This is a genomic window from Halomonas sp. TG39a (assembly GCF_000744395.1).
Lineage (GTDB): Bacteria > Pseudomonadota > Gammaproteobacteria > Pseudomonadales > Halomonadaceae > Vreelandella > Vreelandella ventosae_B.
Genome location: NZ_JQLV01000001.1, coordinates 2188696 through 2244921, shown reverse-complemented (window position 1 = coordinate 2244921; position 56226 = coordinate 2188696). Strand labels below are relative to the sequence as shown.

61 protein-coding genes (2 of these 61 cut by a window edge) are annotated in these 56226 nt (G+C 53.7%); 48 read left to right on the top strand and 13 right to left on the bottom strand.

Going from position 1 to position 56226, the window contains the following annotated elements:
* From U738_RS10050 to sthA, 7 genes are all read left to right on the top strand, one after another.
* Nucleotides 1-971, top strand: partial view of an NADH:ubiquinone reductase (Na(+)-transporting) subunit B gene (locus U738_RS10050; protein ID WP_035579821.1) — the 3' portion only. It extends 256 nt beyond the left edge of the window; the window shows 971 of its 1227 coding nt (coding positions 257-1227); the start codon falls outside the window, past its left edge; the stop codon is at nt 969-971.
* On the top strand, nt 971-1792 hold the full coding sequence (locus U738_RS10045) for a Na(+)-translocating NADH-quinone reductase subunit C (protein ID WP_035579817.1): 822 nt from the start codon (nt 971-973) through the stop codon (nt 1790-1792). Before U738_RS10050 ends, U738_RS10045 begins: the two co-directional genes overlap by 1 nt.
* Nucleotides 1793-1794: 2 nt before the next feature.
* Complete coding sequence (locus U738_RS10040; protein ID WP_035579814.1) at nt 1795-2463, top strand: NADH:ubiquinone reductase (Na(+)-transporting) subunit D; 669 nt, start codon at nt 1795-1797, stop codon at nt 2461-2463.
* Nucleotide 2464: 1 nt separating this feature from the next.
* On the top strand, nt 2465-3082 hold the full coding sequence (gene nqrE, locus U738_RS10035; protein ID WP_009286984.1) for an NADH:ubiquinone reductase (Na(+)-transporting) subunit E: 618 nt from the start codon (nt 2465-2467) through the stop codon (nt 3080-3082).
* A 71-nt stretch (nt 3083-3153) separates the two neighbouring features.
* Complete coding sequence (gene nqrF / locus U738_RS10030; protein WP_035579811.1) at nt 3154-4386, top strand: NADH:ubiquinone reductase (Na(+)-transporting) subunit F; 1233 nt, start codon at nt 3154-3156, stop codon at nt 4384-4386.
* Nucleotides 4387-4618: 232 nt separating this feature from the next.
* Nucleotides 4619-4873 (top strand): (Na+)-NQR maturation NqrM, encoded by a 255-nt coding sequence (gene nqrM / locus U738_RS10025; RefSeq protein WP_022523176.1) that lies wholly within the window; start codon nt 4619-4621, stop codon nt 4871-4873.
* 61 nt (nt 4874-4934) lie between these two features.
* Complete coding sequence (gene sthA / locus U738_RS10020) at nt 4935-6326, top strand: Si-specific NAD(P)(+) transhydrogenase (protein WP_035579809.1); 1392 nt, start codon at nt 4935-4937, stop codon at nt 6324-6326.
* Nucleotides 6327-6352: 26 nt separating this feature from the next.
* Here sthA and U738_RS10015 read toward each other — a convergent pair whose 3' ends face one another.
* The 6 genes from U738_RS10015 to leuS all read right to left on the bottom strand — a co-directional run bounded on the left by U738_RS10015 (nt 6353) and on the right by leuS (nt 13426).
* Complete coding sequence (locus tag U738_RS10015) at nt 6353-7474, bottom strand: GGDEF domain-containing protein (RefSeq protein ID WP_231896838.1); 1122 nt, start codon at nt 7472-7474, stop codon at nt 6353-6355.
* A 373-nt stretch (nt 7475-7847) separates the two neighbouring features.
* Nucleotides 7848-8786, bottom strand: coding sequence for a PA2778 family cysteine peptidase (locus tag U738_RS10010; protein WP_035579803.1), 939 nt, complete (start codon nt 8784-8786; stop codon nt 7848-7850).
* A 14-nt stretch (nt 8787-8800) separates the two neighbouring features.
* Nucleotides 8801-9199, bottom strand: coding sequence for a PA2779 family protein (locus U738_RS10005; RefSeq protein ID WP_035579800.1), 399 nt, complete (start codon nt 9197-9199; stop codon nt 8801-8803).
* 86 nt (nt 9200-9285) lie between these two features.
* Nucleotides 9286-10353, bottom strand: coding sequence for a DNA polymerase III subunit delta (holA, locus tag U738_RS10000; protein WP_035579797.1), 1068 nt, complete (start codon nt 10351-10353; stop codon nt 9286-9288).
* Nucleotides 10350-10844, bottom strand: coding sequence for an LPS-assembly lipoprotein LptE (locus tag U738_RS09995; protein ID WP_035579794.1), 495 nt, complete (start codon nt 10842-10844; stop codon nt 10350-10352). Before U738_RS09995 ends, holA begins: the two co-directional genes overlap by 4 nt.
* A complete protein-coding gene (gene leuS / locus U738_RS09990; RefSeq protein WP_035579790.1) occupies nt 10841-13426 on the bottom strand; it encodes a leucine--tRNA ligase in 2586 nt (861 codons plus the stop codon). Before leuS ends, U738_RS09995 begins: the two co-directional genes overlap by 4 nt.
* A 161-nt stretch (nt 13427-13587) precedes the next feature.
* Between leuS and U738_RS09985 the strand changes: the two genes are divergently transcribed.
* On the top strand, nt 13588-14109 hold the full coding sequence (locus U738_RS09985) for a zinc ribbon-containing protein (RefSeq protein WP_035579788.1): 522 nt from the start codon (nt 13588-13590) through the stop codon (nt 14107-14109).
* A 4-nt stretch (nt 14110-14113) separates the two neighbouring features.
* Here U738_RS09985 and U738_RS09980 read toward each other — a convergent pair whose 3' ends face one another.
* Nucleotides 14114-15427 carry a hypothetical protein gene (locus tag U738_RS09980; RefSeq protein WP_035579785.1) on the bottom strand — a complete coding sequence of 438 codons (1314 nt, stop codon included), beginning with the start codon at nt 15425-15427 and terminating at the stop codon, nt 14114-14116.
* Between the two features lie 502 nt (nt 15428-15929).
* A complete protein-coding gene (locus U738_RS09975; RefSeq protein WP_081899080.1) occupies nt 15930-16271 on the bottom strand; it encodes a phage integrase N-terminal SAM-like domain-containing protein in 342 nt (113 codons plus the stop codon).
* 647 nt (nt 16272-16918) lie between these two features.
* Here U738_RS09975 and U738_RS09970 point away from each other — a divergent pair.
* From U738_RS09970 to U738_RS09940, 6 genes are all read left to right on the top strand, one after another.
* A complete protein-coding gene (locus U738_RS09970; protein ID WP_035579782.1) occupies nt 16919-17512 on the top strand; it encodes a hypothetical protein in 594 nt (197 codons plus the stop codon).
* Nucleotides 17513-18265: 753 nt separating this feature from the next.
* The gene (locus tag U738_RS09960) at nt 18266-19531 is read left to right on the top strand and encodes a hypothetical protein (protein ID WP_035579780.1); all 1266 of its coding nucleotides are present in this window, start codon (nt 18266-18268) and stop codon (nt 19529-19531) included.
* 413 nt (nt 19532-19944) lie between these two features.
* Nucleotides 19945-20316 (top strand): transposase, encoded by a 372-nt coding sequence (locus tag U738_RS23810; RefSeq protein ID WP_027957506.1) that lies wholly within the window; start codon nt 19945-19947, stop codon nt 20314-20316.
* Nucleotides 20205-21125, top strand: coding sequence for an IS3 family transposase (locus U738_RS09950; RefSeq protein ID WP_442905702.1), 921 nt, complete (start codon nt 20205-20207; stop codon nt 21123-21125). Before U738_RS23810 ends, U738_RS09950 begins: the two co-directional genes overlap by 112 nt.
* Nucleotides 21126-21238: 113 nt before the next feature.
* Complete coding sequence (locus U738_RS09945; RefSeq protein WP_035579774.1) at nt 21239-21568, top strand: DUF2185 domain-containing protein; 330 nt, start codon at nt 21239-21241, stop codon at nt 21566-21568.
* A 108-nt stretch (nt 21569-21676) separates the two neighbouring features.
* A complete protein-coding gene (locus U738_RS09940) occupies nt 21677-22090 on the top strand; it encodes a GNAT family N-acetyltransferase (RefSeq protein ID WP_009286968.1) in 414 nt (137 codons plus the stop codon).
* Between the two features lie 217 nt (nt 22091-22307).
* Here the strand turns inward: U738_RS09940 and U738_RS09935 are convergent, their stop codons facing one another.
* Nucleotides 22308-23042 (bottom strand): SDR family NAD(P)-dependent oxidoreductase, encoded by a 735-nt coding sequence (locus U738_RS09935; RefSeq protein ID WP_035579771.1) that lies wholly within the window; start codon nt 23040-23042, stop codon nt 22308-22310.
* A 94-nt stretch (nt 23043-23136) separates the two neighbouring features.
* Between U738_RS09935 and U738_RS09930 the strand changes: the two genes are divergently transcribed.
* Together U738_RS09930 and U738_RS09925 are read left to right on the top strand one after the other, a co-directional pair.
* Complete coding sequence (locus U738_RS09930; RefSeq protein ID WP_035579767.1) at nt 23137-23502, top strand: winged helix-turn-helix transcriptional regulator; 366 nt, start codon at nt 23137-23139, stop codon at nt 23500-23502.
* Between the two features lie 52 nt (nt 23503-23554).
* Complete coding sequence (locus U738_RS09925) at nt 23555-24298, top strand: sulfite exporter TauE/SafE family protein (protein WP_035579764.1); 744 nt, start codon at nt 23555-23557, stop codon at nt 24296-24298.
* 214 nt (nt 24299-24512) lie between these two features.
* On the opposite strand, the gene rlmF is transcribed toward U738_RS09925, so the two are convergent.
* Nucleotides 24513-25451, bottom strand: a complete 939-nt coding sequence (gene rlmF / locus U738_RS09915) for a 23S rRNA (adenine(1618)-N(6))-methyltransferase RlmF (RefSeq protein WP_035579757.1) — start codon at nt 25449-25451, stop codon at nt 24513-24515.
* Nucleotides 25452-25717: 266 nt separating this feature from the next.
* Between rlmF and U738_RS09910 the strand changes: the two genes are divergently transcribed.
* The 14 genes from U738_RS09910 (at nt 25718) to U738_RS09860 (ending at nt 33883) form a co-directional block, all read left to right on the top strand.
* Nucleotides 25718-26464, top strand: a complete 747-nt coding sequence (locus U738_RS09910; protein ID WP_035579755.1) for a DUF899 domain-containing protein — start codon at nt 25718-25720, stop codon at nt 26462-26464.
* A 58-nt stretch (nt 26465-26522) separates the two neighbouring features.
* Nucleotides 26523-27155 carry a LysE family translocator gene (locus tag U738_RS09905; RefSeq protein WP_035579752.1) on the top strand — a complete coding sequence of 211 codons (633 nt, stop codon included), beginning with the start codon at nt 26523-26525 and terminating at the stop codon, nt 27153-27155.
* On the top strand, nt 27118-27345 hold the full coding sequence (locus U738_RS23445) for a DHCW motif cupin fold protein (RefSeq protein ID WP_081899078.1): 228 nt from the start codon (nt 27118-27120) through the stop codon (nt 27343-27345). The genes U738_RS09905 and U738_RS23445 overlap by 38 nt, the downstream gene beginning before the upstream one ends.
* A 37-nt stretch (nt 27346-27382) precedes the next feature.
* The gene (locus tag U738_RS09900) at nt 27383-28006 is read left to right on the top strand and encodes a SagB/ThcOx family dehydrogenase (protein WP_050713420.1); all 624 of its coding nucleotides are present in this window, start codon (nt 27383-27385) and stop codon (nt 28004-28006) included.
* Nucleotides 28007-28020: 14 nt separating this feature from the next.
* Complete coding sequence (locus U738_RS09895; protein WP_035579749.1) at nt 28021-28635, top strand: LysE family translocator; 615 nt, start codon at nt 28021-28023, stop codon at nt 28633-28635.
* A gap of 75 nt (nt 28636-28710) precedes the next feature.
* Nucleotides 28711-29184 (top strand): hypothetical protein, encoded by a 474-nt coding sequence (locus tag U738_RS22670; RefSeq protein WP_050713421.1) that lies wholly within the window; start codon nt 28711-28713, stop codon nt 29182-29184.
* Between the two features lie 220 nt (nt 29185-29404).
* The gene (locus U738_RS09885; RefSeq protein WP_035579746.1) at nt 29405-29860 is read left to right on the top strand and encodes a GFA family protein; all 456 of its coding nucleotides are present in this window, start codon (nt 29405-29407) and stop codon (nt 29858-29860) included.
* 248 nt (nt 29861-30108) lie between these two features.
* Nucleotides 30109-30438 carry a DHCW motif cupin fold protein gene (locus U738_RS22920; RefSeq protein ID WP_081899077.1) on the top strand — a complete coding sequence of 110 codons (330 nt, stop codon included), beginning with the start codon at nt 30109-30111 and terminating at the stop codon, nt 30436-30438.
* A gap of 15 nt (nt 30439-30453) precedes the next feature.
* Complete coding sequence (locus U738_RS23805) at nt 30454-30621, top strand: addiction module protein (protein WP_442905669.1); 168 nt, start codon at nt 30454-30456, stop codon at nt 30619-30621.
* A 332-nt stretch (nt 30622-30953) separates the two neighbouring features.
* Nucleotides 30954-31328, top strand: a complete 375-nt coding sequence (locus U738_RS09875) for a VOC family protein (protein ID WP_035579736.1) — start codon at nt 30954-30956, stop codon at nt 31326-31328.
* Nucleotides 31329-31389: 61 nt separating this feature from the next.
* Nucleotides 31390-31962, top strand: coding sequence for a nicotinamidase (locus tag U738_RS09870; protein WP_035579733.1), 573 nt, complete (start codon nt 31390-31392; stop codon nt 31960-31962).
* A gap of 115 nt (nt 31963-32077) precedes the next feature.
* Nucleotides 32078-32626, top strand: coding sequence for a macro domain-containing protein (locus U738_RS09865; RefSeq protein WP_035579731.1), 549 nt, complete (start codon nt 32078-32080; stop codon nt 32624-32626).
* Between the two features lie 118 nt (nt 32627-32744).
* Complete coding sequence (locus tag U738_RS23200) at nt 32745-33251, top strand: GFA family protein (RefSeq protein ID WP_094584611.1); 507 nt, start codon at nt 32745-32747, stop codon at nt 33249-33251.
* 212 nt (nt 33252-33463) lie between these two features.
* Nucleotides 33464-33883 carry a GFA family protein gene (locus tag U738_RS09860; RefSeq protein WP_035579728.1) on the top strand — a complete coding sequence of 140 codons (420 nt, stop codon included), beginning with the start codon at nt 33464-33466 and terminating at the stop codon, nt 33881-33883.
* Nucleotides 33884-34074: 191 nt separating this feature from the next.
* On the opposite strand, the gene U738_RS09855 is transcribed toward U738_RS09860, so the two are convergent.
* Nucleotides 34075-34971, bottom strand: coding sequence for a LysR family transcriptional regulator (locus U738_RS09855; protein ID WP_035579725.1), 897 nt, complete (start codon nt 34969-34971; stop codon nt 34075-34077).
* 158 nt (nt 34972-35129) lie between these two features.
* On the opposite strand from U738_RS09855, the gene leuC reads away from it, so the two are divergent.
* From leuC to U738_RS09780, 15 genes are all read left to right on the top strand, one after another.
* On the top strand, nt 35130-36581 hold the full coding sequence (gene leuC, locus U738_RS09850; RefSeq protein ID WP_035557379.1) for a 3-isopropylmalate dehydratase large subunit: 1452 nt from the start codon (nt 35130-35132) through the stop codon (nt 36579-36581).
* A gap of 3 nt (nt 36582-36584) precedes the next feature.
* Nucleotides 36585-37232, top strand: coding sequence for a 3-isopropylmalate dehydratase small subunit (gene leuD, locus U738_RS09845; protein WP_035579722.1), 648 nt, complete (start codon nt 36585-36587; stop codon nt 37230-37232).
* A gap of 99 nt (nt 37233-37331) precedes the next feature.
* A complete protein-coding gene (gene leuB, locus U738_RS09840; RefSeq protein ID WP_035579719.1) occupies nt 37332-38411 on the top strand; it encodes a 3-isopropylmalate dehydrogenase in 1080 nt (359 codons plus the stop codon).
* A gap of 221 nt (nt 38412-38632) precedes the next feature.
* On the top strand, nt 38633-39745 hold the full coding sequence (gene asd / locus U738_RS09835) for an aspartate-semialdehyde dehydrogenase (protein ID WP_035579717.1): 1113 nt from the start codon (nt 38633-38635) through the stop codon (nt 39743-39745).
* A gap of 191 nt (nt 39746-39936) precedes the next feature.
* Nucleotides 39937-41916, top strand: a complete 1980-nt coding sequence (locus tag U738_RS09830) for a FimV/HubP family polar landmark protein (RefSeq protein WP_035579714.1) — start codon at nt 39937-39939, stop codon at nt 41914-41916.
* A gap of 9 nt (nt 41917-41925) precedes the next feature.
* Nucleotides 41926-42864: a tRNA pseudouridine(38-40) synthase TruA gene (gene truA, locus U738_RS09825; protein ID WP_035579712.1), complete on the top strand. Its 939-nt coding sequence runs from the start codon at nt 41926-41928 to the stop codon at nt 42862-42864.
* A complete protein-coding gene (locus tag U738_RS09820) occupies nt 42861-43499 on the top strand; it encodes a phosphoribosylanthranilate isomerase (RefSeq protein WP_035579709.1) in 639 nt (212 codons plus the stop codon). Before truA ends, U738_RS09820 begins: the two co-directional genes overlap by 4 nt.
* 147 nt (nt 43500-43646) lie before the next feature.
* Nucleotides 43647-44834 (top strand): tryptophan synthase subunit beta, encoded by a 1188-nt coding sequence (gene trpB, locus U738_RS09815; protein ID WP_171051224.1) that lies wholly within the window; start codon nt 43647-43649, stop codon nt 44832-44834.
* Between the two features lie 8 nt (nt 44835-44842).
* The gene (gene trpA, locus U738_RS09810; RefSeq protein ID WP_035579702.1) at nt 44843-45646 is read left to right on the top strand and encodes a tryptophan synthase subunit alpha; all 804 of its coding nucleotides are present in this window, start codon (nt 44843-44845) and stop codon (nt 45644-45646) included.
* Between the two features lie 94 nt (nt 45647-45740).
* Nucleotides 45741-46760 (top strand): acetyl-CoA carboxylase, carboxyltransferase subunit beta, encoded by a 1020-nt coding sequence (accD, locus tag U738_RS09805; protein ID WP_035579698.1) that lies wholly within the window; start codon nt 45741-45743, stop codon nt 46758-46760.
* Nucleotides 46753-48096, top strand: a complete 1344-nt coding sequence (gene folC / locus U738_RS09800; RefSeq protein ID WP_035579696.1) for a bifunctional tetrahydrofolate synthase/dihydrofolate synthase — start codon at nt 46753-46755, stop codon at nt 48094-48096. The genes accD and folC overlap by 8 nt, the downstream gene beginning before the upstream one ends.
* Nucleotides 48083-48820 carry an SPOR domain-containing protein gene (locus U738_RS09795; protein WP_035579693.1) on the top strand — a complete coding sequence of 246 codons (738 nt, stop codon included), beginning with the start codon at nt 48083-48085 and terminating at the stop codon, nt 48818-48820. The genes folC and U738_RS09795 overlap by 14 nt, the downstream gene beginning before the upstream one ends.
* Nucleotides 48821-48823: 3 nt before the next feature.
* The gene (locus U738_RS09790) at nt 48824-49399 is read left to right on the top strand and encodes a CvpA family protein (RefSeq protein WP_035579691.1); all 576 of its coding nucleotides are present in this window, start codon (nt 48824-48826) and stop codon (nt 49397-49399) included.
* An 80-nt stretch (nt 49400-49479) separates the two neighbouring features.
* Entirely contained in the window at nt 49480-51000 is a 1521-nt protein-coding gene (gene purF / locus U738_RS09785) for an amidophosphoribosyltransferase (RefSeq protein WP_035579689.1), read from the top strand.
* 12 nt (nt 51001-51012) lie between these two features.
* Entirely contained in the window at nt 51013-52224 is a 1212-nt protein-coding gene (locus U738_RS09780) for an O-succinylhomoserine sulfhydrylase (RefSeq protein WP_035579688.1), read from the top strand.
* A gap of 117 nt (nt 52225-52341) precedes the next feature.
* Here the strand turns inward: U738_RS09780 and U738_RS09775 are convergent, their stop codons facing one another.
* A complete protein-coding gene (locus U738_RS09775; RefSeq protein ID WP_035579686.1) occupies nt 52342-52620 on the bottom strand; it encodes a hypothetical protein in 279 nt (92 codons plus the stop codon).
* Between the two features lie 354 nt (nt 52621-52974).
* Here U738_RS09775 and U738_RS09770 point away from each other — a divergent pair, with 354 nt between their 5' ends.
* The 3 genes from U738_RS09770 (at nt 52975) to U738_RS09760 (ending at nt 55653) form a co-directional block, all read left to right on the top strand.
* On the top strand, nt 52975-53547 hold the full coding sequence (locus tag U738_RS09770) for a cytochrome b (RefSeq protein ID WP_035579683.1): 573 nt from the start codon (nt 52975-52977) through the stop codon (nt 53545-53547).
* Nucleotides 53548-53640: 93 nt separating this feature from the next.
* On the top strand, nt 53641-54225 hold the full coding sequence (locus U738_RS09765; RefSeq protein ID WP_035579682.1) for a YceI family protein: 585 nt from the start codon (nt 53641-53643) through the stop codon (nt 54223-54225).
* Between the two features lie 93 nt (nt 54226-54318).
* On the top strand, nt 54319-55653 hold the full coding sequence (locus U738_RS09760) for an MATE family efflux transporter (protein WP_035583413.1): 1335 nt from the start codon (nt 54319-54321) through the stop codon (nt 55651-55653).
* Here U738_RS09760 and U738_RS09755 read toward each other — a convergent pair.
* Nucleotides 55650-56226, bottom strand: the final stretch of a protein-coding gene (locus U738_RS09755) for a uracil permease (RefSeq protein WP_035579679.1). 908 nt of this gene lie beyond the right edge of the window; only the last 577 of its 1485 coding nucleotides appear in the window; its start codon lies beyond the right edge, outside the window; its stop codon occupies nt 55650-55652. The genes U738_RS09760 and U738_RS09755 overlap by 4 nt on opposite strands.

Below are 56226 nucleotides of genomic sequence, written 5' to 3'. Positions count from 1 at the left end.
CAGGCTATGCCTCTATGGCTGGCTGGCGTGAAGCCATTATGATGACGTTGGCTGGTGGACATGACCCAAGCAGCTTCTGGGCTAACTTTGTCCTCGGTGCTACCTACTTCTTGCCCATTTATCTTGTCACCTTTGTGGTTGGTGGCTTCTGGGAAGTGCTCTTTGCTATCAAGCGTGGCCACGAAGTTAACGAAGGTTTCTTCGTTACCTCGGTGCTGTTTGCGCTGATCCTGCCGGCTACTATTCCGTTGTGGCAGGTGGCTCTGGGCATCACCTTTGGTGTGGTGATCGGTAAAGAGATCTTCGGTGGCACGGGTAAGAACTTCTTGAACCCCGCGCTAACCGGCCGTGCATTCCTTTACTTTGCCTACCCAGCGCAGATCTCCGGTGACTCTGTATGGGTGGCCGCCGATGGCTATACCGGTGCGACGGCACTCTCAATGGCGTTCCAGGACGGTATGTCTGCGCTGACCGACGCCTTTAGCTGGTGGGATGCCTTCCTTGGCTTTATCCCCGGCTCAGTGGGGGAGGTCTCGACGCTGGCGATCTTTATCGGCGCTGCAGTGCTACTGTGGACGGGGATTGCCTCCTGGCGAATCATGCTGGGGGTGTTCCTGGGCATGGTGGTAACCAGTACGCTGTTTAACCTGATCGGGTCTGACTCGAATCCAATGTTTGCCATGCCGTGGTACTGGCATCTGGTCATCGGTGGTTTCGCCTTCGGTATGGTATTCATGGCGACTGATCCGGTGTCAGCCTCGATGACCAACCAAGGTCGTCTGCTGTTTGGTGCGCTGATAGGTGTGATGACCGTCTTGATTCGCGTTGTGAACCCGGCTTTCCCGGAAGGCATCATGTTGGCAATTCTGTTCGCTAACCTGTTTGCACCGCTGATTGACCATTTCTTCGTCCAGGCCAACATTAAGCGTCGCGTGAAGCGTACCGGCGTTCCGGCCGAGGAGACTGCCTAATGGCACAAGGTAACAACTCCATCAAAAAAGTCCTGATTGTGGCGTTCTCACTGTGTATCGTGTGCTCCGTCATCGTCTCGACCGCTGCGGTCGCTTTGCGACCCATGCAGCAGCTTAACCAGGAGCTTGATCGTAAAACTAATATCTTAAACGTTGCCAAGCTTTATGAGCCGGGTATGGACGTTGAAAAGGTATTTAGCGACGAGATCACTGCTCGAGTCGTTGACCTGGATACGGGCGAGTACTCTGATGAGTTTGATCCCGATACCTACGATAGCTTTGAAGCTGCTCGTGATCCCGCCTCGGGTCGCACGCTTTCTGGCGAGCAGGACATCGCGGGTCTATCACGCGTCGAAAACTACGCCACGGTTTACCTGATTGGTGGTGAAGACGACCCGGAACAGATCGTGCTGCCGATTCGTGGTCAAGGCCTGTGGGGCTTAATGCGCGGCTTCCTGGCCGTAGAGGGTGACGGCAATACCATCGTCAGTATCACCTACTACGAGCACAGCGAAACGCCAGGCCTGGGTGCTGAAGTTAATAACCCGCGCTGGCAAGCACAGTGGGAAGGTAAGAAAATTTACGATGAAGAGGGTGACCTCTCACCGGAAATTCACCTGACCAAAGGCGGCGCCAGTGACGAATACGAAGTCGATGCGCTATCTGGCGCTACGCTAACCAGTAACGGCGTCACTAATATGCTGCAGTTCTGGCTAAGCGAAGAAGCTTTCGGTCCCTATTTGGCTAAATTCCGCAGTGGTACAGAGCCGGAAGACGCCGAAGAGACCGATACCAACTTCGAAGACGTTGAGGGGGCCTGATCATGGCGGACGTAAATGCAAAAGGCGTTTTAACGGCGCCGATTTTTCATAACAACCCCATTGCGCTGCAAATTCTGGGGATCTGTTCAGCACTGGCGGTAACCACCAGCATGAGCGTATCGCTCGTTATGGCGCTGGCGGTTATCTTCGTAACGGCATTTTCTAACCTGTTCGTATCGTTGATCCGGAATCATATTCCCTCTTCGATTCGTATTATCGTACAGATGACCATTATTGCCTCGCTGGTTATCGTGGTTGATCAGATTCTCAAGGCGTATGCCTATGAGATGTCTAAGCAACTCTCGGTATTTGTGGGCTTGATCATTACCAACTGTATCGTCATGGGGCGTGCGGAAGGTTTTGCGATGTCCAATACCCCGGGCATGTCGTTTTTAGACGGTATCGGCAACGGCCTCGGTTATGGCTTTGTACTCATGGTGGTGGGTTTCTTCCGTGAGCTGCTGGGGGCAGGTAGCGTATTCGGGATTACTATCCTCCAGACCGTCCAAAACGGTGGCTGGTACGTTCCCAACGGTCTGCTGTTACTGCCGCCTTCCGCGTTCTTTATTATCGGTCTACTGATTTGGGTGATGCGTTCCGTTAACCCTGAGCAGGTAGAAGATAATGAGTTCAAAATGAAGGAAAACACCAAGCCCAAGGAGGCCGTGTAACATGGAACATTATCTGAGTCTTTTTGTTGCCTCGGTGTTTGTAGAAAACATGGCGCTGGCCTTCTTCCTGGGGATGTGTACTTTCTTGGCGGTTTCCAAAAAAGTCTCCTCAGCGATTGGCCTGGGCATTGCGGTTATTGTGGTGCTGACCGTCACCGTACCGGTTAACAACCTTGTCTATACCTTCCTGCTGCAGGAAGGCGCGTTGACCTGGACCGGTATTAGCGGTGCTGAAAACATTGACCTTTCATTCCTTGGGTTGCTCTCCTATATCGGTGTTATTGCCGCGCTGGTACAGATCATGGAAATGTTCCTTGATAAGTACGTGCCGTCGCTCTACAACGCGCTAGGGGTTTTCCTACCGCTGATTACCGTTAACTGCGCCATTCTTGGTGGCGTGCTGTTTATGGTGGAGCGTAGCTATAACTTTGGCGAAGCCGTGGTGTATGGCTTCGGTGCGGGCACCGGTTGGGCATTGGCTATTGCTGCCCTGGCGGGTATTCGTGAAAAGCTGAAGTACAGCGATGTGCCGGGTGGCCTCCAAGGGCTGGGCATTACTTTCATCACCGTGGGGCTGATGTCGTTGGGCTTTATGTCCTTCTCGGGCATTCAGCTTTAATCGGAGCCGGTTTTTCCCAGCGGTGCCAGACGCCGCTGGGTAATAGAAACCTCCAGCAATAGGAAACCGACATGGTTGATACAACAGTCATCTTGCTCGGTGTTGTCATGTTCACGGTCATCGTTATTAGCTTAACGGCGATCATTCTGGCAGCGCGCAGCAAGCTTGTGAGTAGTGGGGACGTGACCATTGAGGTCAATGGCGACCCCGAGCACACATTGCAGACCCAGGCCGGTGGCAAACTGCTAAACACGCTAGCAGCCAACGGCATTTTCCTCTCTTCCGCCTGCGGTGGCGGCGGTTCTTGTGCCCAGTGTAAGTGCCGGGTAGAAGAGGGCGGTGGCTCTATTCTGCCCACTGAAGAGTCGCACTTCACCATGCGTGAGAAGAAAGAGGGCTGGCGCCTCTCTTGTCAGGTACCTGTGAAACAGGACATGAAAGTCGAAGTGCCTGAAGAGGTCTTTGGGGTTAAGAAGTGGGAGTGCGAGGTTATCGCTAACCCCAATGTGGCCACCTTTATCAAAGAGCTGAACCTGAAACTGCCTGAGGGTGAAGAAGTCGCCTTCCGTGCCGGTGGCTATGTCCAGCTCGTTGCGCCGCCTTACGATGTCAAGTTTGCTGATTTTGATATTGAAGAGGAGTACCGGGGTGACTGGGAAAAATTTGATATGTTCAAAATTTCCCACAAGAGCAACGAGGAAGTGATTCGCGCTTACTCCATGGCGAACTACCCGGATGAGAAGGGTATCCTCAAGTTCAACATCCGTATCGCCACGCCGCCTCCGGGCACGGATCATCCGCCTGGCTTAATGTCGACTTACGTCTTTAATCTTAAAGAAGGCGATAAGGTCACTGTGATGGGGCCGTTCGGTGAGTTCTTTGCCCGTGATACTGACGCCGAAATGATCTTTATCGGTGGTGGTGCAGGTATGGCACCGATGCGCAGTCACATCTTCGATCAGCTGAAGCGCTTGAAGTCTGAACGCAAGATTACCTTCTGGTACGGTGCACGCTCCTGGCGTGAAACCTTCTACAACGAAGAGTACGACAAGTTAGCCGAAGAGTTCCCTAACTTTGAGTGGCACTTGGCGCTGTCTGATCCTCAGCCGGAAGATAACTGGGAAGGGCCGACAGGCTTTATCCATAACGTACTGTTCGAAAACTATCTGAAGGATCACCCTGCGCCTGAAGATTGTGAGTACTACATGTGTGGACCGCCGATGATGAACGCCTCGGTTATCAAGCTACTGCTTGATATGGGCGTTGAGCCGGAAAATATCCTGTTGGATGATTTCGGTGGCTAAACGGTCGGCGTAAGTCGATAGTAGCGTTAAGCGGGGCTGGCCTTTTGGGCTGGCCCCGTTTGTTTATATAACTTTGTGAAGGGAATGACTTATCACCGCGCTGATAAGAGGAGCTTGGCTAAGGTATAATCATTTTAATGATGAATGACCGTGAGGCACTTATCACTACGGCTGTTGTCGTCAGGTAAGGCCAATAATTTTAAGCGAAGCAATGTAAAGCTGGGAGGTTGATATGACAATTTGGCTACTGGTATTCGGTTTCATGGCACTGATTATGGGTGCTATGGCTGTGGGCGTCATCATGGGCCGCAAACCAATTGCCGGTTCTTGCGGCGGTTTGAATCAAATCGGCATGAAAGATGGCTGTGATATCTGCGGTGGCAAAGATGAGGTTTGTGAAGAAGAGAACCGCAAGCGAGGTGGTGTGCGTCGCCGTAGCGATGAAAGCCGTGGTGCCGATTTGGGCTATGACGCTACACGTCGCTAACAAGACTGCGGTGTATGCAGCGGGAATGATTGATCAAAAATAGCAAGGGGACGCAGAGAGCATGGCGGTTCACAATTACGATGTGGTGGTTATCGGTACGGGGCCTGCGGGGGAAAGCGCTGCCATCAACGCTGCAAAGCATGGTAAGCGCGTAGCGATCATTGAGAAGCAGGCGCAGGTCGGTGGCAACTGTACTCACTGGGGTACTATTCCTTCCAAAGCGTTGCGTCATCAGGTCAAACAGATCATGGCGTTCAACACTAACCGTATGTTCCGCGATATCGGTGAGCCACGTTGGTTCTCCTTTCCCAAAGTCATGGAGCGTTCACGCGGTACGATCGATAAACAGGTAGAGATGCGCACCACCTTCTATGCGCGAAACCGCATCGACCTGTTCCATGGCGTCGCCCGTTTTAAGGATGAGCATACCCTGGTGGTGCGTGACCGCCAGGAGGGCATGGAAGAGCTGGTGGCTAAGAAAATCGTCATTGCCACCGGTTCACGTCCCTATCGCCCTGCGGATATTAACTTCCGCCATCCGCGTATTTACTGCTCTGACACCATATTAAGCCTCTCGCATACCCCGCGTACTCTGGTCATTTTCGGGGCTGGTGTGATTGGCTGTGAATATGCGTCGATCTTTTCCGGTTTGGGCGTCAAGGTCGATCTAATTAATAACCGCGACAGCCTGCTGTCGTTTCTGGATGACGAGATTAGCGATGCGCTCTCTTACCATTTGCGTAAGCACGGTGTGTTGGTTCGTCATAATGAAGAATACGACAGTGTGGAGGGCGATGAGTCAGGCGTCGTTGTGCGCCTCAAGTCAGGTAAGAAAATTCGCGCGGACGCCTTTTTATGGGCCAATGGCCGAACGGGTAATACCGATAGTTTAGGTTTGGAGAATATTGGCTTAAACGCCAATGGACGCGGGCAACTCAGTGTTGATGAGCATTATCGTACCGAAGTTCCGCATATCTACGCCGCAGGCGATGTGATTGGCTGGCCGAGTTTGGCCAGCGCAGCTTACGATCAAGGCTTGAACTCGTGCAATGAGTTGCTCGACAAAGAGTATCGCTTCGTCAGTGATGTGCCCACCGGTATCTACACCATCCCCGAAATCAGTTCCTTTGGCCCTAATGAGCGTGAATTGACCGAAGCGAAGGTGCCCTACGAAGTAGGCAAAGCCTTCTTCAAAGATACCGCCCGGGCACAAATTACCGGTGATACCGTGGGCATGCTTAAAATTCTTTTCCATCAGGACACCCTGGAAATCCTCGGCATCCACTGTTTCGGTGATCAGGCCTCGGAAATTTTGCATATCGGCCAAGCCATCATGCAGCAAGAGGGCGATGCCAATACGCTCAAGTACTTCGTGAATACCACCTTTAACTATCCCACCATGGCAGAAGCATACCGGGTGGCTGCGCAGAACGGTTTAAACCGGGTTTTCTAACCGGAGCTTCGCTGTTCCGTCGAGGTTTAGGAGTCGCTGGGCTCGCGAATCAGGGTGTGAGCGTAAGTTAGTGGGTCGTTATAAGGTGAGGGGGCATTAGGGGGCAACAGGCTTTCAACGCGGTTGCGCCCCAGTGCTTTGGCTTGGTAGAGCGCTTTGTCGGCAAACGAGTAAAGCTGCTCAAACGTCAGCGAGCCACTTTGACACGTCGTAACGCCAATGCTAATAGTCGGATTGGCGTGTAGCACTTCATCAATCAGCGTATGAACTTCAATCTCGCGGCGCAGCCGATCGGCTACCTGTAGCGCATCATGGGTAGCAGTGTTGGGCATCAATAAACAAAACTCCTCGCCACCAATTCTCGCTAATGTATCCGATGGCCGGCATAGCAGGCGAAGCTGCTTACTAATCTGGCGTAGCACCTCATCGCCGATGGGGTGCCCATAGGTGTCGTTGATTTTCTTGAAGTGATCGATATCCAGCAGCATTAGACTCAACGGTGCCTGAGCACGCTGTGCCTGGGTGAGCGCGGCGGAGACGACTTTGACCAAGTGTCGCCGGTTATATAGCCCGGTCAGTTCATCGGTTAGCATTAGTTGATGCATGGTGTTGCGCTGACGGCGCAGGTAAATAACTGCCAGGCAGAGTGTGGTTGCCGCGCTGACCATTAACACCAGTAGCACACTCACGGCGATCGACAGGCGTTGCATAATCAAGCGCTGTTGACCAGCAATGGTGCGAACGTCCTCTAGCAGTTGATTATACAGCCATACTTGAGAGGCACCGACCTCCATGGCCGTATCCTGTAATGATTCGATAAGTTCTGGTCGCCGTTGAGCCTCGCGCGTTTGCTGGTTTAATTTAGCAAGGTGGCTATTAAGCCTATTAAAATAGTTTTTGAGATACTCAACATCCGAAATGATATAACGATGGCGTTCAATACTGCTCTGGAGGTTATCTAAATGCTGCTTGGACAGGGTAGTAAAGTAATCGATGATTTCAATATGCTCGTTGCGAGGTCGGCGGCTACCCTCTTCTAGAGCGGCCCGTAACTGAGGTGTCGCTTGTTGAGCGAGCACAATGTCGCTAATCAACGTGGTGTAGTCAGCACTGGCTTTTTGGCAAGCACTGTAGACGTAACTAGCCATTACTACGGACATTGCGCAGAGTATGGCAGCAAAAACAGACGCAAAGCGCCCGCCAGGCTGACGTAAAAACAGACGCATCATCCTGAGATAATCAACGAGCTGGCAGTAGTGACGCCCCTCTTTACATACTGCCGAGTAGGCGCAAATTCGTTGGGCGAAAAAGTGGGGTCATCAGCAGAGTGCTTCCGTTGCAAAGGGCAGTTCCGCATGGCACCTCTCCCGTTTATGGTTAGGTAATCCAATGAACAGCTTTAAAACATCATCCTTATGCAACTTAAGCACTCGCTTGCCATATGTGCCATCCCACAACTTTACTAATTGCAGGATCATACTTGTGCTCGTTATTATTAATAACGCTGTTAGTGATTGATATTTAATCGTTATTTAGAGAGTCTAAGGCTAAGCGTGCTTTTTCTCGCCAGCTACCATCAAGGGAGGCAGCGTGGGTTAATGCTTCGCGCGCGTCTTCAGGCGCATCGCTTTGCAGTAGTAAAAGGCCTAGATTTAGCCATGCCGCGCCCATTGACTCATCCAGCTCGGTTGCCCGCTCAAACGCCTTGCGTGCGTTGTAGGGTTGTTGGTCAGCGTAAAGCGCGTTGCCTAGCGCAAACTGCCCCATGGCATTGCCAGGATGGCGCTCTACAAACGCTTGCCAGCTTGAAAGCGTGGCGAGCGGCCCATGGGACTCTTCGTAGGCGCTAATCGCTTCCAGCGCGTTACGGGCGGTAATGCCCTCGGGCAGTGTGCCCGGCTCGGCGACGACAAACCCCCAGCGTTCTGTACGTGCCCAGGTGGCATCGAAGCGGCTGAACGACATCGTATGACGCTCAATTTCGCCGCTGCGCAGGATGAGCGTTTCACTGGGCAGGTCGTAGCCAATAGCGACGGCGTAGTGCCACATAGGGTAAATCGGCAGCGACAAATTCTGCATGACGACCACCGGATCGCCCGCTGCCAAATGGTTTAATAGGGCATCCATGGTGCCGCGAATAGGAAACGCCAGCTGCTTATGCCGCCGCACTGTCGCTAGCATTTCTGGCTGCACACTGCCATCGCGGCCGGGTAGGAATACCTGAGGAATCAGCTCTTCAACGTCGGTGTCGACACCCTGATGATTGAGTACCATCGCCAGCGTGGCAGGGCCGCACTGATATTCCGTTTGGGCATAAAACGGCACGTTGGTGATTTCTGCATGGGGTGGTAGCGCTTGATAGGTGCTTTGCAGTAATACCGGATTTCGCGCGCAGCCGCTAAGTAGTAGCAGCATAATAAAAACGCCCGCAAAGCGGGCGTTAGTAAGCAGGTAGGTCATGTGCTGCCTATTGATTAACGAGTAAACGGGTAAACGTCGGTCAGGCCGAGAATATCGGTTACCAGCAGGATGATGAAAACGGCAAATAAGGCGCCTACAACGCCAGCACCGGCAGGCAGTTGCTCAAGCTGTTCGGCCATTTGCTGCGCTTCAGCATCACTGAGTGATGCAACGCGAGCCTCGACTTCGTCCAGATCAACACCCTGTTTTACCAGCTGATCTTGCACATCGGCGCGGGCTAGAATTTCGTTGATACGCTCGCGATCAGCGCCAGCATGGTCAGTTGCCAAAGCAGATTGGGTAGTGACTAAATCCATGGATTGAGGCGCAGTAGGGGCCGCTGCAACGGGTAAGCTGGTAATAACAAGCGCTGCAATCAACAGGGTGGAGAGGTAAGCACGCAATGTTTTCATCGTCTTCTTCCTTATAGACTAGTCGGGGTGGTGTGGGATGAGTATAGAAACAAACGGGGCATTTTTTAAGGGCAATGTGCAAAGTGCTAATTATTTGCACTAATGCGATAGGTCCAGGCGGACTCGGAGAGCAGCCCGCGGCCCCCGGCCATGGTCATCGCCAAATCGTGCAGGCCGGGCCATAGCGGCACCGCCGCCACGCCTTTGACGGCTAAATCGAGGCGCTGCGCCATTAACAGCAATTTATGCAGTCGCTTCATAGGCAGTCGGCCAATCGCTTTCTGGTACGCCGGGCGGCGCTTATCAAAAATCATCGGCTTTTGGGTTTTGCAGGCGTGCTCAAAGCTTTGGCCTTGATCCAGGTGCTGATGCAGCGAGAGCAGGATACGTAGCTCCCGGCTAAGCGCCCACAGCACAATCGGGGCCTCAACTCCTTCACTGCGCAATCCGTTGACAATGCGCGAAGCGCGGCTGGATTCGCCTTTTAAGCAGGCATCGGCCAAGTTGAAAACATCGAAGCGGGTGCTGTCTTCGACTCCTTGGGCAATGCTCTCGACATTTAAGCGCGTGCCCTGAGGGTGAATCAGTGCCAGCTTCTGCAGCTCCTGATCGGCCGCCAGTAGATTGCCTTCGGTGCGCTCGCCCAGCAGTCGGGCGGCGTCCAGGTCAATCTGTAAACCATGAAATGATGCCCGGTCGCGCAGCCAATAACCCAACCGGGAGGCATCTACTGGCCACACCGGTACAAACAGGCCGTGTTTATCCAGCGTTTTAAACCAGGCGGTTTTCTGCTGTTTGGCGTCTAGCTTGCCCATACTGATCAGTAGTACGTCGTCGCTGTTATCCAGGGTTTCAGCGTACTGCGTCAACGCTTTACTGCCTTCTTGGCCTAGCTTGTGATTGCCTAGCCGCAGTTCCAGCAGCTTGCTGGTCGCAAACAGCGAGAGATTGCTCGACATTTCCATCAACCGGCCCCAAGCGAAATTGGGCTCCACGTCGAGGACTTCCCGCTCTTCAACGCCTGCTTGGCGCGCGGCGGCCCTCACCGCATCGCAGGCGTCGCGATGCTGTAAGGGCTCATCGCCCGCGACAATTACTACGCGGGGTAGCTTTTTTGCCAACGCAGCGGGTAGCTGATCAGCAAATACCTTCACTGCATGCCCTCAACGTAAGCCAGGCGTTCGATAATGCGATCAGAGAGCTGGCGTGAAAGCGTTTGCTCAGCTTCCATCATCAGCGTTTCACGGTTGAGCAGGTCGTCATCGCTGACCCGAATACGCGTATCCGTAGACAGGGTCTGGTTATTGATGTGATAGGCATTGGATGCTCGCTCCTGTACCGAAAGGCGAATGCTGAGCGTTAGCTCGTGTTCGCGGCTTGCCCGGCCATCGCCACCCAAGCGACGCTCGGTTAAGGCCGGCGTGCCCAGGGTAACCCGCCAGGGCGCATCAGAGGCGACCTGGGTGCCTAGCTGTTGAAGGCGTGAGGCGACCTGCTGAGCTACGGCACTGTTGGTGTCGCCCTCTAAGGCCAGGGTCGGCAGGGTAGGCAGCGATGCTTGGCCACGTAGATGAAACCCGCAGCTGCTGAGCAGCACCGCCGCCGAGGCGGCGATGCTTGTGGTTAGAAAAGTGCGTCGGTTCATCCACTCACCACGATGTTAACCAGTTTGCCGGGCACCACGATCACTTTACGCACGGTGTTGCCTTCAAGGAAACGTTGTACGTTTTCGTGTTCCATGGCGAGTTTTTCGATGGACGCTTTATCGGCGCTTGAAGGTACCTCAAGGCGAGCGCGCAGTTTACCGTTGACCTGCACCACCAGCTCAATAGAGTCGCGTGTAAGGGCAGATTCATCCACCACCGGCCAGGTTGCTTCAATCGCCGGGCCTGAGTGGCCAAGCGCTTCCCAGAGACTATGGCACAGGTGCGGCGTAATCGGCGAGAGCAGCAGCACGCAGGCTTCCAGCGCTTCGCGGCTAACCGCCAGGCCAGGCTCAGAGCTATCGTCGAACTTGCCAACCGCGTTAGAGAGCTCCATTACCGCGGCAATGGCGGTATTGAAGGTGGTACGGCGGCCAATATCGTCGCTGGCTTTTTTGATGGTCTCGTGGGTTTTCCGGCGCAGCGCTTTTTGGTCGTCGTTAAGCGCATAGCTGTTCAGCGTGCCCGGCGTTCCCGCCGCCAAGTGTTCATTCACCTGACGCCATAGGCGCTTCAAGAAGCGGTGGGCGCCTTCAACGCCGGAGTCCGACCACTCCAGGGACTGCTCGGGCGGGGCGGCAAACATCATAAACAGGCGCACGGTATCGGCACCGAACTTGTCGATCATCGACTGCGGGTCAACGCCGTTGTTTTTCGATTTGGACATCTTCTCGATGCCGCCCATCTCCACCGGCTCGCCGTCGCTCATCAAAATAGCGCTAAGCGGGCGACCTTTCTCATCACGCTTCACTTCCACGTCAGCGGGGTTAAACCACTGCTTGCCGCCGTTATCGGTAGGGCGGTAGAAGGTCTCGGCGATCACCATGCCTTGGGTCAACAGCTGCTGGAACGGCTCGTCGGAATCCACCAAACCGAAGTCGCGCATCAGCTTGTGGAAGAAGCGGGCATACAGCAGGTGCAGAATGGCGTGTTCAATACCGCCGATATAGAGATCCACCGGCAGCCAGTAGTTGGCGCGGTCATCTAGCATAGCTTCGGTATTATCCGCACAGCAGAAGCGCGCGTAGTACCAGGACGACTCCATAAAGGTGTCGAAGGTATCGGTTTCGCGCGTCCAGCCATCGCCCAGGTCAGAAAACGCGGGCATCTTTTTCAGCGGCGAGCCGGAGGCATCGACGGTGACTTCCATGGGTAGCGATACCGGCAGCTCGTCATCCGTCAACGGTACCGTCTGACCTTCCGGGCCGTATTTAACCGGAATCGGCGCACCCCAGTAGCGCTGGCGGGCAACGCCCCAATCGCGCAGGCGGAAGTTGGTTTTGACTTCGCCACGGCCCAGTTCCGCCAGCTTCGCGGCAATGGCATCGAACGCTTGCTCAAAGCCCAGCCCATCGAACTCCCCGGAATTGACCACGGTGCCGTACTCGGCGTAAGCGGCTTCGGAAATGTCTGCAGGTTTGCCACTTTCATCGGCAATCACTGCTTTAATTGGGACGCCGTACTTGGTGGCAAACTCCCAGTCGCGCTGGTCGTGGCCGGGTACCGCCATCACCGCACCGGTACCAAACTCCATCAGCACGAAGTTAGCCACGTAAACGGGCACTTCATCACCGGTTAGCGGGTGAACCGCCATATGCCCGGTGAGCATGCCTTTCTTCTCTTTGGTGGCCATCTCGGCCTCGGAAGTGCCACCCCTGGCGCACTCATCACAGAAAGCTGCAAGCTCACTGTTCTGCTCGGCCGCCTGCTTGGCTAGCGGGTGGCCAGCGGCCACCGCCACATAAGTAACGCCCAGCAGCGTGTCCGGGCGAGTGGTATAAACCGCCAGCGGCTCATTGGCTTGGCCATCAGCGCCTTTGACATCAAAGGTCAGCTCGACACCGCGGGATTTACCAATCCAGTTGCGCTGCATGGTTTTGACCTGCTCGGGCCATTCGACTTTATCCAGGTCGGCCAGCAGCTCATCGGCGTAGTCGGTAATCTTCAAGAACCACAGCGGTATCTCTTTACGCTCCACCAGCGCACCGGAGCGCCAGCCGCGGCCTTCGATAACCTGCTCATTGGCGAGCACGGTCTGGTCAACCGGATCCCAGTTCACCGTCGACATTTTCTTATATACCAAGCCTTTTTCCACCAGCTTGGTGAAGAACCACTGCTCCCAGCGGTAGTAGCTGGTATCGCAGGTAGCGAACTCGCGGCTCCAGTCATAGGCAAACCCCAGTGCCTTCAACTGATTGCGCATGTAATCGATGTTTTGGTAGGTCCACTTGGCAGGCGGCACCTGATTCTGAATGGCGGCGTTTTCCGCGGGCATGCCAAACGCATCCCAGCCCATGGGCTGCATGACATTTTTACCCTGCATGCGCTGGAAACGGGACACAACGTCGCCGATAGTGTAGTTACGCACGTGGCCCATGTGCAGCTTGCCGCTGGGGTAGGGGAACATGGAGAGGCAGTAGAACTTCTCGCGGTTGGCGTCCTCTACGGCTTTGAAGCACTGATGTTTGTCCCAGTACTGCTGGGCGTCGCGTTCGATATCACGAGGGCTGTAGTGTGCGTCCATCGGTTTATTAATGCCTTGGCGTATTCGCCCAAAAGGGGCGCAAAGTGAATGTTAGATGACATCTGTCAGATAAGTGAGGTCGATTGTATCCTATGCGGGTGTATCCTTGAACGGTAAGCCGATGATAGGAAACCGTACGCGTCGACAAAAGGAGAAGCACCATGAGTGAACAACAGAATGACAATCGCCTACGCGAAGGCTACGAACGCTTGCTGGAGCGGATGCAGGGGGGCGCTAACGAGCTAACCTGGGAAAACTTACAGAAGGATCTGGACGACGCGGTCGAGTTTGAAGCGGAGCTGGAAGAGTACACCAAAGACGAGCTAGCCCTGCTGCGTGCCTGGGTCGAGCGTGACCTGAAAGATATGCGCTACTACATGGCAGACACCGGCAAGCAGGTGGCCAGCTGGTTGGGCATTGATATCGACGGCCTTTCCCGCCGCGTGGCGGAGTCGCTGCTTTCGATTGCTGATCGCAGCGTGGTCGAACGCGAGCGCTTTGAGGAGGATTTAGAAGCTGCCCGCGCGGACTACTGCGAAGGTGAAATGGCGGCGCCCGGCCTAATGGCCTGCACCCACTGCGATGCTCAGGTAATGCTGCCATCTGTTGCCCGCCTGGAACCCTGCCACCAGTGCGGCCACCGCTACTTCTACCGTTTTCCCAATAAAATCATTGAGACCTGATCGATTAGGTAGCCAGTAAACTGACGCCTGCAATCGCCCCCAGCGAGAGCAGGCTCATGACCGCCGCGTAGAGCAGGTTATTTTTCATCATGCGGTAGCCGCTCACCCCGTAGCGACCCTGCAGTGACAGGTTGATCCCCGAAAGCGGGCCCACGCTGGTGCCCACTGCCCACGAGGTTAACGCCACAAACGCAAACACGGTTTGTTCGCCGCCCTGCAAATTGAGGATCGACGCCAGCACCGATACGCCAATAATGGGATGTAAACCTGCCAGTGCGCTCAACGTGATCCCCGCAAAGCTAAGCATCGCCTGGGGCGCACCAAAGCGGGTGAACAATGTCCAGTCGCTGCCAGCCGCGGCGGTTACCAGTGTCGAAAGGCCAATGGTTAATAACCCCGCCGCCAAAAACAGCGAAATCTCCCCGCGCATGGCGGGTAACCGCGTGGTGGTGTGCTGACGAATCCGCCGCAGGGTAAATTTGGGCCCATGGGGCAGGTTACTTAGCAGCGCAACGCTAGGTAGCAGAAAGGTAATAATACTGACGATGGTCAGGGCAGGGGTGAGCACAAAGTGAAACAGCATCACCAACGCCGCCATGCCCACCGGCATCAACAGGCTGCGCGGTGCCAGCGAGTAGCCATCCACCTCAGCAAGATCGAACCGCCGCCTAAGCTCCAGCGTGGTTAACAGCCCTGACAGCATCGCCATGGGAAAGCCCACCACGGCAATTTGCGCGTACTCAACGTCGGGCACCAGCGCGATCACCACACCCATGGAGGCAAAAAACGGCGACCACAGTGCCGCGCTGCTCAGCCCACGGTTAAGCGCCAACAGCTGCGGTGTCGTCAGCGGGCCACGCCGGGCCAGTTTATCGCCCACCATAAACACGGTAGAGAGATTTAAAATCGTACCCAGGAAGTGAACGCCCAGCCAAGTACGCAGCACGCCACCCGCCCCAGTCACTCGGCTGCCTGTCGCACCCTTGTTGCCTTGCTTACCAATCAGCGAGATAAAACTAACGCCCACCAGCATAGCCGCCACAAACGAATTGCCCTGCAACATAGCGGGCCAATCCACCTCTGCGCCATACACAAACCGCGCCACCAGCAGCATGCCAGCGCCCAGTGCGATTAGCACGGCCGCCTGGATACGCGAACGACGGGGAATATCCCGCCACAGCAACAAAACCGCCGCCCACAGCAAATAGCTCACCGCATGGGCAGTGCTCAACCAGCCGGTAAAGCCAATAATTTGTGCGATCAAACCAAGCAAAATCAGCACGCCCGCCAAGCGCTGCCGAGAAGTCGTCTCTTGCATGCCAAACCCTTAATAGTGAATTAGCAGGCTAATCGGATTTGCGAAGGAAGGCCAGCGCAACAGCGCCTCAACATTGTGGGAGGGCGCTTCAGCGCGCGAAGATTAAGCCGCAATGCTGGCGGTGTTACTGAAATGTAAGAAAGCAACCTTGTAGCGCGTGGTAACGAATCTGCGAGGAACGAGCAAATGAGGCACCCGCGGGAGCATCGCGCAGCGATGCCAGATCCATGCAACTAACGAGCCGTTGCCCTCAGAGAGGAAACACTTTTTTTCATCGATACGTGACCTAATCCAAATTTATGAATAAGGTATGATTAATTAGTCAGATTCGGTCGCAAGCGGAGCGTTTTAACGTAACCCAGGTGCGCCGTGGCGGTAGCGTGGTTTCGTTTTAGCTCATTAGCCTAAAGGGCAGCGCACACCGGCAAATTCCTTCCTCAGGTCAGGGGAGGGCTATCAAATTCATAGGCCCACACACTCGATTTAATACGTGCATAACCTCTTAGTGAGAAAGCACAACAGGTAATCGACGCGGGCGTTTAGCTCGTGAAAAGGTACCAATATCACCCAATTGCATATCAAGGATATGGCGATACAGAAATACTAAAGCATTAAGCGCTTGGTTTTGTGTAGCTGCAGCCACATATAGCTCTCCGGCAAGGTGCTCCAGAAAAGCTTGGACTTCAGAAGGGCCCATACTGGCAGGGTGTCGCACCCCATGATAGCGAATGAAGTAACGTATCCAGTAACAGTATGTTTTTTCAGTACGTGGGCTGTAGCGCTTTACTCGCATAACAGCTTTCACACGATCCATTAGTTTCGGAGGCCTGCTTTGCATATCCATTTGGTGTCTGTCTTCTGATGGTGGATATGTATACAGTATTATTGCGTTTGGCAAAACGCGCAAGCATGCGAATTCTGCAAACGCAGCCTAATTAATGTTAATTTATTTTAAAATCATGTGGTTATGTGCGAAAAGGTAGGCTACATTTACTAAGTAAACATGCTGGCGCGTTCATCCAATTATAGGACGCGCCGTCTAATACCTGTTAGAAAAGACTATCTATGAGTATGAGTCAAAAGTACGCAGACCTTGATAATCTATGGTGTGAGTGGCCGGAGGCAACGTCTGCAATTATGCCCCACATCGAAGAGAATGAAGTGCTGCAAGGTAAGTCTAGCTGGGGCTTTCGAGAAGGCCGTGTTGTTGCGAGTCATGGTGGTGGATACTCAGTTTCGACTTCATACAGTGCTTACGATTCGTCGGCGCAGTCAATAGTCATGCTATACGTCCAAGCATGCGTTACCGGTTGTGACGAGGTGACAGTAAAAACTACCAAGCGAGAGCCGGTACAGGAGTAATCGTGCCCTGTTGGAGCGTTTCTAACCATGTCAGTCACGGCGACGGTTACTGCATTGCGGCTTCGCCTCCATTTCGTAGCCGCGCGTGCTGAGCGGCGTTATGTGGATCAAGGAGGGTGAGAGGGGCTTATGGATATCGGATCAGATCAGTTTTCGAACTTGATAGCGTGCATATCTTTGGTGATTTCTGGAATTTTGGCTGTTCTCTACGTAAGAGACAGGCGAAATGCCAAGTTTACTATCGCTAATGATTACATTAATCAGCTCTTGCAGTGGCATCATTCCGTTGTCGAAGTTCTCACTGAGCTCAGGCTTAGGGAGTTTTCTGAGCATGACGATGAAAAGCAATCTTTGCTAATCGCGCTCTCAGCGTCTATCGAAAAGGGCAGATTCTTCTTTCCAAATATCAAACCCGATGAGTATGGGATAGATAAGCCTCCAGCCTACCGAGGGTACAGGAATATAGGTTTAGACTTTCTAGTGGCATCATACAATTTGCACCACAAGCCGAGGAGCGCGAGCTTGAATGGGCAAGCTGAACAGTTGCAGCGCCTATTTACGTCGGTCGTATACGAGATAATCAGCCCAAGTGAGCGCCTTGAGACTATTCGCGAACTTACAGATAGATATTTTGTGAAGGGGTTGTCGGTAGAGGACTTACAGGAGCCAGGGCAGTTGTCTGCTGTAAGCCATATGTGGGAACGCCCCGCAAAATCCACATAATACAAATGTTATATGCATGCGTGATCTTGGGGTATGTATGAAATTAATAAATATTGATGAAGATGCACCAGATATATTCTTTATATTTGTGGACCAATTTAACCCCACTACGTATCACAACTTTAATCTAACCAAAATGTTTTTTTCAGGTTCTGTGGCCTCATGTTCGGATGAAGAGTTCGCAAGGAAATATATAGAGGGAACGGTGCGATATCTTCCCTATGAACCCTGCCACAATGACGTTCTCGCGATATCTCCGTACTTTCTAACGGCAATCAATGATTATTGAATTGAGTATGATGCTGAAGTGTTCAGGGAAAAGCATCACCCGTTATATCCATCGAGGCTGTCAGCGCTGTACGCCTTCGGCAATATGGAAGCGTGCGAGCTTGTCTCAAGAAAGTACGGATGGCCACTAGAACCTGTTCGAGAATTTAGGTTGAAAGAGTGGCCTCTAACAAGAATAGCCAAAGTCAATATGGAGCATGTTTCATTGGCGAGGCATGCCTATAAGGTTTTCATGCTTAATGATATTGATAGACTATGGGGAGGGTGCTGGTCAGGGTTTGACAACATCATTTTAGAGCTCCCATCTGCGGGTTTCGAGCGGAAAACATATGATTCGGGAATAATATGGGAGTACTTGATAGAAGGGGTTGTTGAATGCGCGCAGTGAAATCACATAACAAAGCCAAGCACGCGACAAGCGCGTGTTGGCGGCGTTAAGCCACTATGGATAGAGAGCCCCTTTAAATGGAAAAACCAGTGGTAGATGAGATATTTGAATTAATAATACGCGGCGAGCTGGAAAAACTAGATGAGATTTCGAGGCCTGAAGATGCTGTTTATATAAGATCTGCCGTTTCAACTAAAAATGATTCAGGAGCCGGGCTAAGTATTGATCTAGAAGATATTACTAATAGAGCGCCATGGGTTACTCCACTTTTTCTTGGGCCGAAAATATATTTTACTTCTGCTTCAATAGCATTGCAGAATGCAATTACAGGTGGAAAATCCAATGTAATGATCGATTGGTCATTTTCTTTTGATTCGAATGTCGCTGAAAAAGTAAGAGCATATGTCAACCATGAGAAGATCAACCAAACGGATCGTGACCGAGTAATTACCCTTTTGAAGCTGAAAAAGGAATATTCACTACAAACGGATTTGATGCCATTTTTGTTTGAGAACCTTCGACTCTCCAGAGTCGATAAAAACAATGCACGACCGCTTAATACGATCATCGCTTTTAAAAAGCTAGATTATATTGATTGGGATGCTTTTGAGAAGAATCCCAATAAGCCCAAATTTCCATGCGATGAAAACGTATTAATTGAAGACGCGAATCAGACCTACGAAAGTTTAGTAAATGAAACTGAAGTTAAAAAGCGTGAACACAAGGCGTTGTTTACACAGGTAATACTATTTGAGCTTGCTATTATCTGGCTTGGTGAAAAAGTCACACCTGAAGAAGCATTTAAAAAATTGATAGATTTTTGTGTGCTTCAGCTGAAGAAATTACCAAAATATGAACTCAAGTTCGCTTGGAGCTTTCTAAATAAACCAGCTAAGGTAAGGTTTTTCGGGCCGCTAAATGGGATCTCTAAAGATCTGGCAAAGTCTCTTCGCGGAATGGCTTGGGACATGTCGCATATGCGAACCCTTGAGACAATGGCTACAGCGACCAATTTGGGCTCATTTTTCATCCCTGTATTTGTGTCTTTTGATGATAAATTTTCTGAAATATTAAAACAAAATCAAATACAGGTTTTAGTGGTAGATGACAGGTTAAGAAAAATGCATAGCGCTGGCGTCGGAGAGGTAGAATTTCAATTAGAGCTGAACTCTTGCATGTCCAAAGAAGTTCTAGATGAAATGACAGATTTAAAGTCGGAGGCAAGGCGATCTTATGATCTTCCCTTGGTTGATTTGGAACACATCCTTTCCCATCAAACTCTGATTTTGGAAAGACTAGCTAGTGAAAAAAGGGCCGCCAGAAATACAAAGAAGATGGCTTAACAAAGCATTGCACCGGACTAGCCGGTGAATGCGGCGTTATGGGTGCTCGGCTTTATGCTTTTAGTTCGGTGCCGCTAGGTTTCGCCGACCTCGTGCCAAAAGCCAGCCTACCCGGCATCGCAGTTTTCCAGTCCATCACAGGCTTGGCAGTTTCGCTCCTGGAGGCACTCGGAAAGTAAGAGTTGTTCGGCAACATCATCGCTAACAGCGTGGTGTACCAGTAAGAAAAATTGGGGCGGTGGCAGGTGCTCAGTTTTTGCCCCGCATTGTTCGGGGTGTGGCTCCGCTAGCGCTATGCGAAGTGCTAATAGAAGGTTGGGAGCGTCGCAGCCATAACCAAGCGCAGCACTACACGGTGGACTTCCCCCAGTTCAGTGGACACGCATCGATAACTCTGCAGGAGGAGAAATACGATGCCGGAGATGATCACGGGGAAGAAAACTCAGCAGTACAGCACTGAGTTCAAGGTCAAAGCGGTGGAGTGGAGTCACCAGGCCCACCGGAGTGTGAAAAGCGTCGCCGAAGCGCTGGATATTCACCCTTTCATGCTGTCACGCTGGCGTAAGGAATACCGAGAGGGAAAGTTCGCCATGAAACGGGTAAAGAAAGCGCCAGCAGACGCCAAGAAGAAGATCCAGGAACAGGATGAGGTTGCCCGCCTGAAACGCCGGATATCGGAGCTTCAGGAGGAAAACGACATTCTAAAAAAGTTTCAACGTTTTCAGGCCGAGGAACGACGGAAGCGTTCCGGTTCATCTGGAAACACCGACGAGACTACAGTGTAAAAGCGCTGTGCAGACATCTGAAGGTGTCGTGGTCTGGATACTATGCCTGGGCCAACCGGGAGCCCAGCAAGAGAGCCACTGACAAGGCAGACTTGTTGTTGAAGATCAGGAAGATCTACGACAACAGTAAAGGCCGTTATGGTAGTCCTCGCGTTTACCAGACGCTGCGCCGAGAAGGCTTGGTGGTCGGAGAGAATCGGGTCGCGAAAATTATGCGGGAGTGGGGCATGAAGGCCCGCTCTGCTCATGTGTACCGCCGATTGAGGAAGCTCAGGAATGATCTGAAAGCCCTGCCAAATTATCGACTTGAGGCAGCGAGGCCGACTGCGGAAAACCAGCAGTGGAGCAGTGACGTCACGTATATCAAGCTTGGCAAGAAGTACGTGTTCCTGGCGGTAGTGTTGGACCTGTACTCACGCCGCATCATCAGTTGGCGCTTGGGGGCGAGTCTGAGCGCAAACTTTGCCAGAGCAACGTTGCGGGAGGTCTTCACAAGCCGTAAGCCGGATTCTGGCCTGTTGTTCCATACGGATCGCGGCATCGAATACCGAGCTCATAAGACACAAGCGCTGCTGAAGCAGTACCAAGTAAAACACAGCATGAACCGACCTGGTCAGTGTACCGACAATGCCGAGGTTGAATCGTTCTTCAAGATCCTCAAGGGAGAATTGCTGCACGCCACCAGCTTCGTGACGATGCGCCAATTACGGAATCATATAAAAGCCTATATTGAAGGCTTTTATAATACCCAACGGCTGCACAGTGGCCTTGGTTACCGGACTCCGCTAGAGTTCGAAGGAGTCAACTGATGGGGCGTGTCCATTTTATTGGGGGAAGTCCACACTATCGTGGCTGGGACGGCTTACGATGCGCTCCAGCCGCCCCAAAGCTTTGCGTTATGTTTTTTGGAGAGTTCTGAGTCATGTCCAAAAAATTCAAGTTGAGAGCTGATGAAATCAAGGATGTTGCCAAAGGGTGCGGCGGATGTATAGCAACGGATATGATTACCGTCCATGGAAAAAAGGTGGGCTACATGTATCGTGATGAGCCGCGAAACGATATGGATAGTGGCTGGTGTTTCATGTGGGGTAAGGAGTCGGAGAAATACATGGATGATCCAAGCAATCACGAAATATATGACGTAAACACAATTGCTAATTACAGTCCTGACATAGTCGAATTTCTTGATGCTCCATATGGTTCGGCATTCGAGAGAAATGCTGAGGGTAAGCTTGTTGAGATCGATGATTAAACATAACAAGCCGCTCAAATTCGTTCCGGCCACAAAAGGCGTGGCCTCCACCGGACTCGCTAACGCTCGCCGTTTAGCGGGGCGTTATAAATCAGGGAGTAGCCATCGATGGAATGGCGTAAGGACGATTACCTAATCACTGACGACAAGTCCAAAGTGCAACTGGATATTGTCCACCGCTTGCTTGCTGCAACCTATTGGGGTGACCGCCGTCCCCGAGAAACCGTAGAGCGCATGGTTGCTGGTTCCATCTGCTTCAGTCTTTACCGGGGTGCCACGCAGATAGGTTTTGGGCGGGCAGTCACCGATAGTGCTACGTTTACCTGGGTAGCGGATATTGTGATTGAGCCCGAGTATCGGGGTGCCGGTTTAGGGCAGTGGATCATGGAATGCTTGGTTACGCACCCGGCCATAAAGGGAACTCAAATGGTGTTGCAAACCCGCGATGCTCAAGGGTTGTACGAGAAGTTTGGCTTCTCTGGAAATAGTGCTCTCATGAGCACCAAAGTAACTGATTTATAACAATTCGCAGCAGTACGCGGCTTGCAGCCGCCGGACGTCCCTGACTGGCCGCCGCTGTGCTCCGTGTTATGTGTAAGGGAAGCCAAAATTAAAGGGGGCAGATCGAGTTTATTGTGATCACTTAATGAGGCAGGTTGATTTATTTTTAACCAAGCTGACTGATCTAAAATCTATCTGACCCCTTTTGGTTCATTGCCTCCCGTTCTCCGCCTAACCCCTAAACCTGCGCGTAGCCCCCGTCAACGAATACCTCGCTCCCTGTCATAAAGCTGCTATCGTCGGACGCCAGGAACGCCACCGCGCCTGCGGTTTCTTGGGGATCGCCCAGACGCTCAAGGGGTACGCTCCGTTTCATCTCGCTCAGGGCGTCGGATGGGAGCAATTCGATTAACTTGTCTGTTTTGGTTGGGCCAGGAGACATGACGTTCACGCGAATGCCGGTGCCCCTAAGATCATGGGCCCAACTACGCACCAGGTTTCGGATGGCCGCCTTGGAGGCGCTGTAGATGCTCATCGCGGGGGTGCCCATGCTGCCGACCGTGGAACCGGTGAGGATGATGGAGCCGCCGTTCGTCATCAGGGGGAGGGCCTTCTGGACGGTGAAGAGGGTGCCTTTGACGTTGATGTCAAAGATATAGTCGTAGTGCTCCCCGGTGATCTGTCCTAGGCTGGCGAATTCGCCGACGCCCGCGTTGGCCACCAGTACGTCCAGGCGGCCTTTCTCTTTCTGGACTGTCTCAAATACGCGGTCAAGATCCTCCGGCTTCGTCACATCCGCCTGGAGACCCCGGGCGTTGGATCCCAGTGCCTCAGCCGCGTTGTCGAGGACGTCCTGGCGCCGTCCGACAATGAAGACGAAGGCGCCTTCGTCGATGAGGCGTTGGGCCGAGGCCAGGCCGATGCCGCTGGCTCCGCCTGTGATTAGTGCGATTTTACCGTTTAGCCGACTCATGGTTGGGTCTCCGTGTGTGTTGACTCGATGCGCTTTCACAATATATAAACCACTTACAAATGTTCAAGTATGTACCTTTTGGTAAGTACCCTTTATGGCGAAAGAAAACTCAGAAAACCCACGTTTCATTTGTGGCCTGCATGCGACGCTGCACGTGATCTCCGGGAAATGGAAGCCGTTGATTCTGTTCTTTTTAAACAAGGGCCCGACGCGTTACGGCGAGCTCAAGCGAAGCGTCCGAGGCGTGAGCGACAAAATGTTGATCCAGCAGCTAAAGGAGCTGGAGTCCGACGGTATTGTCCAGCGCACCGACTATGGAGAGATCCCGCTGCGCGTCGACTACTCCCTGACGCCCTTCGGGGCAAGTCTGGTGCGGGCCATGGAGCCGCTTTGCGGCTGGGGCGAAGAGCACGAAGAGGACATTGCCGCGGCGATGGGCCGCCGTAAAACCAGCCGGTAGGAAGCGAAGCCGGCCTAAGACCAATCTGTGAGAGTTACCGTATGGATGCACCGTGAATTTCGAGACGATTCTGATCATCGCCTGTGCCTATCTTGTGGCTGCCTTCGTCAAAGGGGCAACCGGTCTGGGGTTCTCAACATCCGCGCTACCCATTCTCGCGCTTGGGCTGGGCCTCAAATCCGCTATGCCGCTGGTCATCATTCCCTCGCTGGTGAGCAACGCCATCGTAATGATGCAGGCAGGGCACTTTGGGGAGACGGTGCGGCGCTTCTGGCCGATGTTTCTCGCCACCATTCCCGGCCTGCTGATCGGCCTCGCCGTACTGGATCTGATCGATAGCCTAGTCGCCGGCGCGATACTGGGCCTGGTGCTTATCGGCTACGGCGCTTTTACGCTGTTTCGCCCTGGCCAACCGATGTCGGAGAGCCTGGGCCGCAAACTTGCGCCGGTTTCTGGCTTTCTCACCGGTCTGGTGAATGGCATGACCGGATCGCAAGTCATGCCGGTCTTGCCGTTCCTGTTGGCGCTTCAACTCGATCCCAAGCGGTTTATCCAGGCGATCAATATCTCCTTTACCCTTTCGAGCCTAATTATGGCCGTGGGCCTGGCGAAGCTGGGGCTCATGACGGTCGAATCGATTTGGATCTCGCTCCTGGGACTGATACCCGTGTACGTCGGCACTAAGGTCGGCGGTATCGTGCGCCAGCGGATGGATGCCGACACTTTCCGCAGAGTGGTGTTGCTGATGCTGATCGCCTTCGGTGTCGTGCTGGTCAGCAAAACCGCCCTTGCATAGGGCGGTCAGCGCCTTTCGTGGCGGCTTCAAACCCTATAACCACGATCAATACGCCATGGTGATGATTAACAACCGAGATCCGCTTTAGCCAAGTACCTTTCACGTAGCGCACTATCTGATCGAGCACTGACAGTTCTCCATCCTGAGCGATGTGCTTACAGCGAAATAATGTCACGGTAGACTTCGCATAATCATGCGCCATCTCGGAAACGGCTCACATGAATGTCCAGGCCAATATCCTCGTGATCTTATTTCCCTGCTTCATCTCTATTTCCCGTATATCAACGGCACCGAGCTTACGAATCAGCTTCTTGGCAGGCTTAACATTGTCGGTTTTTGAAACCAGGCTGCTAAACCAGCGGCATTGAGTTGCATACTCCTGGCTTTCTCTTATTAGTTTTTTAAGAAACAGCTGTTCGCCCCCCTTACACCAGAGCTCTGCCCCCAAGCCGCCAAAGTTCAGCGTAGGCGATTGGGTTGTGGTTTTTAGTTCGCCGCGACTACGAGCAAGGTTATTGAATTTACGCTGGCTACCTTTAAGTGCTTCATCGAGCGAGGCGTGAAAGGGTGGGTTGCATACACTGACGTCAAAAAACTCCCCATCTTGAATAATCCCTTCAAAAATATGGTTTTTATTGTGCTGCGTGCGCAGCGTGAAGTGATCTTTGAGCGTGGGGTTATTGGCGATAATCGTGGCGACGTTCTCAAGCGATTGAGGGTTAATGTCACTACCAACACACTGCCAGCCGTAAATTTGGCAGGCCAGTAGTGGGTAGATGCCATTGGCTCCTGTCCCTATATCGAGCAGCTTGATGCTGGGCTGTTCATGTCCAAGTCCAATTAAATCCGCCATGTGATGAATATAGTCGGCTCTGCCTGGGATCGGGGGGCAAAGCGCGCCCTCTGGAATATCCCAATCGACAATATTGTAGTATCGGTTTAATAACGCGGCGTTGAGGGTTTTTACTGCCAGTGGGTCTGCGAAACCGATGGAAAGTTCGCCATAAGCGTTAGGCTTCACATAGGGGGCTAGTGGTGGGTGGCTCTTTACGAGCACTGGGAAGTCATAGCCTTGGTTGTGTAGATTCTTCGGGTGCAGGCCTTTACGAACAGGCTTGGCTGGGCTTTTTTCACTTCCATGGTGGTTGTTCACAGTAATAGGCCCGAGGCTTGGCGTTCAATTGTCGAGAGGGTATGGCTTAGTGCGTGATTATAATCTTCATGGTTGTGTTGAGCATACTTGGTAGTTAAATGGACGCCCATTCTCCCGGGGATGTATATGTTAGCTCCGATGCCCCTCGTCATTAATTGCGGCGGTGTTGTCGATTTTGATCAGTGGCGAACGACTACTCTATGCAGAGCGCATTATTCCGGTGCTGCAAGCCGGAGCAACGCTGAATTTACGCGAGGAAGTCCGTCATGAGTCAGATTGAATCACCGAGAGTTGTCTCCAAAGAGGAGTGGTTTCGGGCACGCAAAGCCCATCTAAAGAACGAGAAGGCGCTCACGCGTATGCGCGACCTGGTCGCCCGTGAACGGCGTGAGTTGCCATGGGTTAAGCTGGAGAAAGAATACGTCTTCGACACGCTGGAAGGGAAGAAAACGCTTGCCGAGCTATTTGGCACAAACAGTCAATTAGTCATTCACCATTTCATGTTCGGCCCTGACTGGAAGGCGGGCTGCCCGAGCTGCTCGCTGGAGGCGGATCATGCCGAGGGCGCCATCGTCCACCTCGCCAATCACGATGTCAGTTATGTTCGTGTATCCCGCGCGCCGTTGGAAAAGCTGGAAGCCTATCGGAGGCGTATGGGCTGGACAGCCCAGTGGGTGTCCTCCCAGGGCAGCGATTTCAATTTTGACTTTCAGGTCTCTTTCGCACGGGAGGATCTTGAGGCTGGTCGGCTCCACTACAATTATCAAACTATCGAGGATCCGAAATACTTCAGCGAAGAATTGCCCGGTCTTAGCGTTGTCTACAGGGATGAAAGTGGCGCTGTGTTCCATACCTACTCCAGCTACGCCCGTGGCAATGAAGAGGTTATTGGCGCCTTCGTTTATCTCGATATCACGCCGAAGGGCCGCAACGAGAAGGAAATCATGGACTGGGTTCGTCGCCGCGATGAGTACGATGTGAGTCCGGCAGAAGCGGTCTGTCACACCTGCTGATTGCCGCCCGTCGCCGTTAGCTCCATCCCAGGGGGGTATAATAATAGAAGGAAGGTAAATGGGCATTGAGCTTATTGGCTTCATCGCAGTCGTATTGCTGGCATACCTTATTCCCGGTCCGGATTTTCTGCTAGTCAGCCGATATGCGGTACAGCATCGTCGACTCGGTTTAGCTGCTGCGCTGGGTGCTCAGAGCGGACTCTGTATACACATGCTGACGGCCGCTCTGGGCCTTTCGGCCATTGCGGCTCGCTCCGCTGAGCTGTTTATGCTGATTCGATGGGCAGGTGCGGCTTATTTAATCTGGATGGGGCTAGCAGTTCTGTACAGCAGTCGTAGCCAGCACCGTAGTGCACAGGCAGACGCGCAAGAAAACATTGATGCCACTAGCCGTAGCCGTGCTTTTGCCAATGGCTTTTTGTGCAATTTGCTCAACCCCAAGGCGGTCATCTTTTTCCTCAGTGTCTTACCCCAGTTCATCGATCCCACGGTTAGTGCCGCTCGGCAAATTTTGATACTCGGGGTGCTTGATGTACTGATTGGTGTCGCTTGGTGGTGGGGCGTTGTCATACTTATGGAGCGCGTAGCACAGGCATTACGCAGGCCGCGCATTCGGCAGTGGTGGGATTGGGTTACAGGCAGTTTGATGATCGGTGCCGGCGCTCTCTTGGTGCGCAACAGTCCGAGTTAATAATGCCATATACGATCACTGGTGTGCTAAAGGGCACATATTACTCTGCCTAGAAGGTGAGCTTCTTACTGAGCTAGACGATGGGCGTTGCTTTGTTCTTACGCCTGGTTCGAGCTATCAAGTTGCCGACAATGCCGAACTTCATCGTTCGTCGACGGAGCTGGGAGCTAAATTGTTTGTCGTCGACTAGCATCACATAATCACTGTTATACATAGGGAGTAAACGCATGGTCTTCGACTTACCTGCTCCAGAACAGCAAGGCTCCAAGTCATTGGTTGGTAGTATTGCGGCTCGGCGCAGCGTGAGGGAATACACGAATGCACCGCTCCCTATCGGTGTTTTGTCTCAATTGCTTTGGTCGGCCCAGGGCGTAACAGGGCCGGATACAAAAAGAGCAGCGCCATCGGCAGGTGGATTATACCCGCTACACCTAAAAATCTTGGTGCAGCGGGTATCGGAACTTGAGCCCGGTATCTATGAGTATCAGGCTGATAATCATTCGTTAAAGTTAATTGGGAACCGTGTTCCGGAAGGTGCAGTGCAAGCGCTAGGGATTGGCGATCAACCATGGTTGAAAGAAGCGGCTCTTGTCATTGGAGTTGCCGCGAATCTTGGAGAGGCAGTTCGGCACTTTGAAGCTCAGCCACCCCAGGGAGAGCGCGGCGCTCGCTATGTCTATATGGAAACGGGGGCTCTAGCACAAAATGTTCATCTTCAGAGTACAGCGCTCGGAGTTGGTTGTGTTTTAGTGGCAGGTTTCGATGATCCAGGGGTGAAGGAAGTATTGAGATTGCCTTCAGACTTGGAGCCTACTGCGCTGCTGTGCATCGGGCAGCGGCGTGTCCCATAGAGGAGTCGTCATTCATGTTCTCTGCTGAGTTCTTGCTTACCTCGTTGGTTGTCGTACTTATCCCAGGTACAGGCGTTATCTTTACCGTTTCCATTGGCTTAATGTATGGGCGCCTGGCAAGTCTCTATGCTGCTATCGGTTGCACACTTGGTATTGTGCCTCACCTGCTGGCTACTGTTCTGGGCCTAGCGGTCATCATGCATACGAGCGCGATAGCATTTCAGGCGCTCAAGTATGCGGGGGTCGCATATCTTCTGTACCTTGCCGTCGTTACTTGGCGTGATCGAAGCGCTTTCTCTGTTCATGAGTTGAGGCGAAAAGGTGATGCCTTTTCGCTTATGAGCAAGGCGTTCCTGCTGAATATCCTAAACCCCAAGCTGACCATTTTCTTCTTGGCCTTCTTGCCGCAGTTCGTTGCAACTGACGCCCAGTCATCATTAGGGCAGCTACTCGGACTGAGCGCTATTTTCATGGCGATGACCTTTGTTGTCTTCGTCATCTACGGGCAGCTTGCCCATGCGTTTAGAGCAGTCGTTATTGAGTCACCGAAGATTCAGAGTTGGTTGCGCAGGAGCTTCTCAGCAGCGTTCGCGGGATTAGGCTTACAGCTCGCTCTGACTGAGCGGTAAGGCTTAACAATTCATTTAAACCGACGCCGCAAAGCGGCGCGGCTTAATTCAGCGCTAGGTAAAAAGAGAGAGGGAATGAGCGCGACACGAATAATGATCATCGGGGGCCCTGGCGCAGGTAAATCTAGGTTGGCTCTTAGACTGTCGAGAATTCTAGACATAGCTGTTTATTGTGTTGATGAGGCCGTTCATGATGAGAAGGGGAAGCTTCGGCCAAGCTCCGAAATTGATTGCACAGTAAGATCCTGGGCATCAAAACATCAATGGATCATTGAAGGAGGAAACTCCAGAACCTATTCGGATAGAGCATCGAGAGCTACCATTCTTGTATTCATGAAGCCGCCACGTTGGCTAAGAGTCTATCGAGTGGCTATTCGGGATAAGCTCAAATTTTCATTGATTTATTGGCCTTTTAAGTATGATGAGATTTTTGGGTTGAAGGATGAGTTGATATTAGGCTCATCAGGCAAAGATATTGCCACTTATACGATTAGAACAAACAAGGATGCAGATGAATTGTTGAAAATATTGGGGCATAAAAATTGTTAGTCTTGCTGTGAATGAAGGTGTTGTAGTAAAGGGACAAGATTTCCATTGTTCGAAACCAATGATCGTAGCCTAAAAACGCGGACAACGGATACTACATTGCGGCTTCGCACCATATTGTAGCCACGCGTGCTGAGCGGCGTTACGTGCCCTACAGCGGCTAGCATTTCCCAGGCGAAGAATGGGTAAGGCCCTAAAAGATTGAACTTGGAGATAGAATACGATGAACAGTGCGTCTCATAATATTAAAGGTCGTTGCCGTTGCGGACAGGTTGAATTTGAGGTTAGCACAAAGCCAATGGTCACAATGGCTTGTCACTGCACAGGGTGTCAGCAAATGACTTCCAGCGCGTTTAGCCTTAGTTCGTTATTTTCGAGCGCTGCCTTTTCGATTACCTCTGGGGTGCCTGTTATCGGTGGGCTTCACGGTAAAACGCGTCATTTTTTCTGCGGGCATTGCATGAGCTGGCTGTTCACGCGTCCTGAAGGTATGGATGACTTTGTAAATGTACGTTCAACGATGCTAGAGAACTCTCGAACCTATAAGCCGTTCATTGAAACTTACACGGATGAAAAACTGGAGTGGGCGATTACTGGTGCAGAGTATAGTTTTGGTAAGTTTCCACCACAGGAAAAATTCCCAGAATTGCTCCAGGAATATGCGCAAAAACATGAGTAAATATAGCATTTAAAAGTGGGGTTGAGCACACAATAATCAGTTGCAGCGGAGTAATTTACGCGGCACTTCAATCGCCCACTGAGCTGTGTGTTAGATTGCATGCGAACCCTTCCAGTCTGATCTTGTGGAGCCTCAAATGACGGCCTCAGTAATTACCTTCGCAGCGTATGCTTTCGACTCCCGACTCAGTGACTCCTGCGCGCTCTGGCGCAGCTCAAACTCATGTTATGTGCCAATGAGGAAGAACTTTGAACATTACAGATTTACCTTTCGGGGTCACCGATTGGTCTGAAGTTGAGAGGACTGAACACTCCGGAGAGCATGGAGTTGCTTATTGGAGGACTCGAAATTTCGGGGATATTCGGGTTCGTATGGTTGAGTATAGTCCTGGGTATCTGGCTGATCATTGGTGCGCTAAAGGGCACATATTGCTCTGCCTTGAAGGTGAGTTGCATACTGAGCTAGACGATGGGCGTTGCTTTGTTCTGACGCCTGGTTCGAGCTATCAAGTTGCCGACAATGCCGAACTTCATCGTTCTTCGACGGCGCAGGGTGCTAAGTTGTTCGTTGTCGACTAGCATCGCATAAACGCTGTGTTGATCCGGCGATTGGTCTTTAGTCTTGAATCTCCGACAGAGGAAGAGCTGAAATCCGACTGGTTATTTGAGGCTCGCAAGAGAGCAGAAGAACTTGATAATGGGTCGGTGCAAGCTGTGCCCGGTGACGACGTTACGAGGACGGCTCGAGCACTGATCAAATGAACTATTTTTTTCACCCGGCAGCGGAAGCCGAGTTTCTGGAATCAGTCGGTTACTACGAGTCGAAAGTTCTAGGGTTGGGTGGTGCCTTTGTAGAGGAATTTGAGGCCCTGGCCGTATTGATTGACGAGTCGCCAGAAGTTTGGCAAATCCAGCTTGAGCCAGACATTCGCAGAGCTCCCCTTCATCGATTTCCACTATCAATCGTCTACCGAAAGCACCCTGGAGGTTTCCAGGTTCTTGATGTTGCACATGACCGACGACGCCCATATTACTGGCTGACCAGGCTTTAACAAGGGCGTTATGAGTGAGCATCCACGAGGAAGGAGCCAACGATGTTTGAGGTAAAAGCAACCCAACATGTGCTGGCGGTTAACGATCTTGAGGCGACCGAGAGCTACTTTCTCGACAAGCTTGGATTTTCCCTACGTTTCCGTGTGGATGGCTGGTCGTTCCTTAGCCTTGGCAGTTTTCACATTATGTTGGGGCACTGGCCGGACGAACTTCCTGCCCGTGATACGCACGAGCATTCCTATTTTGCGTATCTAAACTGTGAAGGTATAGATGAACTTTACCAAAATTATCAGCAGCGTGGCGCCGAAATTTTCCAGGCAATAGCTGATAAGCCTTGGGGGCTACGTGAGTTTGGTGTAGCAACCCCAGAGGAGCATCGAATCATGTTTGGTCAAGATCGCCAACTGGGTAACTGATGCCTGCGGCGTTATTATGTCGGTACGTGTTGCAACGCCGATAAGCTAAAAGGAGCTGTTTATGCGTGCTGCGGAAACACTTTGCTCACAGGATGCGGTGATCGCCGTGGATGTGCAGAACGATTTCTGCCCTGGCGGCGCGCTGGGTATTGACGGTGGCGATGCGGTGGTGCCGGTGCTGAATGATTGGTTGGAAAAGGCCGCCCAGCAGGGTGCTCTGGCCGTGGTTTCCCGGGACTGGCACCCGGTGGATCATTGCTCCTTTGAGTCCCAAGGAGGTCCTTGGCCACCACATTGCCTTCAGGATACAGAAGGCGCTGCTTTTCATCCGGACCTGCAATTGCCGCCGAATACCGTGCGCGTTAGCAAGGGTACGGCATTTGATCGCGACGCCTACTCCGCTTTTGATGGCACCGGCCTTCAAGGCTTTCTAGAAAGCCGGGGGATCAAACGCGTTTGGATTGGAGGGCTGGCCTGCGATATCTGCGTTAAGGCTACCGTGCTAGATGCCTGCAAGTTCGGTTTTGAAACCCACTTAATCGCCGATGCCACCCGCGCAGTCAATGCGGAGCAATTGGGCGCCGTGATGGATGAAATGCGCGAAGCCGGGGCGATTATCGAAGACAGCGCGTGAACTGTAGTTGAGCGGAGCTGCTCTGTTCAGACCGCATTTCCGGTATTTGCCGCAGTAAAGGATGGCCTTCATCAGCGAGTGTGACGCAATGCATCGTATATAGACGGGGGAGTTTATGAGCGATAAGAGCCGAGTCAGCGTTCAGTGCGTGGTGGGCGATATTGCCCAACAGTCCGATGTAGACGCTGTGATTAATGCTGCCAATGCGCAATTGCGAACCGGTGGTGGTGTAGCAGGGGCGCTTCATCGCGCAGCCGGGCCCGGCTTAGCGGAAGAGGGGCGGCTTATTGCGCCCATCGTCCCGGGCCAAGCGGTACTCACTGGCGGCCATAACCTGCCCAATCGCTGGGTGATTCACTGCCTGGGCCCGGTATACGGCGTCGACAAGCCGGGGGATCAACTGCTGGCGGACTGCTACCGCAACGCGCTGAAACTTGCCGAGGAGAATGATATTGAGCGGCTGGCTTTCCCGGCACTCTCTACTGGCGCCTTTGGCTATCCAACGGAAGAAGCCGCTCAAGTGTGTGCGGCTACCCTTGAAGCCACACTCCCCAGCTTGCATAAAGTGCGCCTGATCCGTTTCGTACTGTTTAACGAAGCGGCTCGGCAGACTCTCCACAAAGCATTGGCTCAACGCTTGACCATTGATCCAGTAGAACCGTAGTTTCGGTGTCTTTTGGGCGAGAGTTACATAACCCTGCGCAGTGATTGGATTATTTGTCAGCAGGCGCTTTATTGCCGCTGGCGAGCTTAGACGCTAGTGTCCACTTGGAGGTAATCGGATGCCGGTTGATCAATCTTTAGTTGAGTGTTCATGTGGCCAAGTTGCCGTTGAGCTAGAGGGCGCGCCAATCTATTGCACTGTGTGCCATTGTGATGATTGCCAATTTGCGGCAGATGAACTTGCAAAACTCTTGCCGCCGGAGCCCATCATGGACCCATTTTTAGGTACCCAATATGTGCTTCATCGTAATGACCGATACGCCGTAGTGCGCGGTCATGAGTATCTCCATCCTTATAAATTTCGGGATAAATCGCCAACGAGTCGTATGGTGGCAACATGCTGCAATTCACCTCTTTTTGTCTCCTTTGAAAATTCGCAGCACTGGATCTCGTTGTATCGCCAACGATTTGTAGACGAAGCACCGCCTCTCCAGTCACGTATCGCCACCAAGTTTCTCAAGGATCCCAGCACTCTTCCAACTGATCCGCCTGCCTATAAGTCATTTCCTTTGAAGCTGATCGTACGCCTAGTTGTCAGTAGGCTTCAGATGATTATTGGCCGCTAACGTGAGACGCACCAACAGGGATAGGCCATCTTCGTTGCGCCAGTGCCTTGGCGACAAAGCTAAGCGTGCTGTTATCTACCCATTTGATCCAAGATACACGCGCTCTTAGCGGAAGTTCTCATAGATTAAAGGGGGGGGGGCAATATTGAAGGATCAATTTTGAGCTATCTTGGCTTTTGAGGGTTGAACACGAATATCTGAAGGAGATAAATATGGCATCCACCACACAGCTTCATGGGGCCTGTCTTTGCGGGATTGTCAGCGTTACTGTTGCCACCAAAAGCAACCATGTCGGCGTTTGTCACTGCTCGATGTGTAGAAAGTGGGGTGGTGGCCCGTTGTTTGCGGTTGAGTTTGCCGGTGGTGTGGACTTTAAAGGCTCCGAGTATATATCCACCTTCAGTTCCTCTGAGTGGGCTGAGCGTGGTTTCTGCCAGAAATGTGGCACCCACCTTTTTTATCGCTTAAAGCAGGATGGGCATTATGCGCTTCCCGTTGGGCTTCTTGATGGTGCGGATGATTGGAAAATAACCGAGCAAATATTTATCGATCAAAAGCCGCGTTACTATTCACTAGCAGAAAAAACCAAGCAGTTGACCGGCGAAGAAGTGTTCGCCCAGTTTGGTGAATAGGGAGGCAATTCAGGAGCCGGCTGAACGACGCCCGGTGGCACCTCAGCTAAACCCCGGCACCGCTTCGCGCTGCTCCCGCGGGTGCGCCTGAGGCTTACCACGCGCTACAAAAACCCACAAAGCCAGATGTGTGCACATACCGTAGCGTGTGGCCATGAGAAAGCGAGTTCTACGAGCGCTACACATAGGGCTTATTTTATAGGGCTCTCACCCCGCGTATTTTCCAGCTCCTCAATCATCATTTGCGCCGCATTGGACAGCGTTCGGTTGGTATGCACCAAGTACCCCAGCGGGCGGTAAATAGGCGGGGTGTCTACTTTTAGCTCAACCAGTTCGCTGTCGATCATTTTTTCCGGTAGCAGGCTCCAACCTAAGCCCACGCTGCACATCATCTTTAGCGTTTCTAAATAGTTGGTTGCCATGCTCACCGGCAGTTCCAGGCCCGCTTGGCTAAAACGCTGCGCGATAAGGGATCCTGTAAAGGTCTTCGCCCCCGGCATCACGCAGTTGTATTCGCATAGATCGGTCAGTGACAGAACGCTTTGAGAGACCTGGTGGGTAAGAGGGTGATCGATAGCGCAGGCAAAACAGAGCCGGTCGCGCCACAGCTCTACCACCTGCAGTTGCTCATGAGGGTGGGGCGCCAGCGTCACCACGGCCATTTCCAGGGTGCCGTCCAGCACTCCCTGGTAAGCCTGTTCGGAATCCAGAAAGTGCAGGTCTAGCGTAACCTCTGGGTGGCGCTGGGTGTACTGCTTTAATAGCGGTGGTAAGCGATGCAGGCCAATATGGTGGCTAGTGGCCAGGGTGAGTTTGCCGCCTACTTGGCCAGAAAGGTTGGCCAACGCGCGGCGGCTATCTTCTACGCTAAACAGTATCCGCCGCGCTTGGGGTAGCAGCACGCTACCGGCTTCGGTTAACGCAATACGCCGACTAATACGATCAAACAGCCGTGTACCCACCTGGGACTCTAGCGTGGCAATGCGTTTGCTTACCGCAGGCTGGGTTAGGTGCAGCTGTTCAGCCGCGCGTGAGAAACTTTGCGTATCTGCCACGGCCAAAAAGGCTTGTAAGCTTTGGGTATCCAAGGGCTGCTCCCTAATTAGCTATTCCAGTTTGGAATCTAAACTATGAATAACATGAATTGCTTTTATGCGCGAGTCGCGTGACACTGACCCACAAGCAATTTAAGCAGCCCATAGAGGCGGCCATACCGAACTAGCAGTGCACTGCCCAGGAGAGTCACATGTCAGGTCAAACCCTTTACGACAAGCTTTGGAATCAACACTTGGTGAAGCAGCGCGATGACGGCACTGCGTTGATCTACATCGACCGCCAGTTGCTTCATGAAGTGACCTCGCCTCAAGCGTTTGAAGGCCTGCGTTTAGCTAATCGTAAGCCGTGGCGTTTGGATGCCAATTTAGCCACGCCCGACCATAACGTGCCAACGACCATTAAAGAGCGTGCCGAGGGCAACAGCGGGATTAAAGATCCGGTGTCACTGATTCAGGTGCAAACCCTGGACGACAACTGCCTTGAGTACGGCATCGAAGAGTTCAAAATCAACGATCCGCGCCAGGGCATTGTGCACGTGGTTGGCCCCGAACAGGGCGCAACGCTGCCAGGAATGACCGTGGTGTGTGGCGACTCTCATACCGCCACCCACGGGGCTTTTGGTGCCTTGGCCCATGGTATTGGTACCTCGGAAGTTGAGCACGTCATGGCGACCCAGTGCTTGCTGGCGCAAAAAATGAAGAATATGCAGGTGCGCGTGGAGGGTGAATTAGGCCTGGGCGTGACTGCCAAAGACGTAGTGCTGGCGATTATCGGCAAGATCGGCACCGCAGGCGGCACTGGCTACGCCATTGAATTTGCTGGAAGTGCCATTGCCTCGCTCTCTATGGAAGGCCGCATGACTGTGTGCAATATGGCCATTGAAGCGGGCGCACGGGTCGGTCTGATCGCCGTAGACGACACCACCATCGATTATCTTGGTAAGCGCCCCTTTGCGCCGACCGCAGAACAGTGGGAAGCCGCAGTAGCCGACTGGCGCAATCTGGTCTCTGATGACGATGCGCAGTTCGATAAAGTGGTTACTTTGCAGGCTGAAGAGATCGAGCCACAGGTGAGCTGGGGTACCAGCCCGGAAATGGTCACCGGCATTTCCGGCCAAGTGCCCGACCCGTTAGCCGCGCTGGATGAAACCGTACAGCGCAGCCATACGCGAGCGCTTGAGTATATGGGCCTTCAGCCCAACCAGAAAATTACCGACATTAAGCTGGATAAGATTTTTATCGGTTCCTGCACCAACTCGCGTATTGAAGACTTGCGTGAAGCCGCCAAGGTGGCCAAGGGCAAAAAAGTCGCTGACTCTATCAAACTGGCCATGGTGGTGCCGGGCTCTGGCTTGGTGAAGCGCCAGGCAGAAGCGGAAGGGTTGGATAAAATCTTTATTGAAGCGGGTTTTGAGTGGCGTGAACCGGGCTGCTCCATGTGTTTGGCCATGAACGCGGATAAGTTGGGTGCCGGCGAACACTGCGCTTCGACCTCTAACCGTAACTTTGAAGGGCGGCAGGGCTACGGTGGCCGCACCCACTTGGTCAGCCCTGCCATGGCAGCGGCAGCGGCAATCGCCGGTCACTTTGTCGATGTCCGCAGCTTGCCCGCTAACGACGCCACTCACGCTCAGGAGGCCTAAGCCATGAAAAAATTTGAACGTTTTGGAGGTGTGGTTGCGCCCCTTGATCGCGCCAACGTCGATACCGATCTGATTATCCCGAAGCAGTTTTTGAAATCAATCAAGCGCACCGGCTTTGGCGTTAATCTGTTTGATGAATTGCGTTATTTGGATGAAGGCCAGCCGGGGCAGGATTGCTCGCAGCGCCCGCTCAATCCTGATTTCGTCTTGAACCAGCCGCGCTTCAAAGGTTCTGAAGTGCTGCTGGCGCGGCGTAACTTTGGTTGCGGTAGCTCCCGCGAACACGCGCCTTGGGCGCTGGAAGATTTCGGTTTCAAGGTGGTGATTGCGCCTAGCTTTGCCGATATCTTCTACAACAACTCGTTCAAGAACGGCATTTTGCTGATCACCTTCCCAGAAGATGTGGTCGATCGCCTGTTTGCTGAAGTGGAAGCCAACGAAGGCTACCAGTTGGATGTGGATTTAGAGAACCAGCGGGTGGTTACTCCCAGTGGTGAGATTTTAGAGTTTGAAGTGGATGAGTTCCGCAAACACTGCCTGCTGGAAGGGCTGGACGATATTGGCCTGACGCTAAAAGACGAAGACGCCATTCGTGCTTTTGAGCAGAAGCATAAAGCCGCGCGCCCCTGGTTGTTCCGGCAGTCTGCCTAAACGCTTTCCAGTTTTCACAGTCAGTTTGATAGCGCGTTGCAACCCCATTGCAACGCGCAAAGCGGCCAAAGTCGCTTGATAACACGTTAAGGATTCAGCATGACGCATAAGGTTTTATTGCTGCCGGGTGATGGTATCGGCCCCGAGATTGCTGCTCAGGCGGCACGTTTGTTGAAGGCGTGCCAGGAAGCGGGCTTGGATATTGAAGTCGAAGAAGGCCTGGTGGGCGGCTCGGCCTATGATGTGCACGGCGAGCCGCTGCCTGCGGAAACCCTTGAAAAAGCCAAAGCCGCCAGCGCTATTCTGCTGGGGGCTGTGGGTGGTCCCAAGTGGGACAAAATTGAAGACCTCTCCAAGCGTCCTGAAAAAGGCCTGCTGGGTCTGCGTAAAAACCTGGGATTGTTCGGCAACCTGCGCCCAGCAATGCTTTACCCGCAGTTGGCCAGCGCTTCCAGCCTGAAGCCTGAGCTAGTGGCCGGGCTGGATATTATGATTGTCCGTGAACTCACCGGCGGTATCTATTTCGGCCAGCCCCGTGGCATTGAAGTGCGCAACGGTGAGCGAGTGGGCTTTAATACCTATATCTATTCTGAAAGCGAGATTGAGCGTATTGGCCGAGTGGCGTTTGAAATGGCCCAAAAGCGCGGCAAAAAACTTTGCTCAGTAGATAAAGCCAACGTGCTGGAAGTCACCATCTTGTGGCGGGAAGTGATGGAGCGTTTGGCGCCAGAGTACCCAGACGTAGAGCTCTCCCATATGTACGTGGATAACGCCGCCATGCAATTGGTGCGCGCGCCCAAGCAGTTTGACGTAGTGGTGACGGGCAATATGTTTGGCGACATTCTTTCCGATGCTGCCGCCATGCTCACCGGCTCCATTGGGATGCTGCCTTCAGCATCGCTTAACGAAAGCGGACAGGGCATGTACGAGCCTTGCCACGGCAGCGCGCCGGACATCGCCGGTCAAAACGTGGCTAATCCGCTGGCCATGATGCTGTCTGTTGCCATGATGCTGCGCTACTCATTAAACGAGAATGCCATGGCTGAGCGTATTGAAGCCGCTGTAGGCAGCGTGCTGGATGACGGCCTGCGCACGGCGGATATCGCCTCTGAAGGTATGCAGGCCATTGGTACCGATGCCATGGGCGATGCGGTGTTGGCTGCGTTTGCTAAGCAGTGAGTAAAGTCGTCGGGCTACTCCGGCGATAGGTCTACGAGGGGGCGCTGTAAACCCCTCCCTGGGCGCTACATTTGCCATCCATGGCAAATGACCCCCTCTACGACCTATCCTCGGCACCTTTGTTTGCTCAGCCATTAACATTAGCTGTTCAGTGCGGCTTCAAAATCACCGTAAAGAAGTGTGTATAATACAAGGACTCATTCTTTGCAGGAGGACTTCATATGTTGAAAGTCGGTTTCGTGGGATGGCGCGGCATGGTGGGTTCAGTGCTGATGCAGCGCATGCAGGAAGATGGTGATTTTAACGGCATTGAGCCGGTGTTTTTCACCACCTCCCAGGTAGGTCAGCCCGGCCCCGACATCGGTGTAGACGTCCCTCCGCTGAAAGACGCCTTTGATATTGAAGCGCTCAAGGCGCTGGATGTCGTTATCACCTGTCAGGGTGGCGATTACACCAAGCCGGTTTATAAAGATCTGCGCAGCGCAGGCTGGAAAGGCTACTGGATTGACGCTGCCAGCACGTTGCGTATGGAAGATGAAGCGACGATTGTGCTGGATCCGGTTAACCGCAGGGTGATCGACGACCAGCTAGCCAAAGGCGCCAAAACCTTTGTCGGTGGCAACTGCACCGTGAGCCTGATGTTGATGGGCTTGGGCGGTCTGTTTGAAGCCGATATGGTCGAGTGGATGACCTCCATGACCTATCAGGCGGCTTCTGGCTCGGGCGCTAAGCACATGCGCGAGTTGCTCAACCAAATGGGTACGCTGCGCGATAGCGTTGGCGAAGAGCTAAAAGATCCGTCAAGCGCAATTCTGGATATCGATCGTAAAGTCACCGCAGCGATGCGCAGCAACGACTTCCCGACCGATAACTTTGCCGCACCGCTGGCGGGTAGCCTGCTGCCGTGGATCGATACCAAGCTGGATAACGGCCAGAGCCGTGAAGAGTGGAAGGGCAGCGTTGAGACCAACAAGATTCTTGGTCTCGACAACAACCCGATCCCCATCGATGGTCTATGCGTGCGTATTGGTGCGATGCGTTCGCACAGCCAGGCGTTCACTATCAAGCTCAAGCACGATGTGCCGCTGGATGAGATCGAAGATCGCATCGCCAAGCACAACGAGTGGGTCAAGCTGATTCCCAACGATAAAGACGCCACCATTGCTGGCCTAACGCCTGCAGCTGCGACTGGTACGCTACAAGTGCCGGTTGGCCGTCTGCGTAAGCTGCAAATGGGCGGTGAATACCTCTCGGCATTCAGCGTGGGTGACCAGTTGCTGTGGGGCGCCGCAGAACCGCTGAAGCGGATGCTGAAGATCCTGCGCGAGCAGTAATTATTTGTTGTAGTACGGTATGTAGTACGCCAGTCGAAAACGGGAAGCTGCTCGCAGCTTCCCGTTTTTTTTGCTCTTATTCGCCACGTTAGTGGGAAAAACCGCTCTATTTCGTTAAGTTATGATAAAAAAGACGTAATACAATAATTGGGTATCAATGGTTAAAAGTAAGTGGGCATCAGGGAACATTCATGAAAAAAACACTGACATGGATGACATGGCTCTCGTTGAGTGCAATGAGTCCTATCGCGCTAGCCATTGGCTTAGGGCAGGCGAGTGTCAGCTCGTACCTGAATGCGCCTTTAGATGCCTCGATCCCGCTATTGGAAAGCAGTGATTACGCACTAGACAATATTCGTGTAGAGATTGCCGACCCCTCTGATTTCGCCACAGCAGGCCTTGAGTGGACGCCGTTAGCTGCCAGTGTACGTGCTCAGGTGGTGGAGTATCAGGGGCAGCGTCAGGTGCGCTTAAGTTCTGACCAAGCGATGCAGGAGCCCTGGCTTGATGTACTGTTAACGGTTGAGTATCCGGGCGGGCAACAGTTTCGCGATATCACATTGCTGTTTGATCCCCAGGGCTATTCTCAACAAGGCTATTCTCAGCAGGGTCGGTCGCAACAGGGCCAGGCTCAAACCGCTAGCCCCGTAGCGGTTGCCACTCCAGTTGCTGAGACTGGGCCCGCGACGCCTGCTCGTGCCAGCGGGAGTGCCCCCGGAAATAGCCGCGCTTACATAGGCAGTGGCGATACGTTATGGAGTGTTGCCGAACGTATTAAGCCCGACAAAGCAAGTGTTCAACAGATGATGGTTGCGCTACTGGAGGCCAATCCTGAGGTCTTCCCATCAGGCAATATAAATGACATGCGTGCCGGCCAAACGTTAGAAGTGCCTTACGCTGAACGCATTCTGGCACGCTCTCATGCTGATGCCGACACGGCGATTAAAGCCATGAATGAAGCCTGGCGGGCACGCCGCAATGGCTCGTTGCAGGCAGTGTCGCTACCCAAGGCTGAAACCGCCCCCGTTGCTGATGCCGCCATAGCCGACGCCCAAACCCTACAGACAAATGGGTCTAACCAACCTGATAGCGCGCTTGTCGCTGGCGGTTCGAAAGCGGTCTTGTCGGATGGTTCGGAACCCGACGAGCCAGAAGCGTTAACTCGTGCAGAGCTGACCGAGCAACTGCGCCTTAGCCAAGCGACGCTTCAGCAGGTGCTTGAAGAGCGTGAGTTGATGCGCGCAGAGCTTAACGAACTGCGTGGCGAGGTCACCTCGCTGACCCAGGCGCTAAGCGAGGCATTGGCGGCTCAAGAGCCATCGCCAGAGCCACTCGCTGCCACTTTGAATGTTGTGGACAGGGACGAGACGGATGGCCCGGGTATCGCTGCTTTAATTGAACGCTACCAGTGGTCGCTGGCGTTGGCGGCCATTGCACTGCTGGTAGCGCTATTAGTGTGGCTACGTAAACGCCGGGAAGAGACCTGGGATGACGTTCCGCTTGTTGAGCCAGTGGTGAAGCCAACGGTGTCGCCCAGCGCCGCGACTATGCCTGACAACGAACCAGAGCCCCAGGCTGAGGCCGCCGATGCTCCGGCCACTAACGACGAGCAGCCATTAGATACCGACCAGTGGCTGGTCGACGATCAAGCGCAGATGCCAGCGCAAGATGACACTCTACGCTATGAAAAAAGCCAAGCGTCGGGACTGGCTGAGCAGGGGCGTCAGCGACGGTTCGGGCTGCATGCCGTGGCCACTGACAGCTCTGAAAGCGTTTCATTGGCGCCTCCGCCGAGTGCTGCCCCCATGAGCCAGCGGCTGGCTTCTATCGGTACGGGTTTACCCGCGTCTGAACCAGCGGCGGCTGCGCAGCCAACCGAGAAGCCATCGGTTGCCGCTGAGGATCCCGGCCATCGCTTTATCGATTACCATCCGCCGATCTTAAACAGCGCTTCCAATAGCCCTTCAAATAGCTTTTCAGACAGCCAGGATGGCCCTCGCATTGAGACCCCAATGCAGCCCACGGTAGCGCTTGCCAGTGAGCCGCATGCGGAACCGGTGCCTCCGGCGAAACACCCGCGTCGGCCGGTCGAGGAGGAGTGGGAAATTGAAGAGGTAGCATTCAAGCCGCGAGGGCTGGATAATAGTGATCCTTCAAAATCTTCAACATGATGTGGCTTGATGACGCTGTTCTATCACTTCGATGAGAAAATTCCGCTTACTGGCCGCTTGGCAATGGGTATCGAGTACGACGGTACCCGCTACTGCGGTTTTCAGCGCTTAAACCACGCCGCATCGGTTCAGGCGTCGCTAGAGGATGCGCTGTCCAAGGTGGCCAATGAGTCCATTCGGGTGAACGCTAGCGGGCGCACAGATTCGGGTGTGCACGCGACGCGCCAAATCGTTCATTTTGACCCGCCGGTGGGGCGCTCTGAAAAAGCCTGGATCTTTGGCGCTAATACCCAGTTGCCCCGCGATATCGCCGTGCGTTGGGTAAAGCCCGTAGGCGACGACTTCCACTCACGCCTGTGTGCCCTGGGGCGCCGTTACCGCTACGTGCTGCTGAACCAGATTAGTCGCCCCGTATTAGAGCGGGCCAATGTGACCTGGTGCCGGGATCCGTTAGACGCCGATGCCATGCACCGGGCCGCCCAGGCGCTGGTAGGGGAGCATGATTTTTCCAGCTTCCGCGCCGCTGGCTGTCAATCGAAATCCCCCTGGCGGCATATGCACTTTGTCGACGTAAAGCGCTACGGCCAACTGGTGATGATCGATATTCAAGGCAATGCGTTTTTGCACCATATGATTCGTAACATCGCCGGGGCACTGGTGAGTGTAGGGCGTGGTGCTCAGAGTGAGACCTATATTGGCGAACTGCTGGCGCTGCAAAACCGCCGCAAAGGCGATGTCACCGCGCCTGCTTGTGGGTTGCATTTTGTCGATTCGGTTTACGATGAGCGCTTTGATCTGCCCAAAGAGCCGCTGGGGCCGCATCTGCTCTCATTTACCGGTGAATGGACCGGGGAGCGCGAGTTGCCTGATACGCCGCGGATAGCTTATCGGCGCAATCGTTCGCTTCGCCATCCGGCTGCTAACCCTGAGCAGGAGGTGCCGTCATGAGTGCTGCTGCGCTAATCCGTACCCGCATCAAGTTCTGCGGCTTTACCCGCGGCGAGGATATTGACCGCGCCGTGGCGCTGGGCGTGGACGCCTTGGGGTTCGTTATGTGGCCGAAAAGTGCCCGCAGCGTGAGTGTTGAGCAACTGGCCGCGCTGTCTGCCCGGGTACCCGCCTTTGTGACCCGGGTGGGGCTGTTCGTTGACCAGCCTGCTGAGCTCATCGAGCAGTGCTTACCCTATCTCGATATGCTCCAGTTTCACGGCAATGAAACGCCCGAGGAGTGTCAGCGCTTTGCGCTACCCTGGATGAAAGCGCTGCGTATGCGCGATGAGATAGATCTAGCCCATGAGGCAGAGCGCTATCATCAGGCCCAGGCGCTGCTGTTAGATGCCTATCGACCGGGAACGCCGGGGGGCACGGGAGAGATCTTTGATTGGTCGAGAATCCCCGCAAATCTTGCAAAACCTGTTATCCTCGCCGGTGGGTTGAGTGCTGCTAACATTGCTGACGCTGTGCGTCAGGTAGCGCCTTATGCAGTGGATGTGTCGGGTGGTATTGAAGCCTCCCACGGCTGTAAAGATGCCGACAAGATGGCGTCTTTCGTTCGTTATGTAGCGTTAGCCGACGCTCGTTAGAGTACGCTGCGCAGTGACGTGTACTGAATCTGCTGCGTTATTAGTGAGTTCATTTATTGTTTGCCTGTTCTGGCGATCTTGTGAGGTATCTCTGTGACAGTTTCTGCGACGCCTGCTCCGAAAACTAAATTCAGCGATCTGACCCGAATGCCGGATGCCCGCGGTCATTTTGGCCCCTACGGCGGTCGGTTCGTGTCAGAAACTCTCAGCTTTGCGTTGGAAGAGTTGGAGAAAACCTACTTAAGCCTGCGTGATGACCCCGACTTCCAGGCCGAGTTTGACTACGACCTTGCCCACTACGTAGGACGTCCGTCACCGCTTTACCACGCCAAGCGCTGGTCGGCGAGTCTTGGCGGTGCGCAGATTTGGTTGAAGCGCGAAGACCTGAATCATACCGGCGCTCACAAGGTCAACAACACCATTGGTCAGGCACTACTGGCCAAAAAAACCGGCAAGCCGCGGATTATCGCTGAAACCGGGGCGGGCCAGCATGGCGTTGCCTCTGCGACCGTGGCCGCTCGCTTAGGGCTTGAGTGCGACGTCTATATGGGCGCTGAAGATGTCCAGCGCCAGAAGCTAAACGTCTATCGTATGCGCCTGCTGGGCGCTCGGGTCATTCCGGTGGAGTCCGGTACCCGTACCCTTAAAGACGCCATGAACGAAGCGCTGCGTGACTGGGTCACCAACGTTGATAACACCTTTTATATCATCGGTACCGTGGCTGGCCCGCACCCTTATCCACTGCTGGTGCGCGATTTCAATGCGGTGGTGGGGCGTGAAGCGCGCCGCCAGTCGCTTGAGCAGATTGGCCGTCTACCCGATGCGCTGATTGCCTGTGTGGGCGGTGGCTCCAACGCCTTGGGTCTGTTCTACCCCTTTGTGGAAGATGACGACGTGGCCATGTACGGCGTCGAAGCCGGTGGTGATGGCGTGGAAACCGGCCGTCATGCGGCGCCGCTGGCATCCAATGCCCCCCGCGGCGTGCTGCACGGTAACCGCACCTACTTAATGTCAGATGAAGCCGGGCAGGTATCTGATACCCACTCGATTTCGGCCGGTCTGGATTATCCGGGCGTGGGCCCAGAGCACGCGCTATGGAAAGACGTGGGGCGGGTCTCCTACGTGGCGGCAAACGATAAAGAAGTGCTCGAAGCGTTCCGCGAGCTGACCCACATGGAGGGTATTATGCCCGCCCTTGAGTCAGCTCACGCGTTGGCTCACGCCAAGGTATTGGCGCCTACCATGCGTCCTGACCAGCATATCGTGGTCAACCTCTCCGGGCGTGGCGACAAAGACATCATGACAGTTGCTAAGATTGATGGCATCGAATTTTAAGGGCGAGCATGAACCGTATTGATCAGCGTTTCAGTGAACTTAAGCAGCAGGGTCGCAAGGCCCTGATCCCTTACATTACCGCAGGGGATCCGGCGCCGCAGTACACCGTGGGCTTTATGCATGCATTGGTGGAAGCAGGCGCCGATGTGATTGAGCTAGGTGTGCCTTTTTCCGACCCCATGGCCGATGGCCCGGTGATTCAAAAAGCCTGTGAACGTGCTTTAAAGCAGGGCACACGGCTGGTTGACCTCATGCAAATGGTCAAAGAATTCCGCCAAACCGATACCACCACGCCGGTGGTGCTGATGGGGTATTTGAATCCTATTGAGCGGATTGGCTACGAGAACTTTGCCGATCAAGCCGCCAGCGTAGGCGTTGACGGCGTGCTGATAGTGGATATGCCCCCGGAAGAGGCCGAAGAGATTGGGCCGCTGCTGAAATCTCGGCATTTAGCAGCGATTTTTCTCGTTGCGCCTACCACTTCGCACCAGCGTGCCGCTACAATATGCGCCCATGGTGAAGGCTACCTCTACTATGTTTCGCTGAAAGGCGTGACCGGTGCCGCCACCCTGAACGCAGACGATGTAGCCGAGCACCTGGCGCCGCTGCGGGGGATGACCGATTTGCCGCTATGTGTTGGTTTCGGCATCCGCGATGGTGTGACTGCTGCGGAAGTCGCTAAAGTCGCCGATGGTGTGATTGTAGGCAGCGCTTTGGTTAACCGCATTGCTGAAAGTGTCGATGCGCCGGAAACCATTGCAGGCCAGTTGAAAAGTGTATTAGCAGAGATGCGTACGGCGATGGATGCCTAAAGCAGCACGCTTTATCGCCTATACTGAATAGATTAACGACACTCATCAAGCCTGGTTTTGCCGGGCGTTGACGTATAACGGAAGCCTTTTTGATATGAGCTGGTTAGACAAGATCGTACCCTCCATGGGTCGTATCCAGCGTAAAGACCGTCGCGCTAGCGTGCCCGACGGCCTCTGGCGTAAATGTCCCAAGTGCGAAGCGGTTCTCTATCTCCCTGAGCTAGAGAAACATAACAGCGTATGCCCCAAGTGCGATCATCACCTGCGCTTGACGGCACGCAAACGCTTGGACTGGTTCTTGGATAAAGCAGGACGCGAAGAGATTGCGGCGGAAATCGAACCTGTTGATCGATTGAAGTTCCGCGACTCTAAAAAATACAAAGACCGCCTGACCGCGGCGCAAAAAGACACTGGCGAGAAAGATGCGCTGGTCGCTATGCGCGGTGAGTTGGATGGTCTGCCGGTGGTCGCCGTTGCCTTTGAGTTCACCTTTATGGGTGGCTCAATGGGGGCGGTGGTCGGCGAGAAATTTATTCGCGCCGCTACCCTGGCCCTGGAAGAGAATATCCCGCTGGTGTGTTTTGCCGCCTCTGGTGGTGCGCGCATGCAGGAAGCGCTGTTCTCGTTGATGCAGATGGCTAAAACCTCCGCCGCGCTCGAAAAGCTCAAGCAAGCGGGTGTGCCGTACATTTCGGTGCTCACTGATCCCGTCTTTGGCGGTGTTTCAGCCTCGTTGGCAATGCTAGGTGATTTGAACATTGCCGAACCCAATGCCTTGATTGGTTTTGCTGGCCCGCGGGTTATCGAACAAACGGTGCGTGAAACCTTGCCGGAAGGTTTCCAGCGCAGTGAGTTCCTGCTCGAACACGGCACTGTCGATATGATCGTCCATCGCCATGAAATGCGTGCTCGCGTGGGCAGTGTGCTGCGTAAGCTAACGCACCACGATGCGACCCCGGTGAGTTCGATAACCCCTGATGATGCTGACGTAGTGGAGCCGATCGTCGAGGAAGCTACCTTAGCGGATACTGCTAACGTCACTTTTGAAAAGGTCGATGCGACCAAGCAGGATACCACTTCCGCTAAGAGTGATGATCATTCACGCAATGCCTGACTCTCTAGAACCACACGCTCTACAGCCATACTCTTTACAGCAGTGGCTCCAGCATTTGGAAACGCTGCACCCGGTAGGGATTGATATGGGCCTGGAGCGGGTCTCTGAGGTGGCAAAACGTATGGGGCTGCTCGCAAGCCCCATCGCCCCTCGCGTTATTACGGTAGCAGGCACCAATGGTAAGGGCTCAACCCTTGCCATGATTGATAGCGTTGCCCGTGCCCATGGTTGGCGTGTGGGTACCTATACTTCCCCTCATTTATTGCGCTACAACGAACGCGTTAAAATCGACGGTCAGGAAGCCGACGACCAACTGCTTGTGCAGGGGTTTGAGCAGGTGGAGCGTGCGCGCTTGCAGGATAGTGAAATCAGCCTCACCTATTTTGAAGCGGGTACGCTGTGTGGTCTGTGGTGCCTGGTCAATGCAGAGCTTGATCTTGCGGTACTGGAAGTCGGGCTGGGTGGGCGCCTAGATGCGGTTAATATTGTTGATGCGGATGTGGCTATCGTCACCACCATCGCTCAGGATCACGCTAACTTTTTGGGCACCGACTTAGCCCAGATAGGGCGTGAAAAAGCCGGTATTTTTCGGCCCAATCGGCCCGCCGTGTTAGGTAGTCAAACGTTGCCAGAAAGCGTTGCTGAGTGTGCCCAGGCGCTTACCGCGCCCACGTTTAGTTTGGGCCAGCAATTTACCCATCAGGCGATGGCGGGTGAACGCTCCCAATGGCGCTGGCAGGGGCAGTATCTGGATGGTCAACCCATTGTTATTGAGGAACTTCCCGATCCTGGGCTGCCTGTTGATAACGCTGCCAGCGCTTTACAGTCGCTTGTGCTTGCCGGGCTTGAGTTAGAGAAATCACGTGTGCAAGCAGCGCTTGGTTCGGTGCAGTTGGCAGGACGGTTGCAATGGGTTGGCCCCTGGTGCCTGGATGTGGGGCATAATCCTCATGCCGCCGAGTATGTCGTTCGCCATTTGCCATCACCGCCGGAAGGTGGTCGCCAGTGGGGTCTTATCGGCATGTTGAATGATAAGGATATTGACGGTGTCATACAGGTGTTAGCGGCCCGCATTAATGATTGGGTGTGCGTGTCGCTTGGTGGCGAGCGAGGTTGCCAGGCAAGCGAGTTGTCGCAACGTATTATAGCTCAGGGAGGGCGGGTGCATTTTCGCGCCGATTCGCCGCAAGCAGGCGTCGATTGGCTCGCGCAAATGTTAACGCCCAATGATCGTGTCTTGGCCACCGGGTCGTTCTTTACAGTAGCGGCACTGTTAGCTCGGCCACTGCCAACAGGCGCTGCGTCGCTTGATGGAGACGGAAATGAAATACGGTAAAACGGAACGCATTAGCGGCATTGTGATTCTACTCGCGTTACTGGCGATCTTTGTGCCGTGGCTAATGAGTGATCCCGCTCCGAGGGAAGAGCGCCCCCAGCCGAGCTTTGTGATTGAACAGCCGGTTGAAGTGGAGCGCCGTGACGTGCCCGCGCCAGAAAGGCCTTCAACCATTGGTGAATCGTCGCTATCGTCGACCTCTCAAGGGGAGAGTGAAGAGGGCGATATCCCTATTGACGCCAATCCGCGGTTGCCGGAAACCGATCAAATCGCGGCTTCCAATCAGTCTTCCCGCCCAGAAGCGGCGGCCACCAGTGAAGCGGAAGAAACTCCGGCAACCCCCAATAGCGACCCTATCGCTGATTTAATCGCCAGTAATAGCAGCAGTGGTCAAAGCAGCGCTGGAGGCTCGGCGCAGAGCTCTTCAGTAGGCTCTTCACAAGGTTCATCGCAAAGCTCGTCATCTAGCGCATCGAGCCCCTCATCCAGCGCTCAGGGAGAGTGGGCAGTGCAAGTCGGCAGTTTTGGAGAGCCCGATAATGCACAGCGCCTTAGCGAACAGCTCTCTGGTGAGGGTTTTACTGTTTATCAGCGTGAGCGCGATAACAATATGACCACCGTCTTTGTGGGCCCTTATGCCACTTCTGAAGAGGGTGAGTCCGCCATGTCTTCGATTAAAGAGCGCGCTAATGTGCAGGGCCTGCTTGTTCGGGTAAGAGACTAACCCATGGCATTAACCTGGATTGATGCGCTGTTCTTGGCCGTGCTGGCGCTGTCGATGCTGGCCGGCTTCGTCAGGGGGTTTGTTCGCGAAGCGTTGGGGCTGGCCGCCTGGGTGGTGGCGTTAATGGTTGCCCGAGTGCTCGCTGAGCCGGTGGCCGAACTGATGAGCGGGTTTATCGATAGCTTTGATGCCCGCTTAGTACTCGCCTTTATATTAGTGATCTTTGCCGTTATTTTGCTTTGTGGCATCGTGATTCGCTTGGTGCATGCCGCGATAGAGTGGGTGGGCATGGGGCTTTTGAACCGCGTGGCGGGGGCCGCATTTGGCGTTGCCCGCGGGGCGGTTATTTTGCTTATCGCTACGGTGCTGATTACCCTTACGCCGCTGGCGGAGCTACAGGCATGGCAGCAAGCCGAACTGCGCCCGACCTTTATTCAACTGCGCGATTGGGCGGTAAGCCAGTTAGATCAGTGGGATCGAGAACTGCCTGAGGCGCCAGCGTCGCTGCGCGACATTTCGCTACCCGAACTGCGCATGCCTGGCGCGGCGGAGCGAGAAGTTATCCCGACAGGTGATTGACCTGTTACTGAAGTTGATTCTACCAACGTTCGGGCTTGCTTAGGTATAGGCAAGCCATGGCATTAAGTGAGGTAACGTGAATGTGCGGTATAGTGGGCCTTCTGGGCAAGCAAGCGGTAAATCAGGGAATCTACGATGCCCTGACCGTACTTCAGCATCGTGGCCAGGACGCTGCCGGCATGATGACATGGAGCGAGGGACGCTTCCTACTGCGCAAGAGTAACGGCTTGGTACGTGATGTCTTTCACACCCGCCATATGGCCCGCCTAAAAGGTAATCTAGGCATAGGTCACGTGCGTTACCCGACGGCAGGCTCTTCTAGCGAAGCCGAGTCGCAGCCGTTCTATGTTAACTCTCCTTACGGTATTGCGCTGGCGCATAACGGCAACCTGACCAACTCAGAGCAGTTGAAGCAGGAGCTGTTCTCCACCGATCTGCGTCATATCAATACCAGCTCCGATTCCGAAGTGCTGCTCAACGTATTTGCCCACGAGCTTGGCAAACAGGGATTGCACCTGGAAGCGGAAGATATTTTTGACGCCGTGCGTCGTGTTCATCGTCGCTGTAAAGGTGGCTATGCCGCCGTGGCGATTATTAACGGCTTTGGCATGGTGGCATTCCGTGACCCCTTCGGTATTCGCCCGGTGGTGTTTGGTACCCGCGAAGAGGAGAACGGTCAGGCGGTAATGATCGCCTCTGAATCCGTTGCCTTGGACGTGGGCGGTTTCGAGCTTGAGCGTGATTTGTCGCCCGGCGAAGCCATCTTTGTCGATATTGAGGGCAATATTCATACTCAAGTATGCGCTGACCGCCCGCAGCTGCGTTCGTGCATTTTTGAGCACGTGTATCTAGCGCGTCCGGATTCCCTATTGGACGGCGCCTATGTGTACGGCACCCGGATGCAGATGGGCCGTAAGTTGGGCGACCGCATTCTCAACGAGTGGCCGGATCACGATATTGATGTGGTGATTCCTATCCCCGATACCTCGCGCACCTCCGCTCTTGAAATGGCACAGCACCTGGGGGTGACCTACCGCGAAGGGTTTATGAAGAATCGCTATATTGGCCGCACCTTTATTATGCCGGGGCAGACCCAGCGTAAAAAATCGGTACGCCAGAAACTCAACGCCATCGACGTTGAGTTTAAAGGCAAAAACGTCCTGCTAGTGGACGACTCCATAGTGCGGGGCACCACCTGTAAGCAGATTATTCAAATGGCCCGTGATGCCGGGGCGCGTAAAGTTTATTTTGCCTCGGCGGCGCCGCCGGTGCGTTTCCCCAATGTGTATGGCATCGATATGCCAGCGGCGTCTGAGTTGATTGCTCATGGCCGTAGCGAAGAGGAAGTGGGTGATCTAATCGGCGCTGATCGCATCTTCTATCAAAACCTGGAAGATCTAAAATCGGCCTGCCGTGAAGTGAACCCTGAGATGGAAGAGTTTGATTGCTCGGTGTTTGACGGTAACTACGTGACTGGTGATATCGACGACGCCTACTTGGCTGCCTTGGAAGCTAGCCGCAATGATTCCGCCAAGGATCAAAGCGCCGGTGACCATGCCCTGGTCGATATGCACAATCAGGACGATGACCTGGACGATTAGGAGAGACGCCTTATGCATGATGACAATCACCAGGAAGACAATCACCAGGATGAGTGGTCGCTAGAGACGCTGGCTATTCGGGCTGGCCATCAGCGCACCTTCGAGCAGGAACACTCGGAGCCTATTTTTCCGACCTCAAGCTTTGTCTACGAAAGCGCTGCCGAAGCGGCGCGTAAATTTGGTGGCCAAGAGCCTGGCAATGTTTACTCGCGCTTTACCAACCCAACGGTGCATACCTTTGAGCGCCGCCTAGCGGCCCTTGAAGGCGGCGAACGCTGCGTGGCTACCAGCTCGGGCATGTCGGCTATTCTCTCCACCGCGCTGGCGCTGCTTTCTGCGGGAGACGAGATTGTCGCTTCCCGGTCGCTGTTTGGCTCTACGGTGAGTCTGTTCGATAAGTATCTCGGCAAGTTTGGAATTACCACGCGCTACGTGGAGCTTTCCAACATGTCTGCCTGGGAAGCGGCGATTACCCCTAAGACGCGTCTGCTGTTTGCCGAAACGCCCTCAAATCCGCGCTCAGAAATTGCCGATATTGCGGCTCTGTCCGCGTTGGCAAAGCGTCATGATGTGCTATTGGCCATCGATAACTGCTTTCTGACTCCGGCACTTCAGCAGCCGCTAGCGTTAGGCGCTGATTTGGTTATTCACTCGGCGACCAAGTATCTGGACGGTCAAGGCCGCGCCATTGGTGGCGCCGTGGTAGGAAGCCATGCGCTGCTTGAGGAGGTATTCGGCGTGGTGCGCACCTGCGGGCCTTGCCTTAGCCCCTTCAACGCCTGGATTTTTACCAAGGGCCTGGAAACCCTGTCGCTACGCATGAATGCCCACTGTGAAAACGCCTTAACCCTGGCGCGCTGGCTCGATGCTCACCTAGCGGTTAAGCAAGTGTTTTACAGCGGCCTGGAAGATCATCCGCAGCACGCCTTGGCTAAACAGCAGCAAAAGGGCTTCGGTGCCGTATTGGGCTTTGAAGTGAAGGGCGGCCAGGAGGGGGCGTGGCAGGTCATTGATGCGACCCGCATGTTGTCCATCACAGGTAACTTAGGTGATGTTAAAACCACCATTACCCATCCTGCGACGACGACCCATGGCCGTTTATCGGATATGCAGAAAGATGCGGCGGGTATTGCGCCAGGGCTTATTCGCGTGGCGGTAGGCCTTGAGAGCCAGCACGATATCCAGCGTGATCTTGCCCGTGGGCTGGATGTTCTGGCTAGCTAGTGGGTGTTAAGCAATCCAGCGCAGAAACGAAAAACCCACCTTTATGAAGGTGGGTTTTTTCGCACTTCTGAAACCTAATGGGTCATATGCTTTGTAAGTAAAGCACCATTATTTGTTTCAAGAAGCGTTGCGGTGGGGCAGATCTGACAGCGCAATCTGGTCTTCACTATCGGAAGAGCGATTGGCGTGAGAGTTCGGAGCAGCAACGCTATTTTTCTCTGCATCGCCGTTAACTAAAGGCAAATCAGCCGGCGCCATGTATAAGCTGTCCGTGCTGTGATTCGCTGAAGAGCCAGGGTGAACAATCTGGTTTAGTTCGCCAGAGCCCTGTTCAGCTAGAACGGCAGTAGAAGTTAATGTCATGGCAATAGCGGTGATAAGGGTAATTTTTTTCATGATTGGCGCTCTCTAATAGAAAATTTGTGTGCAGCTTTTGAGATCGTTGCACAATGTCTCTTAGGACATGCGCTAATAGTAAGCCTGCAAACAAAATTATAAAATTGATTAAATTTGCTCTATTTGTTCGATTTTGTAGGATGGATTGTCTTTGATTTTTTAGAAAGGCGAACTGCGTAAAAATTGTCATCTGGTTATTCAATGGTTTTTACGAATGAAAGATTCTGCTTTTTTCAGCGGTTTTCGTTAGCTTCTAGCGGTAAGGTTCTGGGCGTGGGTGAGTAGCGTCATCCAAGCTCTGATAGACGCGTTGGCGAAGTTGAAGCAGCCATAGATAACATGAGGAATAGCACAATGTGGCGTAACAGTCGCAACGGTTGGGGATTGGTCAGTATTCTATTTCACTGGCTAAGCGCGTTGACCATTATTGGTCTATTTGCACTAGGCTGGTGGATGACCGACCTGGGCTATTATGACCCTTGGTATAATCAGGGGCCTTGGGTGCATCGCTCGATTGGTATCTTGCTGCTGTTTGCTACCTTTGCACGTTTGGTATGGCGCTTCCTCCAGCCGACACCCCACGCAGAGGGCAACCGTTTAGAAACTATTGCGGCCCATGTCGGTCACATTGCTCTCTATGTGCTTGTATTAGTGGTTATGGTGAGCGGTTACCTGATCTCTACCGCCGATGGACGTGGCATCAGTGTGTTTGGTTGGTTTGAGGTGCCTGCGCTGCTACACGACTTACCCAACCAGGCAAGCCTTGCAGGTGAGGTTCACTGGTATAGCGCTCTAGTGCTAATGATTTTAGCGGGTGGGCACGCGCTCGCTGCCTTCAAGCACCACTGGTTAAATCGACATAAAGCGTTGGTACGTATGCTGAACCCAGCGCATAGCCAAGCTGGCAATCAAAACGCACCAAGATAATGACGTTGTCTGTATACAGGTTTTTCTAAACACTGCGGGTAAGATAATTGAATGCCCGCGGTGCCTATTAAGTAAAGCAAGGAGCAATTCAATATGTTCAAGAAGACAGCATTTGCATCAGCGATCGCCGCTTTAGCGCTGGTACCTTTGAGCCAAGCGCAGGCAGCTGATTATCAGATTGATACCGAAGGCCAGCACGCTTTTGTCCAGTTTAAAATTTCACATCTGGGCTTCTCCTACATTCTCGGCAGCTTTGAAGAGTTCGATGGTCAGTTTGCCTATGATCCTGAAAATCTCGACGCGTCTTCTGCTGAAATCGAAGTGCAGGTGGATAGCCTGACCAGTAACCACGCCGAGCGTGATCGCCATATCTTGAGCGAAGATTTCCTCAATGCCAGTGAATTCCCTACCGCCACATTCAGCTCCACAGGCTTTGAATCAACGGGTGAAAATGAAGGCGTCTTGACCGGTGATCTAACCCTGCACGGCGAAACTCAAGAGATTGAAATGCCGGTTACGCTGATGGGTGAAGGCGATGACCCTTGGGGCAACTACCGCGCTGGTTTTGAGGGCAGCACCACGCTGACCCTGGGCGATTACGGCATCGATATGAGCGACTTCCCTGAGTCCATGCATGAGCTTGAGCTATACGTGACGTTTGAAGGTATTCGTCAGTAAAGAGTACTTTTAGTTAAGCGCCATCACCCCGCTAGGGGTGGTGGCGTTTTTGCGTTAAAGGCGAATAAAAGGAGACTTGGCTTGGCAATTGATATGCAGCAACGCGAGTTGGCGATAACCCTATGGCGCCAAACCTGGCCGATGGCCATTGGGGTGTTGGCGTTATTGGGTTTTCAACTTGTTGATAGTGCGTTTATTGCCCGCTTGGGTACCGCGCCCCTCGCCGCGCAGTCGTTCACCTTTCCGCTGTCCTTTCTGATTATTGGCATTCAGGTGGGTATGGGCATTGCCATCGCGGCGCTTATTTCCCGGGCGCTAGGCGCAGGAGAGGGGGAGCGCGCTAGGCGCTTAAGCAGTTTGGTGTTAATGGCGGGCGGTGGCGTGATCGGTCTGTTAGCGATCGCTTTATGGTTATTTCATGTGCCCATTTTTCGACTGCTGGGTGCGGATGACACCACGCTCTCGTATATCCGTATCTACTGGGGGCCTCAGCTGTTATCTGCGTGGCTGGGAGCGCTGCTCTACTTTAGCTATAGCGTCTTTCGCGCCCACGGCGATACCCGCCTACCGGGCAAAATGATGGTGCTGAGTAGCCTTGTTAACCTGGTGCTCGATCCTCTGCTGATTTTTGGGGTAGGCGATTGGGAAGGCTGGGGGTTGCCTGGCGCTGCCTGGGCAACGGCAATTGCCTTTTCAGTGGGGCTGTTGGTGACCACGCGCAAATTACTCAAACGCGAGTGGGCATCGCAACAGGGTTTGTGGCGAGAAGCGAAACAGTCGTGGCGGCCTTTTACGGGCATTGCCGCCCCCGCTATGGTCAGCCAACTAATGCCACCCCTGGCGGCGATGCTGGCTATCTCAGTGGTGGCGGGCCTGGGTGAAAGTGAAGTAGCGGCGTGGGGCTTGGCGAGCCGTTTGGAGACGCTTTCGCTGATGGTCATCCTGGCCATGACCATGTCGCTGCCACCTTGGTTAGGGCGCTGCTACGGCGCCGGTGATTGGGGACAGATACAGCAGCTTATGCGCTTGGCGGTAAAGGTCGCACTGGTCTGGCAGCTTAGCCTTGGCGTGGTATTGGCCCTGGGAGCTCCCTGGCTGGCCATGGCCTTAGCGGGCAATCCAGAGGTACAAAACGAGCTGACTCTGTTGATTCGCTTTCTGCTGCCTAGCTACGCAGCACTGGGCGTGTGTATGCTCGTGGTCTCGGCGGGCAATGCCTTAGGTTGGCCGCTGCGAGCGATGCTGCTATCCAGCGCTAGGCTGTTTGTTTGCTATCTCCCTTGCCTGTGGTTAGGTTCACAGTTCTTCGGTTGGTGGGGGCTGGCGGCAGGCGCCGCCGTAGGCAACCTGCTGGCAGGCTTGATGGCGTGGCAGGTCATGCGGCGCATTCTGTCCCGCCCGCATCGGCAGGCGGGATTCGTCAATTAACGCAGGCGACCAGCTTCTTGAAATGAGAAGTAGATAAACAGCAGTGCCATGCCCAGGTAGCCCATCACGAACTCAGGGGCAGCATTGAGTGACAGCTCCGGGGCATGCATTAGCCCTACGAAGGAGAAGCCTGCAGCTATAGCTGCAAAGGCAGCCGCGCGTCGGAACTGGTGGTCGATCACCGACACCGTCATGGCGCCGAGCAGTATGGCCATAAACATGGCCCCTTGGCCCATCACCACAATGGCGCTAGAGATATCGGTAACGACCTCACCAGCCCCGCGGTTAAAGCGCGTCATCACGTAGTTGGCGAAGTAGGGCAGCATGGCCAGCGCCACGGCAGGATAGTAGCGCGTGTCGTTGGCTTGAAACGCGGTGGCAATCATCGACATACCGACAAAGACCAAAATCGGGGCGACCACTGAAACGGGAATAATCGCGGCCAGGGCGGCGATTAAACCGAACATGGTGGCCAGCGCATAGACAGCGCCGTTGAGCAGGCTATAGCCGCGGCCAGCGCCCATCCATTTGGCCCCCACGGTGGCAATATAGACCGTGGTCGGAAACACGCCG

Bases quoted from the DNA above. Each gene is read 5' to 3' on its own strand.
- U738_RS09930 (WP_035579767.1), top strand. From the start codon at position 23,137: ATGGCGAAAGAAAACTCAGAAAACCCACGTTTCATTTGTGGCCTGCAT.
- U738_RS09905 (WP_035579752.1), top strand. From the start codon at position 26,523: ATGGGCATTGAGCTTATTGGCTTCATCGCAGTCGTATTGCTGGCATAC.
- truA (WP_035579712.1), top strand. From the start codon at position 41,926: ATGACGCTGTTCTATCACTTCGATGAGAAAATTCCGCTTACTGGCCGC.
- U738_RS09760 (WP_035583413.1), top strand. From the start codon at position 54,319: ATGCAGCAACGCGAGTTGGCGATAACCCTATGGCGCCAAACCTGGCCG.
- U738_RS09780 (WP_035579688.1), top strand. From the start codon at position 51,013: ATGCATGATGACAATCACCAGGAAGACAATCACCAGGATGAGTGGTCG.
- U738_RS10045 (WP_035579817.1), top strand. From the start codon at position 971: ATGGCACAAGGTAACAACTCCATCAAAAAAGTCCTGATTGTGGCGTTC.
- U738_RS09970 (WP_035579782.1), top strand. From the start codon at position 16,919: ATGGATATCGGATCAGATCAGTTTTCGAACTTGATAGCGTGCATATCT.
- U738_RS09875 (WP_035579736.1), top strand. From the start codon at position 30,954: ATGTTTGAGGTAAAAGCAACCCAACATGTGCTGGCGGTTAACGATCTT.
- U738_RS09985 (WP_035579788.1), top strand. From the start codon at position 13,588: ATGAGTGAACAACAGAATGACAATCGCCTACGCGAAGGCTACGAACGC.
- U738_RS09995 (WP_035579794.1), bottom strand. From the start codon at position 10,844: ATGAACCGACGCACTTTTCTAACCACAAGCATCGCCGCCTCGGCGGCG.
- U738_RS10005 (WP_035579800.1), bottom strand. From the start codon at position 9,199: ATGAAAACATTGCGTGCTTACCTCTCCACCCTGTTGATTGCAGCGCTT.
- U738_RS09900 (WP_050713420.1), top strand. From the start codon at position 27,383: ATGGTCTTCGACTTACCTGCTCCAGAACAGCAAGGCTCCAAGTCATTG.
- U738_RS23200 (WP_094584611.1), top strand. From the start codon at position 32,745: ATGCCGGTTGATCAATCTTTAGTTGAGTGTTCATGTGGCCAAGTTGCC.
- sthA (WP_035579809.1), top strand. From the start codon at position 4,935: ATGGCGGTTCACAATTACGATGTGGTGGTTATCGGTACGGGGCCTGCG.
- U738_RS09910 (WP_035579755.1), top strand. From the start codon at position 25,718: ATGAGTCAGATTGAATCACCGAGAGTTGTCTCCAAAGAGGAGTGGTTT.
- U738_RS09830 (WP_035579714.1), top strand. From the start codon at position 39,937: ATGAAAAAAACACTGACATGGATGACATGGCTCTCGTTGAGTGCAATG.
- U738_RS09935 (WP_035579771.1), bottom strand. From the start codon at position 23,042: ATGAGTCGGCTAAACGGTAAAATCGCACTAATCACAGGCGGAGCCAGC.
- leuS (WP_035579790.1), bottom strand. From the start codon at position 13,426: ATGGACGCACACTACAGCCCTCGTGATATCGAACGCGACGCCCAGCAG.
- U738_RS09975 (WP_081899080.1), bottom strand. From the start codon at position 16,271: ATGGATATGCAAAGCAGGCCTCCGAAACTAATGGATCGTGTGAAAGCT.
- U738_RS22670 (WP_050713421.1), top strand. From the start codon at position 28,711: ATGAGCGCGACACGAATAATGATCATCGGGGGCCCTGGCGCAGGTAAA.
- U738_RS09770 (WP_035579683.1), top strand. From the start codon at position 52,975: ATGTGGCGTAACAGTCGCAACGGTTGGGGATTGGTCAGTATTCTATTT.
- U738_RS09860 (WP_035579728.1), top strand. From the start codon at position 33,464: ATGGCATCCACCACACAGCTTCATGGGGCCTGTCTTTGCGGGATTGTC.
- U738_RS09945 (WP_035579774.1), top strand. From the start codon at position 21,239: ATGTCCAAAAAATTCAAGTTGAGAGCTGATGAAATCAAGGATGTTGCC.
- U738_RS09980 (WP_035579785.1), bottom strand. From the start codon at position 15,427: ATGCAAGAGACGACTTCTCGGCAGCGCTTGGCGGGCGTGCTGATTTTG.
- U738_RS09940 (WP_009286968.1), top strand. From the start codon at position 21,677: ATGGAATGGCGTAAGGACGATTACCTAATCACTGACGACAAGTCCAAA.
- U738_RS09775 (WP_035579686.1), bottom strand. From the start codon at position 52,620: ATGAAAAAAATTACCCTTATCACCGCTATTGCCATGACATTAACTTCT.
- leuB (WP_035579719.1), top strand. From the start codon at position 37,332: ATGACGCATAAGGTTTTATTGCTGCCGGGTGATGGTATCGGCCCCGAG.
- U738_RS09865 (WP_035579731.1), top strand. From the start codon at position 32,078: ATGAGCGATAAGAGCCGAGTCAGCGTTCAGTGCGTGGTGGGCGATATT.
- U738_RS09820 (WP_035579709.1), top strand. From the start codon at position 42,861: ATGAGTGCTGCTGCGCTAATCCGTACCCGCATCAAGTTCTGCGGCTTT.
- U738_RS09795 (WP_035579693.1), top strand. From the start codon at position 48,083: ATGAAATACGGTAAAACGGAACGCATTAGCGGCATTGTGATTCTACTC.
- leuC (WP_035557379.1), top strand. From the start codon at position 35,130: ATGTCAGGTCAAACCCTTTACGACAAGCTTTGGAATCAACACTTGGTG.
- U738_RS09870 (WP_035579733.1), top strand. From the start codon at position 31,390: ATGCGTGCTGCGGAAACACTTTGCTCACAGGATGCGGTGATCGCCGTG.
- U738_RS10015 (WP_231896838.1), bottom strand. From the start codon at position 7,474: ATGGCTAGTTACGTCTACAGTGCTTGCCAAAAAGCCAGTGCTGACTAC.
- trpA (WP_035579702.1), top strand. From the start codon at position 44,843: ATGAACCGTATTGATCAGCGTTTCAGTGAACTTAAGCAGCAGGGTCGC.
- U738_RS10010 (WP_035579803.1), bottom strand. From the start codon at position 8,786: ATGACCTACCTGCTTACTAACGCCCGCTTTGCGGGCGTTTTTATTATG.
- U738_RS10040 (WP_035579814.1), top strand. From the start codon at position 1,795: ATGGCGGACGTAAATGCAAAAGGCGTTTTAACGGCGCCGATTTTTCAT.
- U738_RS23810 (WP_027957506.1), top strand. From the start codon at position 19,945: ATGCCGGAGATGATCACGGGGAAGAAAACTCAGCAGTACAGCACTGAG.
- U738_RS09765 (WP_035579682.1), top strand. From the start codon at position 53,641: ATGTTCAAGAAGACAGCATTTGCATCAGCGATCGCCGCTTTAGCGCTG.
- accD (WP_035579698.1), top strand. From the start codon at position 45,741: ATGAGCTGGTTAGACAAGATCGTACCCTCCATGGGTCGTATCCAGCGT.
- trpB (WP_171051224.1), top strand. From the start codon at position 43,647: ATGCCGGATGCCCGCGGTCATTTTGGCCCCTACGGCGGTCGGTTCGTG.
- asd (WP_035579717.1), top strand. From the start codon at position 38,633: ATGTTGAAAGTCGGTTTCGTGGGATGGCGCGGCATGGTGGGTTCAGTG.
- nqrF (WP_035579811.1), top strand. From the start codon at position 3,154: ATGGTTGATACAACAGTCATCTTGCTCGGTGTTGTCATGTTCACGGTC.
- purF (WP_035579689.1), top strand. From the start codon at position 49,480: ATGTGCGGTATAGTGGGCCTTCTGGGCAAGCAAGCGGTAAATCAGGGA.
- leuD (WP_035579722.1), top strand. From the start codon at position 36,585: ATGAAAAAATTTGAACGTTTTGGAGGTGTGGTTGCGCCCCTTGATCGC.
- U738_RS09895 (WP_035579749.1), top strand. From the start codon at position 28,021: ATGTTCTCTGCTGAGTTCTTGCTTACCTCGTTGGTTGTCGTACTTATC.
- folC (WP_035579696.1), top strand. From the start codon at position 46,753: ATGCCTGACTCTCTAGAACCACACGCTCTACAGCCATACTCTTTACAG.
- U738_RS09885 (WP_035579746.1), top strand. From the start codon at position 29,405: ATGAACAGTGCGTCTCATAATATTAAAGGTCGTTGCCGTTGCGGACAG.
- nqrE (WP_009286984.1), top strand. From the start codon at position 2,465: ATGGAACATTATCTGAGTCTTTTTGTTGCCTCGGTGTTTGTAGAAAAC.
- U738_RS09790 (WP_035579691.1), top strand. From the start codon at position 48,824: ATGGCATTAACCTGGATTGATGCGCTGTTCTTGGCCGTGCTGGCGCTG.
- U738_RS09960 (WP_035579780.1), top strand. From the start codon at position 18,266: ATGGAAAAACCAGTGGTAGATGAGATATTTGAATTAATAATACGCGGC.
- nqrM (WP_022523176.1), top strand. From the start codon at position 4,619: ATGACAATTTGGCTACTGGTATTCGGTTTCATGGCACTGATTATGGGT.